A 57671-nucleotide genomic window follows, 5' to 3' on the forward strand; every position below is an offset into this window, starting at 1 on the left:
GGACGCTTTACTCTTCGGCCTATCCTTCCCACTTAATCATTGTCGTAGCTGCGACCAAATCCCAGCTACAGCGTCCAGAACAGCACGGCAAGTATCTGCGGCGACATTATTCGCAAGAACATGGCCAGCGGATAAACCGTCGCATAAGACAGTGCTGCCGCACCGCTGGTTGGGTGTAAGCCGTTGGCAAATGCCAGCGCCGGAGGATCAGTCATTGAACCGGCTAACATGCCACACAGTGTCAGGTAGTTCATCTTAGCCAGCATGCGCGCCAGAATCCCCACTGTCAGCAACGGAATACCGGTAATCATCGCGCCATAACCAATCCACGCCAGCCCATCACCATTAACCAACGTATTGATAAAATCACCACCGGACTTCAGCCCGACCACTGATAAGAACAATACAATCCCCAACTCACGCAAGGCCAGGTTAGCGCTCGGCGGCATAAACCAATATAGCTTCCCGATACTACCGATGCGGCCAAGGATCAGCGCCACCACCAGCGGGCCACCCGCTAGCCCTAAACGTAACGCTGCTGGGAATCCCGGAATAAACACCGGAATAGATCCCAACAAAACGCCCAGCCCCACGCCGATAAATACCGGTAACATCTGCACTTGTTGCAATTTCTGCTGCGCGTTACCCACCACGGCGGACACAGCTTCGATAGCCTCTGGGCGGCCGACCAGATTAAGGATGTCACCAAATTGCAGGCTGGCGCTATTACTGGCGACCAGCTCAATACCGGCCCGGTTAAGGCGGGTAATAGCCACGTCATACTTCTGTTTCAGATTCAGATCGCGGATTTTTTTACCCAATACCGCTTCGTTAGTCACCACAACCCGAGCGGTTTGCAACGCCGTACCCGCAGTGGAGAGCGTGACATCCACCTCTTCCCCCACCACCAGCCGTACTTTCTCTAACGCTTCGCGCTGCCCGACCAAATGCAGATAATCGCCCAATTCAATCACCGTGGCAGGCAACGGGACCATCAGCAAATCACCCCGTTTCAACCGGGAACAGACCACATCATCGCTGTTTAGCAGCGGCACATCCTGTACTGATAAACCATTCAGATTGGGGTTACGTACCGCAACATTCATAGTTTGCAGTAACTCACGGTTCTGCCCATGGCTACTGTCAAAATCTTTAGCTTCGCGATCAACATTAATTTTAAAGAATAAACGAATCAGCCACATCACCAACAAAATGCCACAAATACCAAATGGATATGCCATGGCATAACCCATCCCCATTTGGCTGACTAATTGCGGTGGAGAACCTAAATCAGTGAGAATTTGCTGTGCGGCCCCAAGGGCAGGAGTGTTGGTCACCGCCCCCGAAAACACACCTAAAATGATCGGCAGTGGCACAGCGAACAACTTATGGATAATCGCCGTCACCAGCCCGCCGACAAGCACCATCAGAATGGCAAAGCAGTTAAGCCGCAGCCCCGATACCCGCAGTGAAGAGAAGAACCCCGGCCCGACTTGAATACCGATAGTATAAACAAACAGGATCAGACCAAATTCCTGAATGAAATGCAGCATATCTCCGTTCAGAATAACGTCGTAAGTTTGGGCAAAATGGCCAACAATAATCCCGCCAAATAACACCCCGCCAATACCTAACCCCACACCATAAATCTTCCAATTACCGATCCATAACCCCAATACGGCGACCAGCGCCAACATACTGACGGTAAGGGCGATAGCACTCATAAATCACTTCCTTGCCTAAGTTTAAAAATGGGTCGGCCACATCACATGAAGGGTTACGAAAATCATATCTGGCCTTAAATTCTTACAATTAGTAGGGATTCTGTCAGAAGAGGAGACGGTTAAATGTGGGATGTACCACAAAATGCACCGGAGAGCGGGGAATCTCTCCGGTGAAAAAACAAACATAAAAAAGCTTAACGCTAAAAAGACAAAACAAATGGAGAGGGTATTCGTTACCAGCACCTCAGGCAGAGGTACCGGTCATCATAATTACTGCTGTTCAGAAACTACGCTATTCTCTAAAACCTGCTGCTCCGCAGGTGCGGCACTGCCGATAGTAATACGCTGAGGTTGCAGCGCTTCCGGCACTTGACGCAGCAGATCAATATGCAGCAAGCCATTTTCAAACTGAGCATTATCCACATTCAGATGCTCAGCCAAAGTAAAGGTCAGTGAGAACTCTTTACGCACCAACCCTTGATGCAGGTATTCAACCTGTTTTTCAGCCGGCGCTGTCTTACCGCGAACGGTCAAGCGTGGGCCTTCTACTTCAATATCCAGTTCGCTCTGTTTAAAACCGGCCAATGCCAGTGAGATGCGATAGTGGTTATCGTCAGTTTTCTCAATGTTATATGGTGGGAACCCTTGGGGGTCCTGACTACCTTGCATTGAGCTGGCCAGTTTATCAAAACCAATCCACTGACGAAGTAAAGGTGACAAATCATAATTACGCATAAATATAACTCCTTCTAAGAAGCGAGATAATAGAAAGCCAGTCAGTCCCCGATTACGGCAGACTTGGCTCAGTTATTAATAATGTGACTTGATCACATTATTGAAAAAACTATTTATTAAACCGATTATTTAATTTCAATACGCCGTGGTTTCATGCTTTCAGGTACCAACCGTTCAAGATCGATATACAGCAAGCCATTCACTAAGTTGGCACCTTTAATTTTGATATGCTCAGCCAACTGGAATTTACGCTCAAAGTTACGTTCGGCGATACCTTGATATAAATAAGTCCGTTGTGCAGGCTCACCCGCCCGAGAACCACGAATAATCAACAGGTTATCCTGTGTAACAATCTCCAGTTCCTGTTCTGCGAAACCCGCCACCGCGATCGCAATGCGGTAGTTGTTTTCGTCAACCAACTCGACGTTATACGGAGGATAACCGCCATTACTTTGATTTTGACCGGATTCTAATAGATTGAACAACCGGTCGAAACCGATAGCTGAACGATACAATGGAGCAAGCTCGGAATTACGCATACAAACTGCCTCCTAAATAAATTAGCAAGGGTGTTATCACCATTTTAATTAAGCCTTCCACTATGGACAGACTAATGGTCTGAATACCCTGTCGGCGTATTCTCTCTGACCTGTTAATAAGATGGTATCGGTCTTTTTCTTTTCAAGAGCAAAAATAAAAAAATTTTCGATAAAAATTTCATTAGGATGATTATTGGTGAGAATGTTCGATGAATTGACAGTAATCACTTACACTTAAGTAAAGTCAGCTCACAAGATTGAATCTTTGGCCATAGGAAGTGTCTGTAAGCAGGTGTAACAATCATGTCAAAACCTGACACTGATAACGTGTTAATCAGTGTAATGTGCTGAACAATATAAAGTCGCCCGGTATAATGAGAGCTGAATACAACGATGAAAAATACAGTTATCCCTTTTGTTACCGGCTGTTCGCTGCTTTTATCCAGCGGATGTTCCAGTATCATGACGCACACCAGCAGCAGTCAGGGTTATTACTCCGGTACCGAAGCTAATGTAGCGATGCTGAAAGATGACAATACTGGTTGGGCGCTGCGCCCTTTGTTGGCGGTGGATCTGCCCTTCTCCGCAGTGATGGATACCCTACTCCTGCCTTACGATTATCTGCGTTCAGACAGTGAAGATAAAATAGCCAACTCGCCGCGTGAACGCATCCGCCAGTCAGAGGCTCAAAATCAGTCAATAGCCCATTCGGCTGACACTCCAGCGCCATAATCTAGCCCACATTGACGGTAAATATTTGCGCCCATCCGTCTATTTCCCGCATAAAGGCAACTTTATGGCCGTCTGGTGAAAATACCACTGCGTCGGCCAAGGGTGCTACGGCACTACGTGCCGTCAGCCGCCGGAGTTTGCCGCTCGAACTATCACACCACATCACACTATTATCACAAACAAACGCCAGGCTATGGCCCTGCGGGTGCCAGCTAAATGCGGATTGAACCCCCCACAGGCTGGACGTCAGTTGTTGTGGTTCGCCACCATTAGGGGAAACCAGCCACAACTGCACAATGCCGTTATCATCTTTCATCAGACAGGCAATAGCACTGCCATCGGGTGAGGCCCGCAGCCAATGGCGTGGAATAGTAGCCAGTCCGGGGAAACGTCGATCCATGGTATGGGTTATCCGCCGCTGACTGACACCTACAGGTGGTGCTGGCAATGTCGTTTGTGTCCCCTCTAGCGGCGCATCTCCAGCGCGGGCATAATCCCGGTCATGCTCAGGCAAATCGGCAATAAAAATCTCCGGGATTTTTTCGCCCTGCGCCGAAAGGGTGTCGCCAATAAATGCCAATGCCCAACGCTGGCGGGAGCCGTCCGCTTTCAGATAACCCTGTGAGCCAATCCAACCTTCTTCATAAGCGCGGTTTATTTGGTCACTGCCCGCCGGTGGCGTCGGTGTGGTGTGGCTGATCAATACGCAAAAGTGACTGCCATCGTATTCGCGAGGGTGCTGTTTGGGTGGATTTACGCCATGCAGGGGTAGCGCAATGCCGACATTGCGACAATCCAGCGCGGGGTTTAATTCATGCAACACATGGTCGTTATAGGTAAAACTGAGGCGGCTACCGTCAGGGCTGAAAACATGAACATGGCTGCCACCGCGCAATGCGCCGGGAGTATAAGGTAGGCTGATATCCATGGCATCCAGTGTGACCGCCAGCTCCCTGTCAGGCTCAGACACAATCACGCCACGCCGGTGATGAAAATCATAAAGCCAGTGACTATCGGGATGTTCTGGCCCGTGAATAAACACATAACGCGCAGGCATATCGGGGCTAACCGTCACCACCCCGACATGCGCACCATGCTGAGCGCGATAAATAACCTCAATATCCCGAGTGACACAATTCACCCGTTCAATCGTTAAGCCGCTAAAAGTACTGCCATTGGGCCGCACATCATAGACCAGCCACTGGCTATCCGGAGTCCAGACATTGATATTGGTGAGTTGATGACCTCTGGGATCAAAGGTGAGTTGCTGTTCCTGATCGCGCATACTAACTCCGGTAGCGATTTGACTAACAGTATGGACAGAATTATATCAGCGCCGAATGTTTTGCATGTCACCATCAGACTCAGGGCTTACCCTACCCGTTTCACATATTCGACGAGGAAGATATACAAAACTGCCAAACAGCTCCGTCCTGATGGTAACAAACAAGCTTAAATTAACTAATTCAGATTTCATGCAGAAATGGCAACTGCGGATAGCATGACCTCAGCTTAATATGTTATAGATACTACATCCTGTACTCATTGGCTGTAACTTACTAATTAGTCTTAAAAGACTCACTAAGGGGCATAGTTGTGTCTGCTTTCCATAACTGGTTATCTGAAAAATCATCTGGTGATTGGTACGTCTACATTAAGCGGCTTTCCGGTAATGATACGGGGGCAACAGGCGGACATCAGGCTGGGGTCTATATCCCGACTGAAGTGATTGAGAAACAGTTCTCCCCTATTCTCCGAACTGATGTGAGAAATCCTGACATTCTTTTGCCTGCCAGAATAAGTTCTCATGGAAATCTTGAGAGTGTAGTCCGGGCTATTTATTACAATAATCGTCATTTTGATGGTACACGTAATGAAAAGCGTATTACTCGTTGGGGTAAAGGTAGTCCGCTGTTAAATAAAGAAAATACCGGCGCACTAACTGTTTTCGCTTTCCATAGTCAGCCCGATAGCATCTGTGATTTTATTGATGTATGGCTATGCAATTCTCTGGTAGAGGAAGAATTGCTGGAATCGATGACAGGTGAGATCATTCCTGGCATCTCTATTTCAGGCCCATCTAATCAGGTTCTTGGCGGTTTTGCTGTAACAAACGATGGTTGGAAGTCTGGCAATTACCCTATTCCAGAAGAATGGTCTGTTTCATTTCCATCGGGTGTTGAGATTATTAGTTATCTTCCTAAAGTATTCCAGTTTAAAAGCCAGACTCCTGATGAACTATTGCTCGAAAAACGTGATGCAGAATATTCTCTATTTCGTCGCATAGAAGAATTACATGTTTTGGATCGGGTGAAGGCGGGGTTTTCGTCAGTAGATGATTTTATAAACTTAGCTAATTCAGTAAGTAATCGGCGTAAATCACGAGCAGGAAGATCTCTGGAATTACATCTGGAACATACGTTTGTCGAAAATAATCTTACTGATTTTGCTACTCAGTGTGTTACTGAAGGCAATAAAAAACCTGACTTTTTATTTCCCTCTCCTGAAGCTTATAATGATGCGCAATATCCTTCAGATAAATTGAGAATGCTTGCAGTAAAAACCACCTGTAAAGATCGTTGGCGCCAGGCTCTGAATGAAGCTAACCGGATTGACAAAATTCATCTTTTTACTCTTCAGGAGGGGGTATCTGTTAATCAGTTCCAGGAAATGAAAGATGCTGGCGTTCAATTAGTGGTTCCTAAGCCTCTTCACAAAAAATATCCGGAATCTATTCGTGATGAGTTAATTTCTCTTGATGATTTCATTCAAGAAATCAAGAAAATATATAATAATTAATTAAATAATATGGCCGAATTTGTGTTTTTTAGAACCTGAATTCGGTCAGCTAAATATCATTTGGCTAATTCCTTGGGTATCAATTTTAGCATTTACTTCACTGCTACAAATCCACTCTTCTACTCTCGTTGAAATATCGTTATCTGTTAGTTTATACTTACCCCGTAATGCACATTCCCAGACGACTAAAACTTTCCAGCCATCGGCTGAGAGACGTTTTATAACGTCATTATCTCTTTTTACATTACCTTGTATTTTTTGAAGCCAAAAGTCAGTGCGTGTAGCTGGAGTCTTAAATAAATGGCAGTTATGTTTATGCCAAAAACAACCATGGACAAAGATTATCGCCCGATAATCATCGATAACAAAATCGGGCTTACCTGGAAGTTCACTGATCTGAACTTTGTAAGAAAGCCCTAACAGGTCAAGTATTTTGGCTAATTTAACCTCTATGGCCGTGTCTTTTGTTCGGATAGCTCTCATGTTTTTACTGCGAGTTTCCGAAGAATGAACATCAGCCATAATGATTAAACTGCCTTATCTTTTCGTACTTTTACTGCTTCTGCTATAAATGGCGCGAGTAACTGAGCGACGGCTGCAAAAACAGGAACGACTACGGAGTTACCAAATTGCCGGTAAGCTTGTGTATCCGATACAGGAATACGGAACGATTCCTTACCCGGAGTTTCAAACCCCATCAGGCGAGCACACTCTTTTGGAGTAAGTCGACGAGGGCGATTTTCCTGATTATTTTTATCATCGAAATCCGTTTCTCCTAAAGCTTTATCCCAACCACGGTCAATTAAAATCTCAGAGCCATCTTTGTGATAACGGGCTGATAATGTTCTGGCCACGCTCTCACTGTTTGTTGGGTCAACTAATCCAAAGCCAAAGCCGTTACCTTTTGCCTGATGCTTTTTAGCGTAATTATATAAATATTTCCACAAGTGTGGAGTCAGTATGTATTTATCATCAACCACAGGTTCAAGTAATTCGCCAAATGTCAGACGTTTTTCAGGGAAATACTTATGGATATCTTTTAATGTAAAGCCTTTATCGATATTAAGGTCTTTACGAAAACCAACTAAAACAATCCTTTCTCTATGTTGGGGCAGGAAACTCTTTCCATCTACAATTTTAGGATCTTGTGATCCGACTGCATTTGCATCAGCGATGGAATAACCTAGTTCATCAAGCGTATTCATAATAACGCGAAAGGTTTTGCCTTTATCGTGGCTTTTTAGATTCTTAACATTTTCAAGCAAGAAAATAGCCGGTTTCTTTGAGGCAATAATTCGGGCGACATCAAAAAATAATGTCCCTTGGGCTTCACACTCAAAACCATGAGCGCGACCTAAAGAATTTTTCTTTGAAACTCCCGCTAATGAAAATGGCTGGCAAGGAAAACCAGCAAGCAAAACATCATGATCAGGAATCTGCTTGTCTATATTCTTATAAGCTTCTTCATCTGATATTTCCGTATTTTCACTTAATGTGATTTCACGTATATCTGAGTTAAATTGGTGCTGTGTTGGGTCGCAATACCAATTAGCTTTATATGTGCGTACTGCATAAGGGTTCCATTCGCTGGTAAAAACACATTGCCCACCAATAGCCTCAAAACCTTTTCGAATGCCACCAATGCCCGCAAAGAGATCGATAAAACGAAATTGATAATTAGGGTGGTTTTTCGGCGGAGAAGGCAACATTTGCTGTAGCATGTTAATTTCGGCCTCAGTTAGAGGCTTCTGTATGGATTTCCCGTTATACCAGCGATTAAGGGCTTCACGAGTCCATTCACATTTACTGACTTTTCTCAGAACTTCAGCAACAGCTTTTTGATCGTAGATTTCCAGAACACGTCGAACAAGCTCTTTATCTTGTTGTAATCGTTGATTTTCTTTATTTTTTGCTTGTTCAGCAATCTGATTTGCGATTAAATTCAACTCTTCCATCTTAGGATTCCTCACTCTGGGAATTTTCAATGTAAGAGTATCACTCATTTTACCCAGAAGAAAGGATGGCTGTATAAAAAAACAGTATTTATACTATGAATATATCTTACTAACTCCTCCCAAAAAGCTATCATTTTAGAATTAAAAGTCTACTCTAGACTTTTAATTCTAACTAAAAGTCCCCCATGCTTAGCCGATACCAGCCCATTGCCGATGCGATAGCCACGCTTTTTTCTCCTCATGCGGAAGTCGCCATCCACGACTTAGCCAGCCAGACACTGGTTTACATCGCTAATAACTATTCACAGCGGGAATTAGGGGAAAACGCCAATCTCAGTGATCTGCAATTCGATCAGCACTCACAGGTGATCGGCCCGTACCAGAAGCGTAACTGGGATGGCCGCCAACTACGCTCTATCAGTAGCGTACTGCGGGATGACGGCGGGCAACCTATCGGGTTGCTGTGTATAAATCTGGATATTACGGTTTTTGAAAGCGCCAAGGCGGCGCTGGATATGTTTCTGTCAGGTCAGCAATTACAACCACAGCCTGATGTGCTGTTTCAAGATGATTGGCAGGAACGCATTAATACCTATATCCATCACTGGTTGCAACAGCAGCAACTAACGCTGACAAGTCTAAACAATGTCAGTCGCCGAATACTCATTGAGGCACTTTATCAGCAGGGGGCATTTAACGGTAAGAATGCGGCTGGCTATGTCGCAAAAATCCTTAGCATTGGCCGAGCCACCGTCTACAACCATCTGAAAAATATAAAAACCCGCTAAAAAATTTTAAGGAACCAATATGAATACATTATTTGATGCTATCGAAGAAGCCCACCGGGTATTACGGCCGCAAGTGAGAGTAACACCGCTGGGATATAGCCCGTTGCTGTCCCAACATAGCGGCTGCGAAATCTATCTCAAATGTGAGCATCTGCAACACACCGGTTCTTTTAAATTTCGCGGAGCCAGTAACAAGTTGCGTTTATTAACTGATGATCAGCGCCAGCAGGGGGTTATCACGGCCTCCACCGGTAACCACGGGCAGGCGATGGCACTGGCCGGGAAGCTGGCTGGGGTAACATCCACTATTTATGCACCGAAACAGGCGGCAGCTATCAAGCTGGAATCTATTCGTGCGCTGGGCGGCCATATTGAACTGGTCGCGGGTGATGCTCTAAATGCCGAACTGGCTGCCGGGATCGCCGCGCAACAGCAGGGGAAAGTCTATGTTTCCCCTTATAACGACCGACAGGTTATTGCCGGGCAAGGTACCTGTGGTATGGAGATAATGGAACAACAACCAGACCTCGATGCGGTGTTTGTCGCCGTTGGCGGCGGTGGCCTGATTTCAGGTATTGCGACGGTATTGAAGAAATTATCCAATAAAACACAGGTTATTGGTTGTTGGCCAGCCAATGCCACCAGTATGTATACCTGCCTGCAAAACGGACAAATCCAGGAAGTGGCAGAACAGGAAACGCTGTCTGACGGCACCGCCGGCGGTGTAGAGCCAGGAGCGATAACCTTCGCCCTTTGCCAGCAGTTAATCGATCACAAAGTGCTGGTGAGCGAGCAGGAAATCAAAGATGCCATGCGACTGATTGCGCGTACTGACCGCTGGATGATAGAAGGCGCTGCCGGTGTAGCACTCGCGGCCGCACTGAAACTGGCACCGCTTTGGCAAGGCAAGAAAGTCGCGGTGGTATTGTGCGGGAAGAATATTGTGCGGGAAAAATATCTGGGAGCCGTCAGCGAATGATCATTCTGAATAAACAGCAAATTCTCGATAAGTTCGATGCTGATACCATCACATTATTGCTCAAAGAGGGCTTTATTGCCTTTAGTCAGCAACAGGTACAAATGCCGCCGGTACAACACTTGCTGTTTGAGCAAGCCAATGGCGATTGCTGTATTAAAAGTGGTTATTTGCAGGGTGACAGCCAATTCGTCGTGAAGGTTTCGGGAGGGTTTTATGATAATCCAGCCCAAGGATTAGCCAGCAATCAAGGGCTGATGATGGCGTTTTCTGCCCAAACCGGCGAGCCGCAAGCCCTATTACTGGATGAGGGCTGGTTGACCGCACTGCGCACAGCATTAGCCGGGCGAATTGCTGCCGAACTATGCGCACCAAAACATATCAGTGCTATGGGTATCATCGGTACCGGCATGCAGGCGCGATTGCATCTGATATATCTAAAAAGTGTGATTTCATGCCGCCAGTTATGGGTTTGGGGTCGCAGCGAAACAGCATTGGAAGAATATCGCCAATATGCTGAGGATGAAGGTTTTGAGGTTAATACCACGCAAAATGCCACAGAGTTAGCCCGCCACTGCCAGTTAATTGTCACCACCACCCCGAGCAGAGAGCCTATTTTGCACGCAGCGGATATTCAACCGGGCACTCATATTACGGCAGTCGGTGCTGATGGCGCGGGTAAACATGAGCTATCCCCCGAATTAGTCACTAAAGCTGATAAAATCCTGGTGGATTCATGGGCGCAATGTACTGAATTTGGTGAGATTTCGCAGGCATCTCAGCAAGGGTTATTAGCGGCTCACACCTTAACGGAAATGGGTTCAGTTTTAGCGCAAGGTATCTCTTTTAGAGATAATGATCAACAAATTACCCTGGCAGATTTAACCGGGTTGGGGATTCAGGATGTACAGATCGTAAAAGGTATCCTGGCATAATCATATAATCATTATTATTGTACCTGGAGCTTCACTGATCTTCTGAGTTGGTTAAACGGTTATCAAAAACGCTATGGATTTATTTATATTGATCGTGATGAACAAAATTAAAAATCACTGACGCGTCATAAGAAGAAAAGTTTTTATTGCTATAAAGATGTTATTGCTCAAAACCTTAACTCGTTAAATCATTTAATCGCTGCTTCTCAGAACATTATTATTTTAGAGAATAATTATGAAAAAAAATATTACGGGTGTGCGTTGCTGGAATGTCAACCAGTATGCTCGTTAAAAGAATGCCAGATCATGCCATATAAATTGGTTTAGAAGTTGATATTGAAGCACTATCAATTTCAGATGCTAAAGATAAAGTTGATAGTATTGATATCGTTATGCTCGGGCCACAGGTACGTTATCAGAAGGCAGAGGTTGAAGATGTTGTTAATGGCAGAATTCCTGTCTTAGTTATCGATATGAAAGACTATGGTTCAATGAATGGTAAAGCTGTATTAGAAACAGCATTGGCTGCCATTCAGTAATCAATGGATTAAAAAATATATTAAATAACGGGTGAATTTGGCTATATGTTCAGTTCACAGCCTGAAAGAGAAACATTCATAGATGAACTGAATGCTCAGCTTAATTGGTTTGATATCAAAGATACCGTTATTGATATCACCACCCACAAGAATAGCTCAGGATTATTAGGCGCAGTGTATCATTTTAATCAAACTCACCAAGCCACATAATATTTATTAACACTAAAAACCAGGGGAGCTTATCTATTGCCGAACGTGATCATGGCAAATACCGTAGTTTATAGTCAAGACCATAATTTATATCACTACAATACCTTGTCAGGCACTGATTTCCACAGTATTCGCGCAGTCGTACGTCCTATATTTGGAGCGAATATAATCAGACCGGTGTTGAATTAGCTTATTTTTAGCAAGTCAATAAAGCACAAAATAACAGCCATCATGAATCAGGTTATAAGGTAACGCTGTTCCATACCTTTAAAGTAGGCACCAGCTTGCTGAAATCCTGCCCAGAAATGCGTTTCTACAGCACTTACTTAAAAGTGCTGGATAACGAAATTGAAAAATACCCATTAACTGTATTCGAACACCTAACAAAGGTGCCCATATTGGGGGTGCTCTGACGGGTGACAAGCTTGGTAAGCGAGGAATGTACCGAGTGGTTCGTAACGGCAGAAGCTGTCGGAACGACCATCAGTGCAGCCGCCCCCCGCCCACATCCCGGCTAGAAAATAATTGCAGCGATAGAGAAAATCAAAACACATATTTTTCAATTGCTTGCGCTACACCATCTTCACTATTGGTGCCGGTAATATACTGTGCGATCTCTTTCAGCTCGGGGATCGCATTTCCCATCGCAACACCCACGCCCGCGTAATTAACCATCGCAATATCATTACCCTGATCACCCAGAGCCATCACATTTCCCTGCGCAATACCTAAATGATCAGCCAGCATTTTTACACCCGTTCCCTTATCGACCCGTTTACTCAAGATCTCCAGATAAAACGGCGCACTCTTCATAATAGTGAAACGCTCAAAGGCTTCAGCCGGCATCATTGCCAATGCGTGATCCAGCTTTTCAGGTTCGTCAATCATCATCACTTTCGGGAAACGTAATGTTGAGTCCATTTCTTCTACCGCTCGGTATTTCAATGGAATACCGGTTGTTGACACTTCATGCAGGGTATATTTGCTGATGTCTTTATTGGCGGTATATAAGGTATCAAAATCAAAAGCCTGGAAACTGACCCCCATTTCACGCGCCAAAGCTTCAAAATAGAGATAATCCTCAAAACTGAGGGTTTCCTGCAAAATACACTCGCCCGTGGCCGCTTTTTGTACTAACGCACCATTATTACTGATGCAATAATCGCCGCTGTTTTCCATATTCAACTCACGTAAATAACGTTGGATCCCGATGTAGGGCCGCCCCGTGGCTAATACCACACAGACACCTTTGGCTCTGGCAGCATCAATGGCCTGCTTTACCCGTGGAGTGATTTCATGCTGCGGGTTCAACAAGGTACCGTCCATATCAATAGCGATCAGTTCAATAGCCATAAGGCCCTCACATTTATTTAGCCAATGCCTCATGCTAACTCGATTCAGCGCTCAAATGCTAGTGAGTCTTATCTGGATAAAAATCCTGACCAGAGCTGTAATCAGGCAAAAAAAAAGTCCAGAAGCCGTTTCCCGCCCTGGACTTTTCTATCTGATCAATACGTTATCTGACCATTAGATATCGATATTAGCTGCGCGCAGCGCATTCTCTTCGATAAAGGCACGACGAGGTTCAACCGCATCACCCATCAGGGTGGTGAACAGTTGATCAGCAGCAACGGCATCTTTCACCATAACACGCAGCATACGACGGCTGGCTGGGTCCATAGTGGTTTCCCATAGCTGCTCTGGGTTCATTTCACCCAAACCTTTATAGCGCTGGATAGCCAAACCACGACGAGACTCTTTGACCAACCAGTCCAGTGCATCTTCAAAGCTGGAAACCGGCACACGACGCTCACCACGTTCAACAAAAGCGTCCTCTTCGATTAAACCACGCAGCTTATCACCCAACAGACAGATTTTGCGATATTCACCACCGTGGATGAAATCAAAGTCCAGCTCATAATCAGTATCGACCCCATGGGTACGAATACGTAATATTGGCTCGAAAAGTTGACGCTCACGGTTCTCACGCACCACTGAACTGTAGCTGCTGCCATGCTGTTCTTTCTCGTTCAGCAACACTACCAGCGAATCAATCCACTGCGTCACTACCTCTTTATCGCTCAAATTTTCTTCTTGCAGAGTTGGCTGATAAATCAGGTTATTCAGTAAAGCACGCGGATAGCGGCGTTCCATGCGGGCAATGGTTTTCTGAACGCTGTAGTGCTCAGCAACCAATTTTTCAAGCTGCTCACCCGTCAGTGGTGGGGCCTCAGCATTGATATGTAATGCTGCGCCATCCAGTGCCAGCGTCATCTGGAACTGTTCCATCGCATCATCATCTTTGATGTATTGCTCTTGCTTGCCTTTCTTCACTTTATACAGTGGCGGCTGAGCGATAAACACATGACCACGCTCAATAATTTCCGGCATCTGACGGTAGAAGAAGGTCAACAACAACGTACGGATGTGCGAACCATCTACGTCGGCATCGGTCATGATAATGATATTGTGATAACGTAATTTGTCCGGGTTATATTCATCCCGGCCAATACCACAACCCAGCGCGGTAATCAGTGTTGCCACTTCCTGTGAAGAGAGCATTTTGTCAAAGCGGGCTTTCTCGACGTTAAGGATTTTACCTTTCAGCGGCAAAATGGCCTGATTTTTACGGTTACGGCCCTGTTTCGCTGAGCCGCCCGCGGAGTCCCCTTCCACTAAGTAGAGTTCGGACAACGCAGGGTCACGTTCCTGGCAGTCAGCCAGTTTGCCTGGCAAACCAGCCAAGTCCAACGCGCCTTTACGACGGGTCATTTCACGCGCTTTACGTGCTGCTTCACGCGCACGAGCGGCATCAATTATCTTGCCAACCACGATTTTGGCGTCGGTTGGGTTTTCCAGCAAATACTCAACCAGCTTCTCGTTCATTAGTGTTTCGACCGCCGTTTTCACCTCAGAGGAAACCAGTTTATCTTTGGTCTGTGAGGAGAATTTAGGATCTGGCACTTTCACAGAAACCACAGCAATCAAGCCTTCACGAGCATCATCACCGGTGGCGCTGATTTTCGCTTTTTTGCTGTAGCCTTCTTTATCCATATAGCTGTTCAGGGTACGGGTCATCGCCGTCCGGAAACCGACTAAATGGGTACCACCATCACGCTGTGGAATGTTGTTGGTGAAGCAGTAAATATTTTCCTGGAAACCATCGTTCCACTGTAATGCCACTTCCACACCGATATCGTCTTTCATGGTGGAGAAATAGAACACTTTCGGGTGGATCGGGTTTTTATTTTTGCTCAGGTACTCAACAAACGCCCTAATACCGCCTTCATAATGGAAGTGGTCTTCTCTATCGTTACGTTTGTCTTTCAGTTTGATCGAAACACCAGAGTTCAGGAACGACAGCTCACGCAGACGTTTAGCCAGAATTTCATACTGAAATTCGGTGTTATTGGTGAAGGTCTGGAAACTCGGCCAGAAACGCACAGTAGTCCCGGTCTGATCGGTTTCACCCACCACTTTCAGTGGTGCCTGCGGCACACCCATCTTGTAAGTCTGTTCGTGAACTTTACCTTCACGGCGAATCATCAGTTCCAGTTTTTCAGACAAGGCGTTAACAACTGACACACCCACGCCATGCAAACCGCCGGAAACTTTGTAAGAGTTATCGTCAAATTTACCGCCAGCATGCAGTACGGTCATGATGACCTCTGCTGCTGATACCCCTTCCTCTTCGTGCAGACCGGTTGGGATACCACGACCGTCATCTTGTACGGAAACGGAGTTATCCGAATGGATGGTGACTATAATCTCTTTACAGTGGCCAGCGAGGGCTTCGTCGATAGCGTTGTCCACAACCTCGAATACCATGTGGTGCAGACCGGTACCGTCATCAGTATCACCGATATACATGCCCGGACGCTTACGAACCGCATCCAGCCCTTTTAATACCTTGATACTTGAGGAGTCATAAGTATTCGACATCAACGTTTCTCGCTCATTTTTAATCCTGTGGTTGAACCGCTATTTTGCCATGTTCCACGCGGAACATCTTGCCCTTTTCACCTACCATGTCGGCCACTTGCTCAGCACTCACTGCGCTGACAAAAACCTGTGCCTGGGTAGCTTTCAAACGCTCGGCCAATAATCGACGACGGCCGGTGTCTAGTTCGGAAGCAAAATCGTCAAGCAGATACAGGCAACGCCGCCCGCTCTGTCGGGTAAGAAACTCACCCTGCGCTAACCGCAGTGCACACATCAGCAACTTCAACTGACCACGCGATAGCAAATCTTCTACCGGCGTACCCTCGGCCCGAATGCGAAAATCCGCTTTATGTGGCCCAACGGCGGTATAGGTTAGCGCTCTGTCACGCTCAAACTGGCGTTCCAGCAACTCACCATAGTCACTCTCTTTATCCCAGCCACGCTGGAAAGAGAAACTCAGGGCGAACTCTGGCAGGAACAGCGCACAGGTGGCCGAAATATCTGCCGCAATAGCGTCACTGTATGCCGCCCGCCATTCGCTAATACGCTCCGCCAGCGGGATGATTTCTTGATCCCAGGCCCGGATTTGCGCATAACGACTCACCTGACGCAGCGCGGCGTTGCGCTGCTTAAGTAACCTCTTCAGATTGCTCCAGGCGGTAAAAAAACCAGGTTCATTATGGAAGCAACCCCAGTCTACAAAAGCGCGCCGGAATTTTGGCCCGCCATTCAATAAGGTAAAGCCTTCGGGGGTAATCAGTTGCATTGGCAACATTTGTGCCAACTCAGCCACTTTGTGGCCGTCCGTACCATCGATACGTACCTTGCTATCACCCTGACGGCTTTTGCTCAAGCCAACTGATGATTCACGTTCATTAACAGCAACCCGGCCATGCAGTATAAATTCAGCACATTCATGACGGATCACCCGGCCAGCCTGCAAACTCCGAAAAGCCCGACCATGACCAAGGGTATAAATTGCCTCCAACACACTGGTTTTGCCACTGCCGTTGGGGCCAACTAAAAAATTAAAACCCGACGCCAGCGCCAAGTCTGCCGATTCAATATTACGAAAATCTTTAATTAACAACCGTGTCAGAGCCATGCTGCAAATGTCTTCATTATCGAACATCAAACCATCAGGGGCGTTATCGGCGCAGACCATTTGCGTGCGGCCAGCGCACAGTACCCGGAGCGTACACTTGGCTTTATAAAACCGAGTACGTGAGGAGTACGAGCACTGCCCAAGCGAAAAGGGGCAAGTAAGATAGCCCGATAAATATTACAAACGCATTGGCATGACAACGTAGGCCGCGGCCTGGCTGGCACCATCTTCAATCTGCACGCTGGAAACTGAATCGGTCAGTAGCAAACGCACATCTTCACACTTCAGTGCATTAAGCACATCAAGTACATAGCTGACGTTGAAGCCAATTTCCATTTCCGTCCCATCGTAGCTGACGTCAAGGATCTCTTCTGCTTCTTCCTGTTCAGGGTTGTTCGCGGTGATTTTTAGTTGATTTTGGCTGACATAGAGCCGAACACCACGAAACTTCTCGTTAGACAAAATCGCGGCCCGGGCAAAGGCCTGTTTCAGCAAGTCACAACTTGCTTCCAGCGTTTTATCCGGATTTTTCGGCAATACACGACGATAATCAGGGAAACGCCCATCAACCAGCTTGGAGGTGAAAATAAAATCACCGACATGTGCGCGGATATTGTTACTGCCAATTTGCAGGCGCAGTGGTGTATCACCACCATCCAGTAACCTAACCAGTTCCATCACACCTTTACGCGGCACGATCACCGAATGTGAAGGTAACACCTGACCAATTGGCATTGAACATACCGCCAGGCGGTGGCCGTCAGTTGCGACGGTACGCAGTTCTTCACCTTCGGTTTCAAACAGCATACCGTTCAAGTAATAGCGCACATCCTGATGGGCCATCGAGAACTGAGTGGACTCAATCAGACGCTTCAAGGTTGCCTGCGGTAAAGTGAATTCAACTTCACTCTGCCAATCATCCAGATTAGGGAAGTCGACCGCCGGCAATGTGGAGAGTGAGAAGCGACTACGGCCAGAACGCACCAGTAGGCGATCACCATCCAATACGACGCTAATTTCAGCACCTTCCGGCAAACCCCGCCAGATATCAAAAAACTTCCGTGCGGGCACTGTCGTTGCACCCGGTTCATGAGACTGAGACAGCGTGACACACGCCACCATCTCCATTTCCAGATCGGTACCGGTCAGCCGCAAAGAGCCTTCCGTGACTTGCAGCAACAAGTTACCCAAGATTGGCAACGTAGGACGTCCACCCAGCGGGCTACTGACCTGTTGCAGCGGTTTTAGCAGATGCTCACGTTCAATGATAAATTTCATAGCGCTAGGAGGATAATGTTCTGATTAAGTTAGAGAAATCTTCTTTGATGTCGTGACTTTCTTCACGCAATTGCTCAATTTTGCGGCAAGCATGCAACACCGTAGTATGGTCGCGACCACCAAACGCATCGCCGATTTCAGGCAGGCTGTGGTTGGTTAACTCTTTTGCCAGCGCCATCGCCATTTGACGTGGGCGGGCCACCGAACGGGAACGCCGTTTGGAAAGCAGGTCAGCGACCTTAATTTTATAATATTCTGCAACCGTCTTCTGAATATTATCGATAGTAACCAGCTTTTCCTGCAATGCCAGTAAGTCACGCAAAGCTTCACGAACAAAATCAATGGTGATTGCCCGGCCAGTAAAATTGGCATTAGCGATCACACGATTCAATGCCCCTTCTAGCTCACGCACGTTGGAACGCAGACGCTTGGCAATAAAAAACGCGACCTCACCCGGCAAGCGAATATTATTTTCATCCGCCTTTTTCATCAGGATCGCGACACGGGTTTCCAGTTCCGGCGGCTCAATCGCCACCGTCAGGCCCCAGCCAAAACGCGATTTTAAACGATCTTCTACCCCATTGATCTCTTTTGGATAGCGATCTGAGGTCAGAATGATCTGCTGATTGCCTTCCAACAAGGCATTAAAGGTGTGGAAAAACTCTTCCTGGGAACGCTCTTTATTGGCAAAAAACTGGATATCATCGATCAATAAAGCATCAACCGAACGATAATAGCGTTTAAACTCTTCTATCGCATTGTTCTGCAAGGCTTTCACCATATCTTGCACAAAACGCTCGGAATGCATGTAAACCACTTTAGCATTAGCTTTACGGGCGATAATGCCATTTCCTACAGCATGTAGCAGGTGAGTTTTACCCAAACCTGTGCCGCCATAGAGGAATAACGGGTTATACGCACCACCCGGATTATCAGCAACCTGGCGCGCAGCAGCGCGAGCCAGTTGGTTGGACTTACCTTCAACAAAGTTATCAAATGTGTGCTTCGGGTTCACATTCGAACGGTAAGAATGTTCAGGCTGAGCGGGCGAACTGTCCCAACTTGGGCGCACGGGTGCGCTGCGGGTGACCGGAGCAACAGGCGCGCTAACGTTGGCTGTAACTGGATGACTGTGTGCTCTTACTGCCGGTTTACTCCCTACTTCAAAACGCAGTAAAGGAACTTCAGCACCACAAAAGTCATTGAGTAAGCCATTGATGTTGTTTAAGTACTTATCACGGACCCAGTCCAGTACAAAACGATTAGGTGCGTAAAGCGCCAGAGTATTGTCACTCAGTTCCGCCTGTAGGGGGCGTATCCACATACTAAATTCTGTGGCAGGTAACTCATCCTGCAATCGGGCAAGACACTGCTGCCAAAGCGAAAGTGACACGGCGGACTCCACTCGAACAAGATCAATAAAAGAAAGAAATCAGGATTTTTGCAACTCATCGTTTTTGACACACGCCAGTTTGGCCTGTAGCAAGCCAAGGTGACATGCGAACCGTTTTTCGGTTGTTTTACGACTAACATCCCCCAAGATCCCGGAGTAGTGATCCCAGAGTAGTGGATGTGATCGGAATGGCGGATCATAGCGCAAAAGGAGCAATAGATCCTCCCCTTCCTCACAGATTAGATCCTTTTTATCCACAGGCCATTACTTCTGTCGGCAGTGTAACCCAGTGCACCACTTTTCGTGTCCCTCATCGTCAACGATCACGAAACATTTCAGAATATACTCGTATTAGCCCCTTGTTCTGGCGACTGATCCCATTAATCCACCAAGGATCATGCGGCGATCCTTGCGCTTTATCCGGGAGTCCGTATAATCCTCAGCCCTACGTGTGATGACTGTTTTCTTGATGGCTTTGACCAAAAAGAAACCAGCGGTGAACACGGACAGGCTCTTGGTAAACTCCCGATACAGAAAACTTCTGCGCGGGCGTGCGCAATGTCAATTGACTCAGGACTGTACAATTATTACAATCCCGCTTCTTTATATGTTGCGATTGAGGCGTCGGTATCTTCACTCCGAGCAGCCAAACGCGTTTACTGAATCAGTAATTATTTTAAGTTTAGGTAGAAATCGCTATGAAACGCACTTTCCAACCGTCCGTATTGAAGCGCAACCGTAGCCACGGTTTCCGTGCTCGTATGGCCACCAAAAATGGTCGTCTAGTTCTGGCTCGCCGTCGTGCGAAAAGCCGTACTCGTCTGACTGTTTCTAAGTAATAAAAGCTAACCATCTCAGTGGTTAAGCTAGCATTTCCTAGGGAGTTACGTTTGTTAACTCCCAGTCATTTCACTTTCGTCTTCCAGCAGCCACTACGGGCTGGCACGCCGCAAATCACTATTCTCGGCCGCCTGAACGAGCTGGGGCATCCCCGCATCGGTCTCACCATCGCCAAAAAACATGTCAAACGTGCTCATGAACGCAATCGGATAAAGCGCCTAACCCGCGAAAGCTTCCGTTTACATCAGCACACGTTACCGTCTATGGATTTTGTCGTTTTGGTGAAAAAGGGTGTGGCTGACCTCGATAACCGTGCGTTGACAGAAGCTTTGGAAAAATTATGGCGTCGCCACTGTCGCCAGGCTCCCGCATCCTGATCGGGCTAATCAGGGGCTATCAGCTTGTGATTAGTCCGCTGCTGGGGCCGCGTTGTCGTTTCCATCCGACGTGTTCTCATTACGGAATTGAGGCATTGCGCAGGTTTGGTATGATAAAAGGCAGTTGGTTAACACTGAAACGCGTATTAAAATGCCACCCCTTGAACCCAGGTGGCGATGATCCCGTGCCGCCGAAACCCGACGATAACAGAGAACACTAACGATGGATTCGCAACGCAATCTTCTACTCATCGCTCTGCTGTTCGTGTCTTTCATGATCTGGCAAGCCTGGCAAGTGGACAACAGTCCACAACCAGCCGCTCAGACCACGCAACAGACTGCGAATACTGCTACCGGTGATAAAGCAAGCCAGGCTGTGCCCGGCAGTGGTCAAGGTCAACTGATTACTGTAAAAACTGATGTGCTGTCTCTGACCATTAATACCCGTGGCGGTGACATCGAGCAGGCTAACCTGCTGGCTTACCCGGATGCTCTGGGTTCAGATAAAACTTTCGAATTACTGGAAACCACACCCGCTTTCGTTTATCAGGCACAAAGTGGCCTGACAGGCAAAAACGGCCCGGATAATCCAGCTAACGGTGAGCGCCCGCTGTTTGAAGCGCCTCAAACCAACTTTGTCTTAGCTGACGGTCAGGATGAGCTACGCATTCCATTGACCTTCACTGGCAAAGACGGCTCCGTTTTCACCAAGACTTTTGTGCTGAAACGTAATGATTACGCCATTGGTGTGGATTATCACGTTAAAAACGCCTCGGCAGCCCCGTTGGAACTGACGCTGTTTGGCCAATTAAAGCAAAGCATTAACTTACCTAAACACCGTGATACCGGCAGCAATAACTTTGCGCTGCACACTTATCGTGGTGCGGCTTACTCTTCTGATGACACTAAATATAAAAAATATAGCTTTAGTGATATTGAAGATAAAAGTCTGGACATCACCACCAAAGGTGGCTGGGTAGCAATGTTGCAGCAGTATTTTGCCACAGCGTGGATCCCGGCGGCGAACGAAACCAACACCTTCTACTCTGCTGATTTGGGTAACGGGCTGGCTGCTATCGGTTTCAAAAGCGCACCTGTTGTTATTCAACCGGGTGAGCAGAAACAACTGAGTGCAACCTTATGGGTTGGCCCGGAAATTCAGGACAAAATGGCAGCCATTGCGCCACATCTGGACCTGACGGTTGATTATGGTTGGTTATGGTTTATTTCTCAGCCACTGTTCAAACTGCTGAAATTCATTCACAGCTTTGTCGGTAACTGGGGCTTCTCCATCATTGTTATTACCTTTATCGTGCGCGGTATCATGTACCCGCTGACTAAAGCGCAATACACCTCGATGGCGAAAATGCGTTTGCTACAGCCTAAACTGGCTGCCATGCGTGAGCGTATCGGCGACGATAAGCAGCGTATGAGTCAGGAAATGATGGCGCTGTACAAAGCTGAGAAGGTTAACCCACTGGGTGGCTGCTTACCGCTGGTTATTCAGATGCCTATCTTCCTGGCGTTATACTATATGTTGATGAGTTCCGTTGAGTTGCGCCATGCGCCATTCATTCTGTGGATCCACGACCTGTCAGCACAAGACCCGTACTACATTCTGCCAATTCTGATGGGTATCACCATGTACTTCATTCAGAAGATGTCACCGACTACCGTGACTGACCCGATGCAGCAGAAGATAATGACCTTCATGCCGGTTATCTTCACTGTATTCTTCCTGTGGTTCCCTGCGGGTCTGGTACTGTACTATATCGTCAGTAACCTGGTGACCATCCTGCAACAGCAGTTGATTTATCGTGGTCTGGAAAAACGTGGCTTACACAGCCGCGATAAGAAAAAACAGTCTTAATAGAATAGAGACCCAAAGTAGTTGGAGTGACAGCCAAATAGCCTCGCAGAGGCGAAGCCCAGCAATGGGCCGAGTAGAAAGAGCAGCTAACAACGCTGTCACTTCAAATACAAAGGGTATGAGGCGGTCATAGCTATATGACCGCCTTATTCTTTTTAAAGAGAGAAATAACCATGAACACCACTGATACTATCGTGGCACAAGCAACGCCCCCAGGCCGTGGCGGTGTTGGTATTTTGCGTGTTTCAGGTCGTGCTGCCACCGCGGTCGCACAGGCGGTTCTCGGTAAATTACCCAAGCCTCGTTATGCCGATTATCTGCCGTTTAAAGATACAGATGGCAGTACCTTGGACCAAGGTATCGCACTCTACTTCCCTGGCCCGAACTCCTTTACAGGTGAGGACGTGCTGGAATTGCAAGGTCATGGTGGCCCTGTGATACTGGATTTGCTGTTAAAACGCATTCTGACCCTACCAGGGCTGCGCATTGCCCGTCCGGGTGAATTTTCTGAGCGGGCGTTCCTGAACGATAAACTGGATTTAGCCCAAGCAGAAGCCATTGCCGACCTGATTGACGCCAGTTCAGAGCAAGCCGCACGTTCGGCAGTAAACTCATTGCAGGGTGCATTTTCAGTACGGATCCATCAATTGGTGGAAGCACTTACTCACTTGCGAATCTACGTCGAGGCTGCGATAGACTTTCCGGATGAGGAAATTGACTTCCTTTCTGATGGCAAAATTGAAGGCCAACTGAACGGGGTGATGGCAGATCTGGAGCAGGTGCGCACCGAGGCCCGCCAAGGCAGCTTGTTACGCGAAGGAATGAAAGTGGTGATTGCTGGCCGCCCGAACGCCGGAAAATCAAGTTTACTCAATGCGTTAGCAGGCCGTGAAGCGGCGATTGTGACCGATATCGCCGGTACAACCCGTGATGTATTGCGGGAACATATTCATATCGATGGAATGCCACTGCATATCATCGATACTGCTGGTTTACGTGAAGCCAGTGACGAAGTTGAGCGCATTGGTATCGAACGGGCGTGGAATGAGATAGAACAGGCCGACCGAGTGCTGTTTATGGTTGATGGCACCACCACCGACGCGACCGAGCCAGCCGCTATCTGGCCAGAATTTATGGCGCGTTTGCCGTCGACACTGCCGATCACCGTGGTGCGCAATAAAGCCGATATTACCGGTGAAACCTTGGGTCTAACCGAAGTGAATGGTCACTCACTTATTCGTTTATCAGCACGTACTGGTGACGGCATTGACCTACTGCGTAACCATCTAAAACAAAGTATGGGCTTTACCAGCAACACCGAAGGTGGCTTCCTGGCACGCCGCCGTCACTTACAAGCGCTGGAAACTGCCGCACAGCACCTGGTGCAAGGTCATGAACAGTTAGTAAGCGCTTACGCTGGTGAGCTACTGGCGGAAGAACTGCGTTTAGCACAACAGTCATTGAGTGAAATTACCGGTGAATTTAGCTCAGATGACTTACTGGGGCGAATTTTCTCCAGTTTTTGTATCGGAAAATGAGTGTGATGCTATAGAGCTGGAGCAGATTATCGCTAATTTTGATAATCTAGCTCTATGAGTCCGAACGGTTAGAGTCTGAATCAACGGTAGCTCGAGCACTTAACTTTATTCATAAACTGAGGTATCCATGATTATAAAACCACGTGTACGCGGCTTTATCTGTGTGACTGCACATCCGGCGGGCTGTGAAGCCAACGTCAAAAAACAAATCGATTATGTCACAGCAGAAGGCCCAATCGCTAACGGCCCAAAACGAGTATTAGTGATTGGCGCGTCAACTGGATACGGGCTGGCAGCTCGCATCACAGCAGCATTTGGTTGTGGTGCCGATACGCTGGGTGTGTTTTTTGAGCGCCCAGGTGAAGAAGGTAAACCCGGTACCTCCGGTTGGTACAACAGTGCCGCGTTCCATAAATTCGCTGAGCAAAAAGGCGTGTATGCGAAGAGCATCAATGGCGATGCTTTCTCCGATAAGATTAAGCAACTGACCATTGAAGCTATCAAACAAGACTTAGGTCAGGTTGATCAAGTTATCTACAGCCTGGCTTCACCGCGTCGTACTCATCCAAAAACCGGTGAAGTGTTTAACTCCACACTGAAACCAATCGGTCATGAGGTTACCGTCCGTAGCCTTGATACCGACAAGGAAGTAATCAAAGAAATCGTGCTGCAACCGGCGACGCAAACCGAGATCGACAACACGGTGGCGGTGATGGGAGGTGAAGACTGGCAGATGTGGATTGATGCACTGCTGGAAGCGGGTGTGCTGGCTGACGGTGCGCAAACCACCGCCTTTACCTATCTGGGCGAGAAAATCACTCATGATATCTATTGGAATGGTTCCATTGGCGCGGCCAAAAAGGATCTGGACCAAAAAGTTCTGACTATCCGCAATAGCTTATCTGCCCACGGCGGCGGCGATGCCCGTGTTTCGGTATTGAAAGCCGTTGTCACTCAGGCAAGCTCTGCTATTCCAATGATGCCACTGTATTTATCACTGTTATTCAAAGTGATGAAAGAAAAAGGCACTCATGAGGGTTGTATCGAGCAAGTTTATGCACTGTATAAAGATAGTCTGTGTGGCAGCGCGCCACATATGGACCAAGAAGGCCGCCTGCGTGCTGACTACAAAGAACTGGATCCTGAAATTCAAAACCACGTACAGCAATTGTGGGATCAAGTCACCAACGACAATATTGACCAACTGACTGATTTTATCGGTTATAAGACCGAGTTCTTAAATCTGTTTGGTTTCGCCATCGACGGTGTGGACTACGACGCTGACGTTAACCCTGATGTGAAAATCCCTAATCTGATTCAGGGCTAAACTCAGGTTTATATTTGTAGAGCCTGCTGCGCGGCTACCGTGCAGCAGGTTGATAATTCACTCATCATGTCTCTCTCGTTATACTCCCCTGATATACCCACATTCTTATCCTATATATCTATAGTGGATAAGCTAAGGCTATTTTATTCGTTTACGGATAACACCATAGCCTGCAACCTGATAAATAAAACTGCCTTTAGAAATTTTATTTATATTTATTTACAGGGAAATTATGATGAGAATACGTTCACTGGCGATAGCATTATTTAGTTTGATTATTTTAACCTCACTGAATGCTCATAGTGATGAGAAGAAAGTGATTAAACTAGGGTTTAACCCCGGTCCGTATAAGGAACAATTTGAAAAGGGTGTGGCACCGTATCTGATAAAGAAAGGTTACCGTATTGAATATAAAGACTTCAATGATGGGATCCAGGTAAACAATGCTGTCAGCACCGGTGAAATTGATGGCAATATTATGCAGCACCCTGTTTATCTGCAAGCAATAAATGACCGATTACGCATTGAAAATACAGGTATTATTCAGGTCCCAACCCCACCGATGGGGCTTTATTCTGATAAACATCAAAAAGAAGATAAGCCCAAAGCAGGTGCTTTGATTTCAGTGCCCAACCAGCCCTCAAATGAATACCGCGCAGCACTCTTGCTGCAATCTATTGGCTGGATAAAATTGCAGGAAAAAATTGACCCCGCAACCTTCTCACAAAAAGATATTGCAGAAAATCCTTATCATTTGGTCATCAAAGAGATGGATAATGCGCAGCAAGTCAGAGCCTTACCCGATGTAGACTTCGGTGCTATCCAGGGTAACTTTGCCGTATCCAATGGCATAAAACTCACCTCAGCCCTGCAACTTGAAAAGCCCACCACACAGTTCGTTAATGTGGTAACCGTTGCCGGTAAAAATAAAGACGCTGAGTTTGCCAAGGATATTATTGCAGGATATCACTCACCTGAATTCAAAAAATACATTCTGGAAAACGATAAGTACACGGGTTATATGCTGCCTGATTATCTGAAATAATGGAATAACCTGATGATTGAGCTTAAGCATATTTCTAAAGACTTTGAGCGTAAAGGTATCAAACTACAGGCCCTTAATGATGTTAGTTTAACCGTCGAAGATGGCGATATATTTGGCATTATCGGTTATAGCGGCGCAGGGAAAAGCACCTTATTACGGATGGTAAATTCGCTGGAAAGCCCGACGTCAGGCAATGTGATTATCGATGGTAAGAATCTGCATGATTTTAGCCATGATCAGCTCCGATTGTTGAAAAAAAATATCGGCATGATATTCCAGAACTTCAATTTACTGGAATCAAAGACTGTTTTTAAAAATGTCGCTATGCCGCTTATTTTATTAGGAAAAAATAAAAAATTCATACAGGAAAGGGTGGCTGAACTATTGAATTTTGTTGGGCTGGGGGATAAGAGCCACAGCTTCCCTAATGAGTTATCGGGTGGTCAGAAGCAACGAGTCGGTATTGCACGCGCTCTGGCAACCAATCCATCCATTCTGTTATGTGATGAGGCAACGTCATCACTGGATCCGCAAACCACTGCCCAAATTTTGCTATTACTGAAGAAAATTAATCAGCAATACAACATTACGATCTTGCTGATTACCCATGAAATGTCTGTTATTCAAAAAATCTGTAATAAAGTGGCTGTAATGGAAAACGGCCAAATTATTGAACAGGGTACGGTATTAAGCGTTTTTGGTCACCCCACCCATCCCACCTCGATTAATTTCGTCCGTACCGTGATAAAAGACAGTTTACCCGACAGTGTGAAAAAACTGTTGGATAACAGCCATACGGGTCGCCAATTCCGCTTAGCATTTATGGGGGCTATCGCCACACAACCGGTAATCAATCAGCTAATCAGACGATATGATATTGGCGTCAATATTCTGTTCGCCAACATGTCAGAGATACAGGACACCACGCTCGGCCATATGGTGCTGTTATTAACCGGCGAGAACCACATCATTGATAGCGCTGTGGCTTATCTGGCAGGAACCGGAATTGATATACAGGAAATAAATTGATGATCGAAACCGCAATTACATTGGACCAATTTGTCCAGGCACTGCACGACACACTGGTTATGGTCAGTATTTCATTGGTGATCGGTTCTCTTATTGGCATTCCTTTGGGGATTTTACTGGTAGTGACCCGGCCGGGTGGGTTAATTAACAACCGTGTTTTTTATAATATCCTCAATCCAGTGATCAATATTATCCGATCGCTGCCGTTTATTATTTTGATGGTGGCGATTATTCCGCTTACCCGGCTGATTGTGAATACCACCATCGGAACACCAGGGGCGATTGTGCCATTGATTATTTTTATCGCTCCTTATATTGCCCGGTTGGTAGAGAACTCATTACTGGATGTTAACCCCGGTATTCTGGAAGCGGCAAAATCGATGGGCGCGACCCCATTGCAAGCGATTTGGTATTTTTTACTTCCCGAAGCACTGTCGTCATTAATATTGGCGCTAACCACCGCCACCATTGGTCTGATTGGCGCCACCGCCATGGCGGGTACGGTAGGAGGGGGCGGGATTGGTGATTTAGCCATTACCTATGGTTATCAGCGCTTTGATACTTTTGTCACTGTCACTACCGCGATTGTATTGATTATCACCGTACAACTAATCCAATCGCTGGGTAATTTATTTGCCAGTAAGATCCGCAGATAATTATTGTTTTATCGCGCAAGTTTGGCCTACTCTGGTGAAGATATACCCAATAGAGTTCAAGATGCAGGGAAGCCCTGCAACGAGAAATATGGCGGGTATACAGCATCATTTATTCATTGAGCGGGAGTATGTCATGTCACAGCAAGCCCTTAAAATTGTTACTCTGTTAGGCAGTCTGCGTAGCGGTTCATACAATGCCATGGTGGCTCGTGCGCTGCCGAAATTAGCACCCGCAGGTGTCACCATTGAAGCACTGCCTTCTATTGGTGATATTCCGCTTTATGATGCTGACGTACAGCAGGAAGATGGCTTCCCGACCACGGTTCAGGCCATTGCGGATCAGATTCGCCAGGCTGATGGCGTCATTATCGTGACACCGGAATATAACTATTCGGTACCCGGTGGGTTAAAGAATGCGATTGACTGGTTATCCCGTTTGCCTAACCAACCGCTAGCGAATAAACCGGTGGCAATTCAAACCAGCTCAATGGGGCCGATCGGTGGGGCACGCTGCCAATATCATCTGCGCCAGATTTTGGTCTTCCTTGAAGCAATGGTGATGAATAAGCCTGAGTTTATGGGAGGGGTTATCCAAAGCAAAGTGGATGAACAAGCCAAGAAACTGATTGATAAAGGAACGCTGGATTTCCTCACCGGTCAGCTTTCAGCCTTTGCTACCTATATTGATCGTGTCCGCGTGAAATAAGCCATTATTGAAACCCCCTCATCGGCTAATACCCATTGGGGGTTTCCTCGGTCAACCCACACATGCTATCAATAGCCACCTTCTCTTTTGCGGATACTGCTGACCAATGGCCGTTAAAATCACTGTCTGGCTTATCCTGACCCTGATATCCACTGTGGGGCTGGGTTGGTACGGGCTGAATACACAACAAGCCGAGCGTGAAGCTGATTTTCGCATTACCCATCGCGAGTTGAGTCAACAACTGGCCCAACAGCAGGCTATTATGTTTCTGGCTCTGGAACCTGGCCAACTGACACAATTACAGCGCCATTTCCCCCAGTTGGTGGCAATAAACCCAATACCGGTAGACAGATCAACAGCGGGCCAACTAACCCTGCAAATTCAGGGGGGAGATTACCGCTTATCTAACTCATACAGCGGCAGCAGTTTGCAGATTAACGGCCAACAATTGTTACAAGTAGTAGGCTTACCTCCCAGTTTTGACAGCATAGTATTGCGCCATCAGCAGCATCAACTCGCTGTTTTGGGCCATTCAGCCCCCGAAAGTTTCTGGCAGTGGCAAAAACCGTTGGGTGAAGGGGCGCAGTCTTTTACCTTAATCGGTCATGCAACCCCGGTTTGGCGTGATTTACCGTGGTTAACCGCGCTACTTTTTTCACTGATAATCGCCGCCACTTTGTATGGCTGGCACCGCTGGCAGCAATTGGCGCAAGACCGTTTACATGCTGAACAACGCGCTAAATTTGCAGATCAAGCCAGGCTCAATGCTATGGGTGAGATTGCCACCGGTATTGCCCATGAGTTGAACCAACCCCTTACCGCCACACTGACTTATAACCAGACCGCCCTGCGGTTATTACCGATGCAGCACGAAAAAGTCGCCCCGTTGCTGGTGGCCTCTGTAGAGCAAATCAAACGGATTGCTGCTTTGCTGGAACGCCTAAGAACGTTACTCAGCCGTGGGCAGATAAACTTACAACCGGTTAGCGTGGCAGACCTCTGGAATCGGGTTAACGTGCTGTTAAATCAAGAAATAATGGCCAGTAATGTCACTATCCGCAGCGACATTCCCGCAGATTTACCCCCACTTCAGAGTGACCCATTATGGCTGGAGCAGGTTTTTCATAATTTGCTCAGTAATGCTATTCACGCTATACAACAGACCCCAACACCGATGATCATCTTCACGGTTAGCCAACAACCGAAACTATGGGTTATCCAGATTGAAGACAACGGGCCAGGACTCAGTAATCAGCAGTTAGATAACCTGTTTACCCCCTTTTATACCACCCGTGAGAGTGGCTTAGGATTGGGACTAACGCTGTGCGAAACATTGGTACAACGAATGGGTGGTGACATAAAAGCGGGAAACAGTGAATATGGTGGCGCTTGCTTTACCCTAACTTTTCCCCTGATTGCCGAGAGTGCATATGATAAAACACATTTATCTGATTGATGACGATGACGGCGTGCGTGCCGCGCTGGCAGCATTACTCGCCACCATGGGTTGGGAAGTAAAAACCTTCAGTAACGGTCAGTTGTTCCTCGATACACTGGCAGTCACTCAGCCAAGTTGTGTACTGCTGGATATCAGAATGCCAGGTAAAAGTGGAATAGCGGTATTAGAGGCTATTCAATATCGTGATAGCACTCTACCGGTCATCATAATGACCGGACACGGTAATATTGAATTGTGCCGTCGGGCCTTTAAAGGCGGCGCACTGGAATTTTTGACCAAACCAATTGATGCCGATGTGCTGATCGAAACCGTCAGCATGGCGTTAGAGCAGCATGAACAGGCGCTGGCGGCCAATCAGCAGCAAGCAGGCTATCAACAGTTACTCAGCCAACTGTCTGCCCGCGAACGCGAGGTTGCCGCCCTGATCATCCGTGGGGAAACCAGCAAACAAATTGCTCATATTTTGTCGATTTCGCCACGAACCGTAGAGGCCCACCGCGCGAATATCTTCACCAAGCTGGAGGTCAACTCGCTGGCATCACTTATCCATAGCTACTCATTTATAATTACACGTCATTTACCTTCCCAATAATCTACCCAAAGTCATTGGCATTGCAGCCAGGCAGCCAACGCACATGCAGCTTGAAGTATGATGAGTATAGGTAGAACTACGGAGCAAAACGGGTAGTTAGCCGACTATTTTTTCACCACTTATCGCCGTAGCATAGCGGTACTGTGATGAAATCACTTCGCTAACAATAAGGATTTTATATGATCAAGCCTATTGCCCTGACCTCCGCCTTATTCATCGGCCTGATAACTCAAGCCTCTGCTGCGGGTCTAAACACTGAACGCAATATCTCCCAAGCACTGGCCACCGATTTGGCAAGCCGCACCCTCGCCATTTGTCAGGCTGATGGCTATAACGTCGCCGTCACTGTGGTAGACCGCGCAGGTATCATCAAAACTGTGCTGCGCGCTGATAATGCCGGGCCACATACCGTAAAAGCCAGTGAGCAAAAAGCCTTTACTGCTCTGTCGACCAAAACCCCGAGCGGGCAAGTGATGGAAAACAGCCAAAAGACGCCAGCGGCAAATAACCTGAAAGATATTCCCGGCTTCTTGCTGTTAGGTGGCGGAGTGCCAGTGAAAGCAGGAGATGAAGTGGTGGGTGCGGTAGGGGTTGCCGGTGCGCCAGGAGGCCATTTGGATGTACAGTGTGCCACCCAGGCATTAGAGCAAATTAAAGCTCAATTAAAATAAGATGATAAAAACAACGCCCCAACCCTCAGTGTCTAAATCGGGGGCGTTTTCAAGATCAATTACCAATCATTCGCTATCAGTGATCAACAAACGCAATTTTCAGCATAAACAACAGCGCCACCACCACCACACATGGGCTGATTTCACGCCAGCGACCGGTACCCAACTTCATCAGACAATAAGAGATAAAGCCCAGCGCGATCCCTTCAGTGATAGAGAAGCTGAACGGCATCATCACTGCGGTAACAAACGCGGGAACCGCTTCAGTCAGATCATCCCATTTCACTCGCGACAAGCTGGATGTCATCAGTACGCCAACATAAATCAACGCACCCGCAGCAGCATAAGCAGGCACCATACCGGCCAGCGGCGAAATAAACATCACCAGCAAAAAGAGGATCCCGACAACCACTGCGGTTAAACCGGTCCGGCCACCCACAGCAACCCCAGAAGAGCTTTCAATATAGGCCGTCACTGACGAGGTACCGATTAAAGCACCGGCAACAGAACTGATGCTGTCCACGTACAGCGCTTGTTTCATGCGCGGGAACTTGCCTTTATTATCGGTTAAACCGGCTTTATCCGTCACACCAATCAATGTGCCAGATGAATCGAACAAGTTAACCAGCATAAAGGAGAAAATAACCCCCGCCATACCAATATTCAGCGCACCGGCTATATCAACCTGCCCGACCACAGATGTCACACTTGGCGGCATAGAGAAAATACCAGAGTAATGCACATCACCCAGCGCCCAGCCGATGAGGGTCGTCACGACAATCGACACCAGCACCGCAGCATGGATATTCCGTGATGCCAAAACCGCAATGATAAAGAAGCCCAGCGCCCCCAGCAGCACACTGTGAGAGGTCAAATTACCGACTGCCACCAAGGTATCTGGATTTGCTACCACAATACCGGCATTTTTCAGCCCCATCATGGCGATAAACAGACCAATACCGCTGGTGATCCCCACCCGCAGACTCAGCGGAATGTTCGCTATCATCCAATAACGGATACGGAAAATAGTCAGTAGAAGGAAACCGATTGCGCCCCAGAAAATAGCCCCCATGCCCACTTGCCATGAGATACCCATCGCGCCAACCACCACAAAAGCGAAGAAAGCGTTAAGCCCCATCGCCGGTGCCAGTGCTACCGGTAAGTTAGCCAATAACCCCATAAAAATGCTGCCAAAAGCGGCGATCAGGCAGGTTGTGACGAATACCGCCTGCACATCCATACCCGCAACCCCTAAAATCTGCGGGTTAACGAATACGATATAGACCATAGTCAAAAAGGTGGTGATACCGGCAATCAGCTCAGTACGGGCGGTTGTACCATGCTGTTTCAGTTTAAATACACGTTCGAGCAGCCCCTGCTCAGTATCAAGGTTTGGTTTACTCATTCGAAGAGTTCCACAAAAGGGAGTGATAGTCGGGGAGTATCCTATAACAAAAAACACGAGGTTAGAGCGAGATCACACTATTTTTGACTATTTTTTATCTACCGAGTTGCGCAACAGATGGCTTGATGTTAACCACCACCAATATAACCCATTGAAATTTATTAAATTAATATAAATTTAATTGATAGCAGGGTAATTATATATCGCATTCTCGGGCAGGATGGTTAAAGTGGGATAAAGAGGGTTGGTATGATTAAAGGGAGAAATAAGTGAGTAACATTGAATGCGTCATGTTCGATTGCGACGGTACCTTAGTGGACAGTGAAGTCTTGTGTTGTCAGGCATATGTCGTAATGTTTGCCCATTATGATATTCACCTGTCGCTGGAAGAGGTGATTAAACGCTTTAAGGGCGTAAAACTCAATGAGATTGTCGCACTGGTGAGCCAGGAAAATGGCCTGGACCAACCAATAGAAACGCTGGAGAAACTCTATCGCGATGAAGTTGCTCGCTTGTTTGATACTCAGTTGCAGCCTATCGCTGGGGCAAAGACCCTACTAGAGCAAATCACCCTGCCGGTTTGCGTGGTATCCAATGGGCCGGTCAGTAAAATGCAGCACTCCCTTGGCCTGACTGGATTACTGCCTTTCTTTGATAACCGGCTGTACAGCGGCTACGACATTCAACGCTGGAAACCAGATCCAGCGTTGATTTATCATGCAGCCAGAGAGATGAAGGTCGCCGCTGAGCACTGTATTTTGGTGGAAGACTCTGCCGCGGGTACTCACGCCGGGATTGCCGCGGGTATACCGGTATTTTACTACTGCGCCGATCCACACAACCAGCCGATACACCATCCGCTGGTTACCCTATTTGATGATATGCAGCAATTGCCTGATCTATGGCACGCAAGAGGCTGGCATATCACCGGCCATTAACTGACTGACAATGCGGGTCTATTTCGCCACCAGCGCCATGAACGTTTAATGGCGCTTTGCTTCTTAATCGCATGTTGCGGGCTGAAGCGGCGGTTAAGGCCATTCGCCAGCAGATCCAATGACAGACATAAAACAAAGTAGACCAACGCGACAAACAGGAACACTTCCATCGGGTACACCATGCTGCGATTATTGACCTGAGTCGCCAGAAACGTCAGTTCATTCACTCCGACGATATAAGCCAGTGACGTATCCTTAATCAATGAAATCCATTGATTAATAAATGACGGCACCATGATGCGCAATGCTTGCGGTAATACCACAAACCATAATACCTGCCAGCGATTAAAACCTAACGACAACCCTGCCTGCCACTGCCCGGCACCGATAGCTACAATCCCTGCTTTTACCGCGTGAGCCAGATATGCGGCAGCAATTAGCGCCAGCGCGCATACTACCGTGGTGATTTCGGGTATATCCACACCAAATACAATTGGCAGTAGGAAATAGGTCCAGAAAATCAGCATAATCACCGGAATAGCACGGAAAAACCCCAAAAAAGCGGCTAATATACCTGCCCAGACACCACGAGACATGGCCAGCAATACGCCCAAAATGATGCCTAAAATAGCAGAAGCAACTCCGGCGATAATGCTGATCAACAAGGTTAATGCCGCGCCGCCCAACGGACCATCCGGGAAAGTGCCCCACAGGAGATAAGTCCAGTTATCGGCAATTATGGTAAAATCCATCTCAATGCCCCTTGACCGCGGTTCGTTGTTGACGCCACATGCCCCAGGCTTCAATCAACGCGATAATGGCGATATACAATACCGTTGCCACACCGAATGCCTGAAATGTCCTTAACGTCTCGGTTTCAACTTGACGGGAAGCATAAGAAAGTTCAGCGACTCCAATCGCCATCGCTAATGACGAATTTTTAATAATATTCATATATTGGCCAAGTAACGGCGGCATAGCGATTTTCAACGCCTGCGGTAATATCACATGGCGCATGGATTGCCAGCCAGTTAGCCCCAGAGCATGAGCGGCATATTTTTGCCCCTTCGCTACCCCACTGATCCCTGCACGTAACTCTTCAGCAATAAATGCGGTGGAATAGAGAGTCAACCCGATAAAACCGGCTAAAAATTCAAAAGAAGGCCAGCTCAGCGTTAGCCCGAAAGCGGTTAGTTCATGGGGAGTATTGAGCCAAGGGATCCAAGATGCAGGTAGGAATTGGCTGGCGGCAAAATACCAAAAGAACAGTTGGATCAGCAGCGGCGTATTACGAAATAGCGTGCTGTAACCCACAGCAGACCATTGCAAGGCTTTAAGTTCGCTATCTCTGGCTGCGGCTAGCAAAAAACCTAAGAGCGTGGAGGCCACTACTGTACAGGCGGAAATCCACAGCGTAAGCAGAAAACCGCTCCACAGCCAGCCAAGGTATTGCGGGGCCAGCAGCCAATCAGTGAGATGATGTAGATTCATAGGATTTTAGGCCTATATCCGTCTGATATCCGAATAGCACGGGTATTTACATACACAATAAAATCCATCTTATTTTTACGACAGCGCTATAGCCAAAACCCTTAACGTTGCAGGTAGGGTATGCAGCTAACCCCCTGCAACTTCAAGGACGAAGGATATATTAGGCTTTAGGCTGTTGATCCAGGGGCGCAAATTTAAACTCACCGCGCGGCTGGGATGCATTGGTTTCCGGCCCGAACCAACGGTCATAAATTTCCACCGCCTGGCCGTCTTTTTCCAGTTTAACCAGTGTTTCGTTAACACTCGCCGTTAAACGATCTTCACCTTTAGGAATACCCACGCCCTGATATTCTTTGGTAATACTGAAAGGCGATATCTCAAAGTCAGCTTTTTGTGCCGCTGGCAGATTACCCAGCAGACCAACAAGTTTTGCATCATCCTGAGTGATAGCTTGAACATTACCATTACGCAGAGCAGTGAATGCCAACGGGGTATCATCGTAAGAAATTACTTTCGCAGTGGGATAATGCTCACGCAGGGTAATTTCCTGAACCGTCCCTTTATCGGCACCAATTCGTAATTTACGGATATCTTCAGGTGTTTTTAACACACCTTTATGAGCAATAAATTTCTGACCGGTGGCGAAATACGGCAAACTGAAGTTCACTTCTTTCGCGCGCTCATCAGTAATAGTGAAGTTGGCGGCAATCAAATCCACTTTTTTGGACGTCAGCAACGGAATGCGGTTAGCTGGATTGGTTGCGCGCAATTCCACTTTCACCCCTAAGTCCTTAGCGATAGCATTTGCGATATCCACATCATATCCCACCAGTTTTTTAGTCTGTGGGTCGATATAACCAAACGGCGGGTTACTATCAAAAACAGCAATTCGCACCACGCCAGCTTGCTTGATATCGTCCAGTTTATCTGCATGAGCCGCGCCAGAAAGCGTAGCCAGGCCAGCTAATAGCGTTAATGCGATTGCGCTTTTTTTAGTGGAAAGAGATTGCTTCATGGAAAGCTCCTAAGGTAATTGAAATCTTGTGATGTTCATAAGCTATCAATTTGCCGTTAGGTCAGGAAATAATATAAAACGATATCTTTATAACCAATTAATCTCAGTGAATGAATCTCATTATATTGATAAAAAATCATGGGTTACTGGTAGATTTATTCGTAGATGTTTCATCAATTACCTGAATACTTTCTTGCCTCGCAACCACCACTGGCTTTATTTTGCTCTTGTTCTGGCTAGAGGACTCTTCTGTAATCTCTGATTGACCAATAAAGATACCCCCTTTCTTGATTGAGAAATTACTGCCTTTTACGATGCCATTTAAACGGCCATTTTCCAGAATTTCCAGATGTTCAGAAACACAAACCCCCTCCACCCGCCCATCAACGGTAATATGCGGAGCGGTTAAGTTCCCTTCAATCTGGCCGCTGCGCATCAACCTTATGGTGCCCTCATTAACCGTAATATCGCCAATCACGACACCGTAAACTTGAATATCGCCATCGAGATTAACATCACCTTTTAATTGCGTTCCTGCGGCAATAACAGTATTGATTTTAGTGGTATCCGGTGCCATATCAGGTAAAGCTGAATTGACTTTTTTAGCGAAATCAATCACTGATGACACCTCGCTATTAGTGTTATTTTTCTTTTTAAACATAATTTTTACCAAAATAAACATTAGGAATAAGGTAGGAGCAAGTAGTAGGTAAAAAAATAAGTTGTAAACGATATAACTGACTAAACATGCAATCCACAGCAGCCAAAAGAGGCTAAGCGTGATATTTTTGTGCATATACAGACTCATGTTCACTTATCCCGCCCCCGCGTAAAATATATAAAAATAATTATGTTAAGCTGAAAAATTACATACTCCCGAAAAAAAATGATATGGGAAACAGACCTTCCACCAAAAGGAAAATACATTTCCTATCAATAATTAAATCATCAGGAAAATATAAAAACAGAGAAACAAACTTCCATTTAATTATGTCAATCAATTAGGGTTTAGAATATAAACAAACATGAAACAATGTAGAGTTAATTTATATTGTTCAAAGAAAGGAAGGTAAAAACGGGTGGAGTCAAAGACAAAAACCGATCCCCAACCCACCTAATTCGCCAGGATGATTGGGGATATTGTTATTTTTCAGTCTTACTGGAAAGTAGTTTCTCTAAGTCATCCCCACCAAGGTGGCGGAAGTCCTGCCCTTTGACGAAGTAGAAAATAAATTCACAAATATTCTGGCAGCGGTCACCAATACGTTCAATGGAGCGGGCGCAAAACAGCGCTGTCAGTACACTAGGGATGGTGCGCGGATCTTCCATCATATAAGTCATCAATTGGCGCACGATGCCTTCATATTCCTGATCGACCTTTTTGTCTTCACGATAGATACGAATAGCTTCATCCAAATCCATGCGAGCAAAGGCGTCCAGCACATCATGCAGCATTTGCACCGTATGTCGGCCCAAAGACTCCAGACTAACCAGCAAAGGCTGGTGCTGATGAGAGAACTTTTCCAATGCCGTACGGCAAATTTTATCCGCGACGTCACCAATACGTTCCAGCTCAGAAATAGTCTTGATAATGGCCATCACCAAACGCAAATCACTGGCGGTTGGCTGACGTTTGGCAATGATGCGCACGCAGGCTTCATCAATGGCCACTTCCATCATATTGACCTTTCTATCGCCCGCAATGACCTGCTTCGCCAGTTCACCGTCCTGATTATGCATTGCGGTGATCGCATCAGATAATTGTTGTTCCACCAGCCCACCCATAGTTAAAACTTGGGTGCGGATATGCTCAAGTTCTGCATTGAACTGGCCAGAAATATGTTTATTTAGATTCAAGTTATCCATAATACTTCCCGTACATGTAAATAGGCAAAATTACTATATACCCTAAATAATTCGAGTTGCAGGAAGGCGGCAATTGAGCGAATCCCCAGTCACTTACTTAAGTAAGTGACTGGGGTGAACGAAAGCAGCCAACGCACATGCAGCTTGAAGTATGACGGGGATAGGCCCCTCAGCCATAGCGACCGGTGATATAATCTTCCGTCTGTTTTTGCTGCGGCGCAGTAAACAGGGTATCCGTATCACTGAATTCAATTAGTTCGCCCAGATACATAAATGCCGTGTGATCTGAGCAGCGGGCGGCCTGCTGCATGTTATGCGTCACAATCACCACCGTATAATCAGACTTCAATTCGCTAATCAGTTCTTCAATACGGCCAGTGGAGATGGGGTCAAGCGCCGAACAAGGCTCATCCAACAGCAATACATCCGGACGAATGGCAATACCACGGGCAATACACAGACGCTGCTGCTGCCCGCCTGATAAGCTATAACCACTCTGGTGTAGCTTGTCTTTGGTTTCATTCCACAATGCCGCTTTGGTCAGCGCCCATTGCACCCGCTCATCCATATCGGTACGAGACAGGCTTTCAAACAACTTCACACCAAAAGCAATGTTATCGTAAATAGACATCGGGAACGGGGTTGGCTTTTGGAAAACCATACCCACTTTAGCCCGCAATAAGGCAATGTCTTGTTTATCGGTCAGGATATTCTGGCCATCCAGTAAGATGTCGCCTTCAGCACGCTGATCCGGATACAACTGATACATTTTATTGAATGTACGCAGCAGAGTAGATTTACCACAGCCTGATGGGCCGATAAATGCTGTGACCTGATTCTTGGCAATATCCAGCGAAATATTCTTCAGCGCATGGAATTTGCCGTAGTAGAAGTTCAGATCGCGAACCTGAATTTTGCTGTTGTTGATGTCAGTAGCCATACTCATCAAGACTTCTCTCTTTTAGCCAATGCCGCCGTAGCCGCATTTTGAAATTTATTGGCGAATCGGTTTTTTCTTAGCTCATCACTATTGTTGCGCGCTAATTAATACTTTTTCTTCGCGAAAATAACCCGAGCCAGAATATTCAATAACAGAACGCACAGGGTAATCAACAGCACCCCAGCCCAAGCCAACTGCTGCCATTCGGCAAACGGACTCATGGCAAACTTAAATATGGTGACCGGCAAGTTAGCAATAGGCCGACTCAGGTCGGTACTCCAGAACTGGTTGGAGAGCGAGGTAAACAACAGTGGTGCTGTTTCACCGGCAATACGCGCCACTGCCAGCAAAATACCGGTCAAAATACCCGAGATAGACGCTTTCAGCGTAATGGCTGATATCATGCGCCACTTTGGCGTTCCCAATGCATAAGCCGCTTCGCGCAAGCTATCCGGTACCAGCTTCAGCATGTTTTCAGTGGTGCGGATAACAATAGGCACTTGTAATAGCGCCAGCGCAATCACCCCAGCCCAGCCAGAGAAGTGCTCCATCCGCGTCACCACGATGGTGTAAACAAACAAGCCGACAACGATAGATGGTGCCGATAACAAAATGTCATTAATAAAGCGGGTGATTTCCGCCAACCAAGATTTACGGCCATATTCCGCCAGATAAATCCCCGCCATGATACCCAGTGGCGTACCGATAACGGTTGCCCACAGAATCAACAAACCACTGCCCGCAATGGCATTTGCCAAGCCCCCTCCTGCGGTATTAGGGGGCGGGGTCATCTCGGTAAACAGCGCCAGAGACATCCCGTCAATACCCTTGGTGATAGTAGAGAATAAAATCCACACCAGCCAGAACAAGCCGAATGCCATGGTTGCCATTGAAAGTATCAAGGCAATTCGGTTCTTTTGACGACGCCATGCCTGCTTTTTACGGCGGGATTCCATCAGCGTCGCATCACTTTGCATATTCATGGTCGCCATGTTAGCGCCCCTCTTTCTTAGCCAGACGCAAAACCATTAACTTAGATATTGCCAACACGATAAAGGTGATAACGAACAAGATTAACCCCAACTCCATCAATGCAGCGGTATGTAAACCGGATTCAGCTTCGGCAAACTCATTTGCCAATGCAGAGGTGATACTGTTCCCCGGCATAAACAGCGAGAAGCTGTCGAGTTGGTAGGTGTTACCGATAATGAAGGTCACCGCCATGGTTTCACCCAAAGCGCGACCCAACCCCAGCATCACACCACCGATAACCCCATTTTTGGTGTAAGGCAGCACAATACGCCAAATAACTTCCCAGGTAGTGCAGCCGATACCATAAGCTGACTCTTTCATCATCACTGGCGTTTGTTCAAATACATCCCGCATTACCGCGGCAATATAAGGAATAATCATGATTGCCAGAATGACACCGGCCGCCAGAATACCAATACCGAATGCCGGGCCGGAGAATAGCGTTCCCACAATAGGAATGCCGGACATCACGTTGCCAACCGGCTCTTGAAAATAACGGGCAAACAGCGGGGCGAAGACAAACAAACCCCACATACCGTAAACAATGCTCGGGATAGCGGCTAATAACTCAATCGCCACACCCAACGGGCGTTTTAACCAGTTAGGTGCCAGCTCCGTCAGAAACAGGGCAATACCAAAACTGACCGGGACCGCAATGAGCAGGGCAATAACAGAGGTGACAATGGTGCCGTAAATCGGTACCAATGCGCCGAATTGCTCAGCCGGAGGATCCCATTCTTTAGTCCACAGGAAAGCAAAACCAAACTTTTCGATACTGGGCCAGGAAGCAACAATCAATGAAATAATAATGCCGCCCAGCAGAAATAGCGTAATCAGCGCAGCCAGTTTAACCAGCGCACTGAAAATGATGTCACCGTATTGACTCGGTGCTTTGGTAGTCGGCTTATTCGCAGCCATAGACTCTCTTCTCATCCTACCCCTAATATTTCAAGCTGCAGGGGTGTTGGCTGCTTTCGCTCACCCCAGTCACTTACTTAAGTAAGCTCCTGGGGATCCTCTCAATTACCGCCTACCTGCAACTCGAATTATTTAGGGTATATATTGTGAATCAATATTTTATAAATCACTTGTTGCCAGTAAATCAGAAGATTGGCTTACCGTTACTGTCTTTTACATTGGTTTTCCAAGCCGCACGAACCTGTTCAACCACTTCTTTTGGTAATGTGGCGTAATCCAGTGCATTGGCTTGTTCAGTACCGTTTTTGTATGCCCAATCAAAGAACTTCAGGACTTCGGTGCCGTTAGCCGCATTTTTCTGCTCTTTGTGCACCAAGATGAAGGTTGTTGAGGTAATTGGCCAGACATCATCACCTTTTTGATTGGTTAAATCTTGCGCAAACGTTTTGCTCCAGTCTACACCTTTTGCCGCAGCGCTAAAGCTTTGCTCTGTTGGACTGACTGGTTTGCCATCGGCTGAAATCAGCTTGGTATAAGCCAGGTTATTCTGTTTAGCATAAGCGTATTCCACATAACCAATAGCGCCAGGCAAACGCTGGACGAATGCAGCAATACCGTCGTTACCTTTACCGCCCAAACCGGTTGGCCAATTAACCGTAGAACCCGCACCCACTTTTTCTTTCCATTGTGTATTCACTTTAGCCAGATAACTGGTGAATACAAATGAGGTGCCTGAACCGTCAGCGCGGCGCACTACAGCAATATTTTGATCTGGCAATTTAACGCCCGGATTCAACTTAACAATCGCCGGATCATTCCACTTCTTCACATTGCCCAGATAAATATCACCCAGTACTTTACCGTCTAACGTCAGTTCACCGGATTTAATGCCTGGGATATTCACCGCTAACACCACACCGCCAATTACTGTCGGGAATTGGAATAAACCCTCAGTGGCCAGTTTTTCGTCGGTTAATGGCGCATCAGAGGCACCGAAATCAACCGTGTTAGCAATGATTTGTTTCACGCCACCGGAAGAACCGATCCCCTGATAGTTAACTTTGTTACCTGTTTCTTTCTGATAAGAATCTGCCCACTTGGCATACACCGGCGCGGGGAATGTCGCACCTGCACCTGTCAGGCTTGCAGCAGCGAACGCGGACACAGTGGTCATAGATAAAGTCGCTGCCACAATGCTGGCTACGGTGGTACGCATCAGTTTCATAATCCCTCCTAATGGGATATTAGAATTAACTCTATACCGAAGAACTTGGAGTAGCAGGTAGGCAGCAAGCGAACGAATCCCGATGAGCTTACGCGTGTAAGTGATTCGGGTGAGCGAACGTAGCTAACAACCCTGCTGCTTTAAGTACAAAGTGTATAAATTGTTTTCATCAGATTAAGTATGGTGCAGGAGGGAAAATAGGACACTTTAATGACATAAAAATGTACGAAATATTACAGTTATATGACAGATATTTAAGGTTAAGATAAATTACTTATTTATCATGATCTTGATTCTATTTCTAAGCGGCTATTTTATCTTTTCATTCGCAAAAAGTTTAGTTTATCGTTTCAATAAACGCCAAAAATACGTTTGTTTTTTAGTCGAAAATGACAATCTTTTACTCAACGACCAAACAAAAAAGCCGGCATATACCGGCTTAGATTGATGCGAGTTCTATTACGATTTATTCAACCGTTACCGATTTTGCCAAGTTACGTGGCTGATCCACATCAGTGCCTTTAATCAAGGCAACGTGATAAGACAATAGCTGTAGCGGTACGGTGTAGAAGATAGGCGCAATAATCTCTTCCACGTGCGGCAACTGAATAATTTTCATGCCTTCGCTATCAGTGAACCCTGCATCTTGATCGGCAAACACATACAGCAAGCCGCCACGCGCGCGCACTTCCTCAATGTTGGATTTCAGTTTTTCCAACAATTCATTGTTTGGTGCGACCACGATGACCGGCATATCAGCATCAATCAATGCCAACGGGCCGTGCTTCAACTCACCCGCGGCATAAGCCTCTGCATGAATATAAGAGATCTCTTTCAGTTTCAGCGCACCTTCCATCGCAATCGGATATTGATCACCACGGCCAAGGAACAATGCATTATGTTTATCAGAGAAACCTTCAGCCAGCGCTTCAATGGTTTTATCCAGAGACAGCATCTGTTCAATACGGGCAGGCAAAGCCTGTAATGCATGAACAATGTTCTGTTCCAGGCTGGCATCAGCACCTTTCAGCTTACCAATACGCCCCACCAGCATCAGTAAAACCGTTAACTGAGTGGTAAAGGCTTTTGTTGAGGCCACACCAATCTCGGTACCGGCTTTAGTCATCAACGCTAAATCTGATTCACGCACCAGTGAAGAACCGGCTACGTTACAAATGGCCAGTGAACCTAAATACCCTAACTCTTTGGATAAGCGCAGGGCTGCCAATGTATCGGCGGTTTCACCGGATTGTGACAAGGTAATCAACAGGCTATTAGGGCGCACAGCGGATTTGCGGTAACGGAACTCAGACGCAATTTCCACATCACAAGGCACGCCCGCTAATGACTCAAACCAATAACGAGCAACCATCCCTGAGTTATAAGAAGTGCCGCAGGCAATGATTTGAATATGTTGAACATCTGCTAGCAAGGCATCTGCTTGCGGGCCCAGTTCTGACAAATCAATCGTGCCATGATTTAAACGGCCTTCCAGCGTATTTTTAATCGCCATTGGCTGTTCATAAATTTCTTTTTGCATGTAATGGCGGTAAATACCTTTATCGCCAGCATCATATTGCACCTGAGATTCAATTTCAGGGCGCTCAATAGCGTTACCCTGCTTATCAAAAATATCGATGCTACGACGAGTGACTTCAACCACATCACCTTCTTCCAGGAAGATAAAGCGACGGGTTACCGGCAGCAAAGCCAGTTGGTCAGAAGCGATAAAATTTTCACCCACGCCACAACCAATCACCAGCGGGCTACCTGAACGAGCAGCCACCAAACGACTTGGATCACGGCTATCCATCACGACGGTGCCATAAGCGCCGCGTAATTGTGGGATCACACGCTTAACCACTTCCAGCAAAGAACCCCCTTGCTGTTGCTCCCAGTGCACCAAGTGAGCAATAACTTCGGTATCGGTTTGAGAACTGAAACTATAACCACGGCCAATCAATAACTCACGTAAAGGTTCATAGTTTTCGATAATACCGTTGTGAACCACTGAGATATAGTCAGAAACATGAGGGTGCGCATTGGCCTCTGATGGCTCACCATGGGTAGCCCAACGGGTATGTGCAATCCCGGTACCACCATGTAAATCCTGCTTTTCAGCAGCATCAGACAATGCCTGAACTTTACCTACACGACGTAAACGGGTCAGATTACTGTCAGCATCAACCACCGCCAAACCCGCAGAGTCATAGCCACGGTATTCAAGACGACGCAAACCTTCGATCAGAATCTCAGCAATATCACGTTGCGCTACTGCGCCAACAATTCCACACATCTGTTTTATTCCTATGTAAGGTTCTTTTAGAACCTTGTCGATGCCAGTGACCTGATTGATCCGGATTTTCCGGGTTCCCCGAGCCTGTAGAGTTGGGGATTATTATGTTTTGATCTGTATTCTCAGAATAAATAGATAAACCAAAAATACAGTGCAAAACATTCATTCAAAAAAACAGCCCTTCAAAGAATAAATGATATTGAAGGGACTGTTATATACCCTAAATAATTCGAGTTGCAGGAAGGCGGCAATTGAGCAAATCCCCAGGAGCTTACTTATTTTAAGGTCAACGACCAATAAGTGACTGGGTGTTTGAGCGCAGCCAACGCACATACAGTTTGAAGTATGACGGATATAGATTATTTTTTCTTAACCGGACGCTGCCAACCCTGCACATGGACCTGTTTAACTCGGCTGAGTACTAACTCATTTTCAGCAATATCACCCGTGACCGTGGTACCGGCAGCAATCGTCGCACCCTTTGCTACCGTTACGGGTGCGATAAGCTGAGTATCGGACCCAACAAAGACATCATCGCCAATAATAGTTTTAAATTTATTAGCTCCATCATAGTTACAAGTTATGGTTCCTGCGCCAATATTTACGCCAGAGCCAATGTCAGCATCGCCTAAATAGGAGAGGTGTCCGGCTTTAGAGCCTTTACCTAAGCGGGATTTCTTAATTTCAACAAAGTTACCGACATGTGCGCCTTCAGCTAACTCAGCTCCTGGGCGCAGGCGGGCAAATGGCCCGACAGTACAACCGGTATCCAGACGTGAATCTTCCAGCACGCTGTACGGGCTGATTTCGCAATCATCACCAATCACACAGTTTTTCAACACGCAGCCGGTACCTATTTTCACCCGATCGCCTAGCGTGACATGACCTTCAATGATGACATTGGTATCAATAGTAATATCGCGGCCATGTGTTAACTCTCCGCGCAAATCAAAACGCGCAGGATCCAGCAACATCACACCGGCTAACAAGAGCTTTTCAGCCTGTTCGGCCTGAAATACACGTTCAAGAGCCGCCAGTTGCACACGATTATTCACCCCTTCAACTTCGCTAAGGCGGGAGGGATGCACTGCGGTAATTTTCTTACCATCGGCATGAGCTAACGCGATAATGTCGGTGATATAAAACTCACCCTGAGCATTATTGTTATCCAACAGAGATAACCAGCGTTTTAAATCACGCCCGTTAGCCACCAGTATTCCGGTGTTGATTTCATTAATCTCGCGCTGTGCATCGTTGGCATCTTTATGCTCAACAATTCCGACCACATTACCATTTTCACGCACGATACGGCCATAACCGCTTGGGTTATCCAGTTTCACCGTCAACAAGCCAATACCACCTTGTGGCTTGGCTGCCAACAGCCGCTGTAAAGTATCAACTGAGATCAACGGCACATCGCCGTACAGCATCAGGACATCTTCATCATCAGCAAAATGCGGTGCAGCTTGTTGCATCGCGTGCCCGGTACCTAGCTGTTCTGCCTGCAATACCCAATTCAAGGACGGATCAGCCAGCGTCTTTTTCAGTAGCTCACCACCGTGCCCATAAACGAGATGGATATTTTGTGCACCCAACTTCATAGCAACATCAATCACATGCTGGACCATTGGCTTACCTGCCAATGGGTGTAACACCTTAGGAAGGTCGGAATACATACGAGTCCCCTTACCTGCGGCAAGGATGACTACACTCATTGAGCTGTTAGACATAAGCAACCTGATAACTCCAATTTAATAGACGGAAGTAAACCTGTTTAGCGAAATAATTACTACATATTTCTCAGCGAAAAACGTACTCAACCCGCGTGGCTCAAGGGTTGTGGCTAGCGGCCGTGTAACGAAAAAATGTAGCAAAAAGTGTCTGCGATCAGCGACGTTTTCTGATCTGTTTTCATTAAAATACACTCACTCATTCAGGTTATTAACTACTTATTTTACGACAAGAAACAAGAGTTTTCAGAAAGAAACGCTTTGAGTTTAGCTGAGGCTTAATGAAATACAGGAGAGGTGGGTTAAATGACAGCACCCAAGGGTGGAGAGGACAGAAAGTCAGTTTTATTGAGCGTAAAAGTAAAAAAAATGCCAATCAGTTTTACTGACTGGCATTCTATTGTTCTTCATATCCACCGTGTTTGAAGTTGTAGGAGGTTAGCGACCTACGCTTACTATCGACAACCCCAATCACTTTGAATATATAATAACCTTACATATCAATGGATTACTAAAAATCCACTCCTGTAAAATTACATCGCCTTCCTGGTGAGTTCGATTACGCGTAGTTTCGCAATCGCCTTCGCCAATTCAGCGGATGCCTGGGCATAGTCGACATCACCGTGGGAGTTATTGATATGGTCTTCAGCTTTACGCTTAGATTCCAGCGCCTTAGCTTCGTCCAGATCAGTTCCGCGAATAGCAGTGTCAGCCAATACGATCACAACGCTCGGTTGCACCTCAAGGATGCCGCCAGAAAGATAAATAAACTCTTCCTCACCGAACTGCTTAACGATACGTATCATGCCAGGCTTAATGGCAGTGAGCAGTGGGGCGTGTCCAGGGAAAATCCCCAGTTCGCCTTCACTGCCCGTCACCTGAATTTTTTGTACCACACCAGAGAACATCTTCTTCTCTGCGCTCACAACATCCAGATGGTAAGTCATTGCAGCCATGTCACCCTCCAGTCAACAGCGTTACAGTTTCTTGGCTTTTTCCACTGCTTCTTCAATGGTGCCAACCATGTAGAACGCCTGCTCCGGCAAGTGGTCATAGTCGCCGTCCATGATGCCTTTGAAACCACGAATGGTATCTTTCAGCGACACGAACTTGCCCGGTGAACCGGTAAAGACTTCTGCCACGAAGAACGGTTGAGACAGGAAGCGCTGAATTTTACGCGCACGGGATACAACCAGTTTGTCATCTTCTGACAACTCGTCCATACCCAGAATCGCGATAATGTCTTTCAGCTCTTGGTAACGTTGCAGAATAGACTGCACGCCACGCGCTACATCGTAGTGCTCCTGACCAACAACCAGCGGATCGAGCTGACGGCTGGTGGAGTCAAGTGGGTCAACCGCCGGGTAAATACCCAGAGAGGCGATTTGACGACTCAAAACGACGGTTGCATCCAAGTGAGCAAAGGTGGTTGCTGGTGATGGGTCAGTCAAGTCATCCGCTGGCACGTAAACGGCCTGAACAGAGGTGATTGAACCCGTCTTGGTGGATGTAATACGTTCCTGCAACACACCCATCTCTTCTGCCAGCGTTGGCTGGTAGCCTACCGCTGATGGCATACGACCCAGCAGTGCGGATACTTCCGTACCCGCCAAGGTATAGCGATAAATGTTATCGATGAACAACAGTACGTCACGACCTTCATCACGGAATTTCTCCGCCATGGTCAGGCCGGTCAGTGCAACGCGCAGACGGTTACCTGGTGGCTCATTCATCTGGCCATAAACCAAGGATACTTTGTCCAGAACGTTGGAGTCAGTCATTTCGTGGTAGAAGTCGTTACCCTCACGAGTACGTTCACCCACACCGGCAAATACAGAATAACCTGAGTGCTCGATCGCAATGTTACGAATAAGCTCCATCATGTTTACTGTTTTACCTACACCCGCACCACCGAACAGGCCCACTTTACCGCCCTTAGCGAACGGACAAATCAGATCCATTACCTTGATACCGGTTTCTAACAGATCTTGCGAGCTGGCAAGCTCTTCGTAAGAAGGCGCTTCACGGTGGATTGCCCAACGTTCTTCTTCACCGATAGGGCCTTTCATGTCGATTGGATCACCCAATACGTTCATGATACGGCCCAGAGTTGATTTACCAACTGGCACTTCAATCGGGTGCTCCAGGTTGATTACTTTCAACCCGCGGCTCAGACCATCGGAGGAGCCCATTGCGATACAACGAACAACACCACCGCCTAGCTGTTGCTGAACTTCTAGCACCAACTTCTGAGCTGCGCCTTCAACCTCAAGGGCGTTGTACACTTTTGGTACAGCGTCTTGGGGGAATTCGACGTCCACTACGGCGCCGATTACCTGGATAATCTTTCCAGTAGCCATCTTGAATCCTCTACGTAATACGTTTACCCGTTATATTTCAAATTGCTGGGGCGTTGGCTGCTTTCTCTCACCCCAGTTGCTTACGTCAGTAAGCGCCAGGGGATTTGCTCAGTTGCCGCCTTTCCGCAATCTGAACTATTTAGGGTAATAACCTGTTTAAACCGCGGAGGCTCCCCCGACGATCTCGGTGAGTTCCTGAGTGATGCTGGCCTGACGAGCCTTGTTGTAAACCAACTGCAGCTCTTTGATCAGGCTGCCGCCGTTATCGGTGGCGGCTTTCATCGCTACCATTCGCGCGGCCTGTTCGCTGGCCAGGTTTTCAACGACGCCCTGATAAACCTGCGATTCCACATAGCGGCGCAGGAGAGTATCCAGCAGTGCTTTTGGATCGGGTTCATACAAGTAATCCCAGGATTTCTTCTTCAGCTCACCGCCTTCCGCAGGCGGAAGGGGTAACAGCTGCATGATCCGTGGTTCCTGAGACATCGTATTGATAAACTTGTTATTAACGATATACAGTTTATCCAGACGACCTTCATCATAGGCTTGCAGCATGACTTTCACTGGCCCGATAAGTTCTGCCAGAGAAGGGTTATCCCCCATACCAGTAACTTGAGCAACAATCTTGCCGCCCACGGAACCAAAGAAAGAAGCTGCTTTTGATCCGATTAGCGCTAAATCGCATTCAACGCCTTTTTCAGACCAACCTTTCATCTCAGCCAACAGTCTTTTGAACAGGTTAATGTTCAAACCACCGCACAAGCCACGGTCTGTAGAAACCACCAGATACCCAACGCGCTTAACGTCGCGCTCTTCCAGGTACGGATGTTTATATTCCAGATTACCTAACGCGAGGTGACCAATCACACTACGCATTGTTTCTGCATAAGGACGGCTGGCCGCCATGCGTTCTTGCGATTTACGCATTTTGGAGGCGGCGACCATCTCCATGGCTTTGGTGATCTTTTGCGTGTTTTGCACGCTAGCGATCTTGGAACGTATCTCTTTTGCGCCGGCCATTTCTGCTTCTCCTCATTGCCAGACGGCCTGCTTTCCTAATGAAAAGCAGGGCCGCATAGCGTTACCAGGACTGGGTTGCCTTAAATGTATCAAGGATGCCTTTCAGCTTGGCCTCGATTTCATCGTTATACGCGCCAGTTTGGTTGATTTGTTGCAGAAGCTCGGCGTGCTCGCGGTCAGCAAACGCCAACAGCGCAGCTTCAAAGCTACCTACCTTCGCCAACTCGACATCACCCAGATAACCACGTTCAGCTGCGAACAGAACCAGAGACTGCTGCGCTACGGACATTGGCGCATACTGTTTCTGTTTCAGAAGCTCAGTCACTTTCTGACCATGGCTCAGCTGTTTACGTGTTGCATCATCCAAATCGGATGCGAACTGGGAGAACGCAGCAAGTTCACGATACTGTGCCAGAGCGGTACGAATACCCCCGGACAGTTTTTTCATGATCTTGGTCTGCGCTGCACCACCCACACGGGATACGGAGATACCTGGGTTAACCGCAGGACGAATACCGGCGTTAAACAGGCTGGATTCCAGGAAGATCTGACCATCAGTAATCGAAATTACGTTGGTCGGAACGAACGCGGAAACGTCCCCTGCCTGGGTTTCAATGATTGGTAGAGCGGTCAAAGAACCGGTTTTACCTTTCACTTCGCCCTTGGTGAATGCTTCAACGTAATCGGCGTTAACACGCGCAGCACGCTCCAGCAAACGGGAGTGGAGGTAGAATACGTCGCCAGGATATGCTTCACGGCCTGGTGGACGACGGAGCAGCAAGGAGATTTGACGATATGCAACAGCCTGTTTAGACAGGTCATCATAAATAATCAGCGCATCTTCACCACGGTCGCGGAAATATTCACCCATGGCACAACCGGAGTAAGGTGCCAGGTATTGCAATGCTGCAGATTCTGAAGCAGTAGCAACAACCACAATGGTGTTAACCAACGCACCATGCTCTTCCAGTTTACGCACTACGTTAGCAACAGTAGAGGCTTTCTGGCCGATAGCAACATACACACACTTAATGCCGGAATCGCGCTGGTTGATGATCGCATCAATCGCCAGAGCAGTTTTACCTGTCTGACGGTCACCGATGATCAATTCACGCTGACCACGACCAATTGGGATCATGGCATCCACTGACTTATAGCCAGTTTGAACAGGTTCATCAACGGATTGACGTTCGATAACGCCAGGTGCGATAGCTTCAACGGCTGAGAAGCCATCGTTTTCTACCGGACCTTTACCATCAATAGGTTCACCCAGAGTATTGACGACGCGACCCAACAGGCCACGACCGACGGGAACTTCCAGGATACGGCCAGTACATTTAACCTTCATGCCTTCGGCAAGATCGGCGTACGGACCCATAACTACAGCACCTACGGAGTCGCGCTCCAGGTTCAGTGCGATTGCATAACGGTTGCCTGGCAGTGCGATCATCTCGCCCTGCATAACATCGGCCAGACCGTGTACGCGAATGATCCCGTCACTAACGGAAACAATAGTACCTTCATTGTGAGCTTCGCTCACTACATTGAACTGAGCAATGCGCTGCTTGATCAGTTCGCTGATTTCGGTGGAATTCAGTTGCATATGCTCCAGTCCCCTTAAGACTGCAAGACGTCCGCTAGGCGTTCTAGACGACCGCGAACGCTGCCATCTATCACCATATCGCCTGCACGTATTACTACGCCGGCCATTACGGACTTATCGATTTTGCAATTCAGCTTAACTTTGCGTGACAGACGTTTTTCCATCGCAGCGGCAATTTTAGCCAGCTGTTCGTCGTTTAGTGGACTCACCGAGCTCACTTCAACGTCGACGGTCGACTCCAGTGAGGCACGCAGTTGAATAAACTGCTGTAGCACCTCAGGAAGAACCAATAAACGGCCATTTTCCGCCATAACTCGAATGAAGTTCTGTGCGGGTTCATCGAGTTGATCACCACAGACTGCAATAAACGTCTTAGACATTGTTTCTGGTGCAACAGCACCCGAAAGCAATTCAGCGATTTGTTCATTGCGCGTCACTTGGGCAGTAAACGTCAGCATATCCTGCCAGCGATCAACCGCCTGGTGCTCAACAGCAAAGTCAAAAGCTGCTTTGGCGTAGGGGCGAGCTACAGTTACAAATTCAGACATCAGCCCCTCCCTCCTTACAGTTCAGCGACCAGTTTATCAACGATGTCGCTGTTAGCAGCTTCATCCACGGAACGTTCGATGATCTTCTCGGCGCCAGCTATAGCCAACATCGCGACTTGCTTACGCAACTCTTCACGAGCACGCTTACGTTCGGCGTCGATCTCTGCCTGCGCTTGCGCCACGATTTTGTTACGTTCCTGTTCAGCTTCTGCTTTCGCTTCATCAAGGATCTGAGCTTTGCGTTTACTTGCCTGCTCAATGATCACCTGTGCTTCTGCTTTCGCTTTCTTCAGTTGGTCGGTCGCATTGGCTTGCGCTAAGTCCAAATCTTTTTTGGCACGTTCTGCAGAAGAGAGACCGTCAGCAATTTCTTTTTGACGCTTCTCGATGGCAGCCATAATCGGCGGCCATATATACTTCATACAAAACAGGACAAACAGGACAAACGCGATGGCCTGGCCGAGGATTGTTGCGTTAAGATTCACAGCACAATGCCTCTTTAAAAGTTAATAGTTTGGTGTAGTTCACAGTAGAGAAAACTCTACTTACGCGACAGCAAACATCACGTACAGACCCAGACCAACGGCGATCATAGGGATGGCGTCAACCAGACCCATGACGATAAAGAACTGTGTACGCAGCAGAGGAATCAGGTCAGGCTGACGTGCAGCGCCTTCCAAAAATTTACCACCCAGGATGCCGATACCGATCGCAGCACCGATTGCCGCTAAACCCATCATTATAGCGGCAGCCATGTACAGCAGATCCATATTCAGGTTTTCCATGACAGTCTCCAATTATTTCAGTTAAAACGCAGTAGTGTTATAAGAAAATCAGTGCTCTTCGGACGCCATCGACAGATAGACAATCGTCAGAACCATGAAGATAAAGGCTTGTAACGTAATAATCAGTATGTGGAAGATAGCCCAAGGTAAACTGAGCATCCACTGTGACCACCACGGCAACAGGCCAGCAATCAGGATGAAGATCAACTCACCCGCATACATGTTGCCGAACAGTCGCAGACCGAGTGAAACCGGTTTGGACAGCAGGCTGACACCTTCCAGAATTAAGTTAACTGGAATGAATATCGGGTGATTGAACGGCTGCATGGTTAATTCTTTTACAAAGCCGCCTACACCTTTCATTTTGATGCTATAGAACAGAATCAGGACGAAAACACCCAATGCCATGGACAAGGTAATACTCACGTCAGCGGTAGGTACCACGCGCAATGCAGGTAACCCAAAGACGTGTTCACCGATGTAAGGCAGTAAATCGATTGGCAGCAAGTCCATCATATTCATCAATAAAACCCAAACAAACACGGTCAGGGCTAATGGTGCGATGACTTTACTTTTGCCGTGGTACATATCCCGTACGCTGTTATCGACAAAACCGATAATTAACTCAACAGCCGTCTGCAATTTGCCAGGCACGCCACTGGTAGCACCTGCCGCAACTTTGCGGAACACAAACAGAAAAGCTAACCCCAGCACGACAGAGAAGAACAAAGAGTCAATGTTCAACGTCCAGAACGTTGCAGGGCCAGGTGAGTGGGGATTGACCAACTCAAAGGTACGCAGGTCCAACTGAAGGTTATTCAGATGGTGACCTATGTAGTCCCTTGGAGTAGAGATTTCTCCTGATGCAGACATGATGCCTCTTACCCTCTTTGTAGTTAAATACGGTAACCGTTAAATACGATAACTGTTAAGTACGGTAACCGCTCATCACGGCCGGTGCCAATATCTGCACAATCAGCACCGCTAAATAGGTTAAGCCGAGTGGGATAAACGCTGCTTTAAACAGCCCCAACGCCACAATCAGCAAAATTATCGTCACGATAACTTTTAACCCTTCGCCAATAGCAAACGACCAAGCAACACGACCTGGTGCAGCTGTTTTTGCCTGATGGCGGCAAGCAAACAACATAAACATGGCACTGGGCAACCAAGCTGCCAGCCCTCCTGCCAGAGCAGAAGCACTCCATTCCAAGCTTTTAAAGCCAAAAGCAACACTGAGAACAACAAAAGTCATTAACTGCAAAAACAGCAACTTTCGTGCAATTTTCCCACTGTAAAGGGATACAGGCATGACGTTTGTTCTCTCCGAACCACACTAAGGGCATGTTGAGTGAGGTATAAAACTGCCTTTTGCCTCATTGAGTCAAGCAGCAAAAAACGAGCAAATTATACGGGCCACTCAAACGAATTCAATCGATAAGTAGCGAAAAGGTGAACAATTATTTAAATTTTCTACTTTCAGGCTATTTTCACAAGAAAAGCCTCGGAATAAAGCTTCTTTTAATTGTCTGATGATTCCAGCCATTATCAATAAAGTATGAAATTGATCACATAACTAAAAACAAACTACTTTATATCCCATAAACCTTTGTTTTGTCTTTAACGAAAAGAGCCCTTGAAACTTTTTACAAATCATAATGTTAAAATAAAATCATTATTAAACAATTTATCTACTTAGTAAAAACTTACCGTTGACATTTCAAATAATGACTTGGCAACAGTTTGGTCACATAAAAAATGTGGGATCCCAGATAAAGTCATGACTAAAGTGACTATTTGGCCGCTTTCAATATAGTTATGTCACCTGTTACCGCTGTTTTTGTAAACAATACGTGAAATATAATTTATTCGCACGATAGTAAGCGAATAAATACTCAGCAATATTAAGAACCATAAATCAGATAATTTGATCGCCATCCGCTAAGAATTTATTACATTTTTTTGATAAATAGCAAAGTTAGTTTGACTTAAGAATAACCAGATGGCGCTCGCCTGCTAATTCTGGCACCTGTAATCGCACAACTGACTCCAGGACAATACCCTCAGGTAGCGCAGCTAACTCATCATCGGGTCTTACCCCTTTAAGTGCATAAAAACGCCCTTCAGGCTTGGCTGGCAAATGGTGACACCAAGACAGCATATCTTGTAAGGATGCAAATGCACGGCTTATTACACCATCAAATGGCGGTTTTGCGGCAAAGTCCTCAACTCGACTTTGTACCGGCTCGATATTGTTTAAGCCTAATTCATGCTGTACCTGACGTAGGAAGCGAACACGTTTACCCAAGCTATCTAGCAACGTGAAGTGTGCATCAGGGCGCACAATAGCAAGTGGAACGCCAGGAAGCCCTGGCCCAGTACCCACATCGATAAACCGGTTACCTTGTAAGTGTGGATTAACCACAATACTGTCCAGAATATGTCGTATCAACATTTGTTGTGGATCACGAACAGAAGTCAGATTGTAAGCTTTATTCCACTTATGCAGCAGTTCAACATAGCCTATCAACTGGTGTTTTTGCTGATCGGGTAACACAATACCTGCCGTGTTCAGCAGGGAATCTAATTTTTTTAACACAACAATATCCTCTGACCAAAAAGTGTTCAGTCAGCACGTAAAAGGTCAATCTGAGAAATGATAATCTAGCTTAACCGTGGTTTGAATCGTTAGTTTTGGTCTGAGAATTCCCTGGAATTTGCCTGGCTGCTTATTTCGTTGCAGCACAGGCAAACGGCAATGGTTATGCACTACGGCGTAACAGCCCCTGTTTTTTCAGCCAAACCAACAAAATAGAGATTGCTGCAGGTGTGATACCTGAAATGCGCGAGGCCTGTCCGATCGAGTTAGGTTTGTGATCATTCAGTTTAGCGATCACTTCATTCGACAATCCAGACACTTGGCTGTAATCAAGATCAACGGGCAGTAAGGTGTTCTCATTGCGTAGTTGTTTTTCAATTTCTTCCTGCTGACGGGCTATATACCCTTCATATTTAACCTGAATCTCAACCTGACCCGCAGCCTGTGGATCGGTTAATGCCGGGCCAAAAGAGGGCAGTGCTGTCAGCAAGCGGTAATCTATTTCTGGGCGACGCAGTAATTCCTCACCATTAGCTTCTTTTGACAAGGGTGCTTTCAGTAATGCATTGATCTCAGAAACATTATCGGAGTGAGGGTGTACCCAGATATCACGCAGGCGTTGGCGTTCTTTTTCAATTTGCTCAACTTTTTGGCTGTAATGTGCCCAGCGAGCATCATTGACCAAGCCTAATTTGCGGCCCATCTCAGTCAAGCGAAGATCAGCGTTATCTTCACGTAGCATCAAGCGATATTCCGCTCGCGAAGTAAACATGCGATACGGTTCTTTGGTGCCCAAGGTGCTTAAATCGTCCACCAGCACGCCAAGGTAAGCTTCATCACGGCGAGGTGACCATCCGTCTTCATCATTCGCGAAACGGCCCGCATTAAGCCCTGCAAGCAGCCCTTGAGCAGCTGCCTCTTCATAGCCGGTGGTGCCATTGATTTGCCCGGCAAAGAATAAACCGTGGATATATTTGCTTTCCAGCGTAGGTTTTAAATCACGCGGATCGAAGAAATCATATTCGATGGCATAACCAGGGCGAATGATACGTGCGTTTTCCAGCCCTTTCATTGAGCGTACGATTTGCATTTGAACATCGAAAGGTAGACTGGTGGAAATCCCGTTTGGATAGATCTCGTTACTGGTCAACCCTTCTGGTTCAAGGAAGATTTGATGTGAATTACGATCAGCAAAGCGCATGACTTTGTCTTCGATCGATGGGCAATAGCGTGGCCCGATCCCTTCAATGATCCCCGTATACATCGGGCTACGATCAAGGTTATTGCGGATGACATCATGCGTTTTTTCATTGGTATAAGTAATATGGCACGCCATCTGCTCAGGGTGCTGAGCGGCATTACCGAGGAAGGAGAATACCGGAATGGGTGTATCACCTAACTGGGGAGCTAATTGGCTAAAATCGATTGTTCGCGCATCAATACGTGGTGGGGTACCGGTTTTAAGGCGATTAACCCGTAGTGGCAGTTCACGCAGACGTTGTGAGAGTGAGATCGACGGTGGATCACCTGCACGACCACCACTGTAATTTTCCAGCCCGATATGAATCTTGCCATCGAGGAAAGTACCAACGGTCAATACCACGGCTTTAGCGCGGAATTTCAGACCCATTTGAGTGACGGCACCCACCACACGATCGTTTTCGACAATGAGATCTTCAACTGGCTGTTGGAACAGCGTTAGGTTGGGCTGATTTTCCAATGCCGTACGTACCGCAAGGCGATACAAGACACGGTCTGCTTGAGCACGAGTCGCTCTTACCGCTGGCCCTTTACTGGCGTTTAGTATCCTAAACTGAATACCGGCCTGGTCAGTCGCCATTGCCATCAGGCCGCCCAGAGCATCGATCTCTTTTACCAAATGCCCCTTACCGATACCGCCAATCGCTGGGTTGCAAGACATTTGCCCCAGTGTATCGATATTGTGCGTCAGCAATAAGGTCTGACGTCCCATGCGTGCCGCTGCCATTGCAGCTTCCGTGCCGGCATGGCCACCACCAATGATGATGACGTCAAATTGATCTGGATAAAACATGGTACTGCACCTCGCCGTTATGCGAATTTCTGTGTTTGCCCTGGGTGGGAGATTCTACTCAAGTTTAGACGATCGACCAAGCAGCTT

General features: G+C 47.0%; 55 protein-coding genes and 1 pseudogene. 22 read left to right on the plus strand and 34 right to left on the minus strand.

Annotation, left to right across the window (positions count from 1 at the left end):
* Positions 1-65: 65 nt before the first annotated feature.
* The 3 genes from AEP37_RS07980 to ibpA form a co-directional block, all read right to left on the minus strand.
* Positions 66-1724, minus strand: a complete 1659-nt coding sequence (locus tag AEP37_RS07980) for a putative transporter (RefSeq protein WP_049612192.1) — start codon at positions 1722-1724, stop codon at positions 66-68.
* 270 nt (positions 1725-1994) lie between these two features.
* Positions 1995-2459 (minus strand): small heat shock chaperone IbpB, encoded by a 465-nt coding sequence (gene ibpB / locus AEP37_RS07985; protein WP_049612194.1) that lies wholly within the window; start codon positions 2457-2459, stop codon positions 1995-1997.
* Positions 2460-2584: 125 nt separating this feature from the next.
* Positions 2585-2998 (minus strand): small heat shock chaperone IbpA, encoded by a 414-nt coding sequence (ibpA, locus tag AEP37_RS07990; RefSeq protein ID WP_049612196.1) that lies wholly within the window; start codon positions 2996-2998, stop codon positions 2585-2587.
* A gap of 393 nt (positions 2999-3391) precedes the next feature.
* On the opposite strand from ibpA, the gene AEP37_RS07995 reads away from it, so the two are divergent.
* Positions 3392-3730 carry a YceK/YidQ family lipoprotein gene (locus AEP37_RS07995; RefSeq protein ID WP_049612198.1) on the plus strand — a complete coding sequence of 113 codons (339 nt, stop codon included), beginning with the start codon at positions 3392-3394 and terminating at the stop codon, positions 3728-3730.
* Between the two features lies 1 nt (position 3731).
* On the opposite strand, the gene AEP37_RS08000 is transcribed toward AEP37_RS07995, so the two are convergent.
* Entirely contained in the window at positions 3732-5015 is a 1284-nt protein-coding gene (locus AEP37_RS08000; RefSeq protein ID WP_049612201.1) for a DUF3748 domain-containing protein, read from the minus strand.
* Between the two features lie 311 nt (positions 5016-5326).
* On the opposite strand from AEP37_RS08000, the gene AEP37_RS08005 reads away from it, so the two are divergent.
* Positions 5327-6529, plus strand: a complete 1203-nt coding sequence (locus tag AEP37_RS08005; RefSeq protein WP_049612203.1) for a type II restriction endonuclease — start codon at positions 5327-5329, stop codon at positions 6527-6529.
* A gap of 45 nt (positions 6530-6574) precedes the next feature.
* Here AEP37_RS08005 and AEP37_RS08010 read toward each other — a convergent pair whose 3' ends face one another.
* Positions 6575-7051, minus strand: coding sequence for a very short patch repair endonuclease (locus AEP37_RS08010; RefSeq protein WP_049612205.1), 477 nt, complete (start codon positions 7049-7051; stop codon positions 6575-6577).
* Positions 7052-7056: 5 nt separating this feature from the next.
* On the minus strand, positions 7057-8484 hold the full coding sequence (locus tag AEP37_RS08015; RefSeq protein ID WP_049612207.1) for a DNA cytosine methyltransferase: 1428 nt from the start codon (positions 8482-8484) through the stop codon (positions 7057-7059).
* A gap of 185 nt (positions 8485-8669) precedes the next feature.
* Between AEP37_RS08015 and AEP37_RS08020 the strand changes: the two genes are divergently transcribed.
* The 6 genes and pseudogenes from AEP37_RS08020 (at position 8670) to AEP37_RS27200 (ending at position 12345) form a co-directional block, all read left to right on the plus strand.
* Complete coding sequence (locus AEP37_RS08020; protein ID WP_049612209.1) at positions 8670-9272, plus strand: helix-turn-helix transcriptional regulator; 603 nt, start codon at positions 8670-8672, stop codon at positions 9270-9272.
* A 19-nt stretch (positions 9273-9291) separates the two neighbouring features.
* Positions 9292-10251: a threonine/serine dehydratase gene (locus AEP37_RS08025; protein WP_049612210.1), complete on the plus strand. Its 960-nt coding sequence runs from the start codon at positions 9292-9294 to the stop codon at positions 10249-10251.
* Entirely contained in the window at positions 10248-11183 is a 936-nt protein-coding gene (locus AEP37_RS08030) for an ornithine cyclodeaminase family protein (RefSeq protein ID WP_049612212.1), read from the plus strand. The genes AEP37_RS08025 and AEP37_RS08030 overlap by 4 nt, the downstream gene beginning before the upstream one ends.
* Before the next feature lie 15 nt (positions 11184-11198).
* A pseudogene (locus AEP37_RS27700) lies at positions 11199-11357 on the plus strand (family 1 glycosylhydrolase); the annotation flags it as partial.
* Between the two features lie 143 nt (positions 11358-11500).
* Positions 11501-11722: a PTS sugar transporter subunit IIB gene (locus AEP37_RS08035; protein ID WP_235801362.1), complete on the plus strand. Its 222-nt coding sequence runs from the start codon at positions 11501-11503 to the stop codon at positions 11720-11722.
* A gap of 464 nt (positions 11723-12186) precedes the next feature.
* Positions 12187-12345, plus strand: coding sequence for a hypothetical protein (locus AEP37_RS27200; protein WP_235801363.1), 159 nt, complete (start codon positions 12187-12189; stop codon positions 12343-12345).
* A gap of 130 nt (positions 12346-12475) precedes the next feature.
* On the opposite strand, the gene yidA is transcribed toward AEP37_RS27200, so the two are convergent.
* The 5 genes from yidA to dnaA all read right to left on the minus strand — a co-directional run bounded on the left by yidA (position 12476) and on the right by dnaA (position 19650).
* On the minus strand, positions 12476-13285 hold the full coding sequence (yidA, locus tag AEP37_RS08040; RefSeq protein ID WP_049612214.1) for a sugar-phosphatase: 810 nt from the start codon (positions 13283-13285) through the stop codon (positions 12476-12478).
* Between the two features lie 174 nt (positions 13286-13459).
* Entirely contained in the window at positions 13460-15874 is a 2415-nt protein-coding gene (gene gyrB, locus AEP37_RS08045; RefSeq protein WP_049612216.1) for a DNA topoisomerase (ATP-hydrolyzing) subunit B, read from the minus strand.
* A 19-nt stretch (positions 15875-15893) separates the two neighbouring features.
* Positions 15894-16979, minus strand: a complete 1086-nt coding sequence (gene recF, locus AEP37_RS08050) for a DNA replication/repair protein RecF (RefSeq protein WP_049612297.1) — start codon at positions 16977-16979, stop codon at positions 15894-15896.
* 177 nt (positions 16980-17156) lie between these two features.
* Complete coding sequence (gene dnaN / locus AEP37_RS08055; protein WP_049612218.1) at positions 17157-18257, minus strand: DNA polymerase III subunit beta; 1101 nt, start codon at positions 18255-18257, stop codon at positions 17157-17159.
* A gap of 4 nt (positions 18258-18261) precedes the next feature.
* Positions 18262-19650 (minus strand): chromosomal replication initiator protein DnaA, encoded by a 1389-nt coding sequence (gene dnaA / locus AEP37_RS08060; protein WP_049612220.1) that lies wholly within the window; start codon positions 19648-19650, stop codon positions 18262-18264.
* Between the two features lie 698 nt (positions 19651-20348).
* Between dnaA and rpmH the strand changes: the two genes are divergently transcribed.
* The 13 genes from rpmH (at position 20349) to AEP37_RS08115 (ending at position 31760) form a co-directional block, all read left to right on the plus strand.
* On the plus strand, positions 20349-20489 hold the full coding sequence (gene rpmH, locus AEP37_RS24225) for a 50S ribosomal protein L34 (protein WP_004718242.1): 141 nt from the start codon (positions 20349-20351) through the stop codon (positions 20487-20489).
* An 18-nt stretch (positions 20490-20507) separates the two neighbouring features.
* A complete protein-coding gene (rnpA, locus tag AEP37_RS08065; RefSeq protein WP_053101949.1) occupies positions 20508-20867 on the plus strand; it encodes a ribonuclease P protein component in 360 nt (119 codons plus the stop codon).
* Entirely contained in the window at positions 20831-21088 is a 258-nt protein-coding gene (gene yidD, locus AEP37_RS24740; RefSeq protein WP_032906726.1) for a membrane protein insertion efficiency factor YidD, read from the plus strand. Before rnpA ends, yidD begins: the two co-directional genes overlap by 37 nt.
* Before the next feature lie 2 nt (positions 21089-21090).
* The gene (gene yidC, locus AEP37_RS08070) at positions 21091-22737 is read left to right on the plus strand and encodes a membrane protein insertase YidC (RefSeq protein ID WP_049612223.1); all 1647 of its coding nucleotides are present in this window, start codon (positions 21091-21093) and stop codon (positions 22735-22737) included.
* A 173-nt stretch (positions 22738-22910) separates the two neighbouring features.
* On the plus strand, positions 22911-24275 hold the full coding sequence (gene mnmE, locus AEP37_RS08075; protein ID WP_049612224.1) for a tRNA uridine-5-carboxymethylaminomethyl(34) synthesis GTPase MnmE: 1365 nt from the start codon (positions 22911-22913) through the stop codon (positions 24273-24275).
* 127 nt (positions 24276-24402) lie between these two features.
* Complete coding sequence (gene fabV, locus AEP37_RS08080) at positions 24403-25602, plus strand: enoyl-ACP reductase FabV (protein ID WP_049612226.1); 1200 nt, start codon at positions 24403-24405, stop codon at positions 25600-25602.
* Between the two features lie 235 nt (positions 25603-25837).
* Positions 25838-26647, plus strand: a complete 810-nt coding sequence (locus tag AEP37_RS08085; RefSeq protein WP_049612229.1) for a MetQ/NlpA family ABC transporter substrate-binding protein — start codon at positions 25838-25840, stop codon at positions 26645-26647.
* Between the two features lie 12 nt (positions 26648-26659).
* Positions 26660-27676 carry a methionine ABC transporter ATP-binding protein gene (locus tag AEP37_RS08090; protein WP_049612230.1) on the plus strand — a complete coding sequence of 339 codons (1017 nt, stop codon included), beginning with the start codon at positions 26660-26662 and terminating at the stop codon, positions 27674-27676.
* Positions 27676-28332 (plus strand): methionine ABC transporter permease, encoded by a 657-nt coding sequence (locus AEP37_RS08095; RefSeq protein ID WP_049612232.1) that lies wholly within the window; start codon positions 27676-27678, stop codon positions 28330-28332. The genes AEP37_RS08090 and AEP37_RS08095 overlap by 1 nt, the downstream gene beginning before the upstream one ends.
* A gap of 133 nt (positions 28333-28465) precedes the next feature.
* Entirely contained in the window at positions 28466-29038 is a 573-nt protein-coding gene (locus tag AEP37_RS08100) for an NADPH-dependent FMN reductase (protein ID WP_049612298.1), read from the plus strand.
* A 106-nt stretch (positions 29039-29144) separates the two neighbouring features.
* Positions 29145-30494, plus strand: coding sequence for a sensor histidine kinase (locus tag AEP37_RS08105; protein WP_049612234.1), 1350 nt, complete (start codon positions 29145-29147; stop codon positions 30492-30494).
* The gene (locus AEP37_RS08110; RefSeq protein ID WP_049612236.1) at positions 30469-31089 is read left to right on the plus strand and encodes a response regulator transcription factor; all 621 of its coding nucleotides are present in this window, start codon (positions 30469-30471) and stop codon (positions 31087-31089) included. The genes AEP37_RS08105 and AEP37_RS08110 overlap by 26 nt, the downstream gene beginning before the upstream one ends.
* Positions 31090-31268: 179 nt before the next feature.
* The gene (locus AEP37_RS08115) at positions 31269-31760 is read left to right on the plus strand and encodes a GlcG/HbpS family heme-binding protein (protein ID WP_049612237.1); all 492 of its coding nucleotides are present in this window, start codon (positions 31269-31271) and stop codon (positions 31758-31760) included.
* A gap of 76 nt (positions 31761-31836) precedes the next feature.
* On the opposite strand, the gene AEP37_RS08120 is transcribed toward AEP37_RS08115, so the two are convergent.
* Entirely contained in the window at positions 31837-33165 is a 1329-nt protein-coding gene (locus tag AEP37_RS08120) for an NCS2 family permease (RefSeq protein WP_049612239.1), read from the minus strand.
* 269 nt (positions 33166-33434) lie between these two features.
* On the opposite strand from AEP37_RS08120, the gene yieH reads away from it, so the two are divergent.
* Positions 33435-34103 (plus strand): 6-phosphogluconate phosphatase, encoded by a 669-nt coding sequence (gene yieH, locus AEP37_RS08125; protein ID WP_049612242.1) that lies wholly within the window; start codon positions 33435-33437, stop codon positions 34101-34103.
* Here the strand turns inward: yieH and AEP37_RS08130 are convergent.
* The 22 genes from AEP37_RS08130 to mnmG form a co-directional block, all read right to left on the minus strand.
* Positions 34100-34855, minus strand: coding sequence for an amino acid ABC transporter permease (locus tag AEP37_RS08130; RefSeq protein ID WP_049612244.1), 756 nt, complete (start codon positions 34853-34855; stop codon positions 34100-34102). The genes yieH and AEP37_RS08130 overlap by 4 nt on opposite strands.
* A gap of 1 nt (position 34856) precedes the next feature.
* Positions 34857-35594 carry an amino acid ABC transporter permease gene (locus AEP37_RS08135; protein WP_049612246.1) on the minus strand — a complete coding sequence of 246 codons (738 nt, stop codon included), beginning with the start codon at positions 35592-35594 and terminating at the stop codon, positions 34857-34859.
* A 160-nt stretch (positions 35595-35754) separates the two neighbouring features.
* Positions 35755-36609: an ABC transporter substrate-binding protein gene (locus tag AEP37_RS08140; RefSeq protein ID WP_049612248.1), complete on the minus strand. Its 855-nt coding sequence runs from the start codon at positions 36607-36609 to the stop codon at positions 35755-35757.
* A gap of 136 nt (positions 36610-36745) precedes the next feature.
* Positions 36746-37417 (minus strand): bactofilin family protein, encoded by a 672-nt coding sequence (locus AEP37_RS08145; protein WP_049612250.1) that lies wholly within the window; start codon positions 37415-37417, stop codon positions 36746-36748.
* 335 nt (positions 37418-37752) lie between these two features.
* Positions 37753-38475: a phosphate signaling complex protein PhoU gene (gene phoU / locus AEP37_RS08150; protein ID WP_049612252.1), complete on the minus strand. Its 723-nt coding sequence runs from the start codon at positions 38473-38475 to the stop codon at positions 37753-37755.
* Between the two features lie 169 nt (positions 38476-38644).
* Positions 38645-39421, minus strand: coding sequence for a phosphate ABC transporter ATP-binding protein PstB (gene pstB / locus AEP37_RS08155; protein WP_049612253.1), 777 nt, complete (start codon positions 39419-39421; stop codon positions 38645-38647).
* 98 nt (positions 39422-39519) lie between these two features.
* Positions 39520-40407, minus strand: a complete 888-nt coding sequence (gene pstA, locus AEP37_RS08160) for a phosphate ABC transporter permease PstA (RefSeq protein ID WP_049612255.1) — start codon at positions 40405-40407, stop codon at positions 39520-39522.
* A 1-nt stretch (position 40408) separates the two neighbouring features.
* On the minus strand, positions 40409-41365 hold the full coding sequence (pstC, locus tag AEP37_RS08165; protein ID WP_049612256.1) for a phosphate ABC transporter permease PstC: 957 nt from the start codon (positions 41363-41365) through the stop codon (positions 40409-40411).
* Between the two features lie 184 nt (positions 41366-41549).
* A complete protein-coding gene (gene pstS, locus AEP37_RS08170; RefSeq protein WP_049612258.1) occupies positions 41550-42590 on the minus strand; it encodes a phosphate ABC transporter substrate-binding protein PstS in 1041 nt (346 codons plus the stop codon).
* A gap of 466 nt (positions 42591-43056) precedes the next feature.
* On the minus strand, positions 43057-44886 hold the full coding sequence (gene glmS / locus AEP37_RS08175; protein WP_049612260.1) for a glutamine--fructose-6-phosphate transaminase (isomerizing): 1830 nt from the start codon (positions 44884-44886) through the stop codon (positions 43057-43059).
* Positions 44887-45245: 359 nt separating this feature from the next.
* Positions 45246-46616 carry a bifunctional UDP-N-acetylglucosamine diphosphorylase/glucosamine-1-phosphate N-acetyltransferase GlmU gene (gene glmU, locus AEP37_RS08180; protein ID WP_049612261.1) on the minus strand — a complete coding sequence of 457 codons (1371 nt, stop codon included), beginning with the start codon at positions 46614-46616 and terminating at the stop codon, positions 45246-45248.
* Between the two features lie 533 nt (positions 46617-47149).
* Entirely contained in the window at positions 47150-47572 is a 423-nt protein-coding gene (locus AEP37_RS08185) for a F0F1 ATP synthase subunit epsilon (protein ID WP_004393020.1), read from the minus strand.
* Positions 47573-47593: 21 nt separating this feature from the next.
* Positions 47594-48976, minus strand: a complete 1383-nt coding sequence (atpD, locus tag AEP37_RS08190; protein WP_049612263.1) for a F0F1 ATP synthase subunit beta — start codon at positions 48974-48976, stop codon at positions 47594-47596.
* A gap of 156 nt (positions 48977-49132) precedes the next feature.
* On the minus strand, positions 49133-49996 hold the full coding sequence (atpG, locus tag AEP37_RS08195) for a F0F1 ATP synthase subunit gamma (protein WP_049612265.1): 864 nt from the start codon (positions 49994-49996) through the stop codon (positions 49133-49135).
* A 61-nt stretch (positions 49997-50057) separates the two neighbouring features.
* Positions 50058-51599, minus strand: a complete 1542-nt coding sequence (gene atpA, locus AEP37_RS08200) for a F0F1 ATP synthase subunit alpha (protein WP_049612266.1) — start codon at positions 51597-51599, stop codon at positions 50058-50060.
* Between the two features lie 14 nt (positions 51600-51613).
* A complete protein-coding gene (gene atpH / locus AEP37_RS08205; RefSeq protein ID WP_049612268.1) occupies positions 51614-52147 on the minus strand; it encodes a F0F1 ATP synthase subunit delta in 534 nt (177 codons plus the stop codon).
* A 14-nt stretch (positions 52148-52161) separates the two neighbouring features.
* The gene (gene atpF / locus AEP37_RS08210) at positions 52162-52632 is read right to left on the minus strand and encodes a F0F1 ATP synthase subunit B (protein WP_004393038.1); all 471 of its coding nucleotides are present in this window, start codon (positions 52630-52632) and stop codon (positions 52162-52164) included.
* Between the two features lie 60 nt (positions 52633-52692).
* The gene (gene atpE, locus AEP37_RS08215) at positions 52693-52932 is read right to left on the minus strand and encodes a F0F1 ATP synthase subunit C (RefSeq protein WP_004393045.1); all 240 of its coding nucleotides are present in this window, start codon (positions 52930-52932) and stop codon (positions 52693-52695) included.
* Positions 52933-52980: 48 nt separating this feature from the next.
* On the minus strand, positions 52981-53805 hold the full coding sequence (gene atpB, locus AEP37_RS08220) for a F0F1 ATP synthase subunit A (RefSeq protein WP_049612270.1): 825 nt from the start codon (positions 53803-53805) through the stop codon (positions 52981-52983).
* Between the two features lie 55 nt (positions 53806-53860).
* The gene (gene atpI / locus AEP37_RS08225; protein ID WP_049612272.1) at positions 53861-54244 is read right to left on the minus strand and encodes a F0F1 ATP synthase subunit I; all 384 of its coding nucleotides are present in this window, start codon (positions 54242-54244) and stop codon (positions 53861-53863) included.
* A 666-nt stretch (positions 54245-54910) separates the two neighbouring features.
* Positions 54911-55531, minus strand: a complete 621-nt coding sequence (gene rsmG, locus AEP37_RS08230) for a 16S rRNA (guanine(527)-N(7))-methyltransferase RsmG (RefSeq protein ID WP_049612274.1) — start codon at positions 55529-55531, stop codon at positions 54911-54913.
* A gap of 163 nt (positions 55532-55694) precedes the next feature.
* Positions 55695-57584 (minus strand): tRNA uridine-5-carboxymethylaminomethyl(34) synthesis enzyme MnmG, encoded by a 1890-nt coding sequence (mnmG, locus tag AEP37_RS08235; RefSeq protein ID WP_049612275.1) that lies wholly within the window; start codon positions 57582-57584, stop codon positions 55695-55697.
* Positions 57585-57671: the final 87 nt, after the last annotated feature.

Source organism: Yersinia pekkanenii (assembly GCF_001152565.1).
GTDB lineage: Bacteria > Pseudomonadota > Gammaproteobacteria > Enterobacterales > Enterobacteriaceae > Yersinia > Yersinia pekkanenii.

What these genes read in the sequence shown, in the direction of transcription:
- pstA (WP_049612255.1), bottom strand. Translation starts at nt 40,407, where the DNA reads ATGGCGACCATGAATATGCAAAGTGATGCGACGCTGATGGAATCCCGC.
- AEP37_RS08025 (WP_049612210.1), top strand. Translation starts at nt 9,292, where the DNA reads ATGAATACATTATTTGATGCTATCGAAGAAGCCCACCGGGTATTACGG.
- AEP37_RS08115 (WP_049612237.1), top strand. Translation starts at nt 31,269, where the DNA reads ATGATCAAGCCTATTGCCCTGACCTCCGCCTTATTCATCGGCCTGATA.
- atpI (WP_049612272.1), bottom strand. Translation starts at nt 54,244, where the DNA reads ATGCCTGTATCCCTTTACAGTGGGAAAATTGCACGAAAGTTGCTGTTT.
- atpB (WP_049612270.1), bottom strand. Translation starts at nt 53,805, where the DNA reads ATGTCTGCATCAGGAGAAATCTCTACTCCAAGGGACTACATAGGTCAC.
- mnmG (WP_049612275.1), bottom strand. Translation starts at nt 57,584, where the DNA reads ATGTTTTATCCAGATCAATTTGACGTCATCATCATTGGTGGTGGCCAT.
- AEP37_RS08085 (WP_049612229.1), top strand. Translation starts at nt 25,838, where the DNA reads ATGAGAATACGTTCACTGGCGATAGCATTATTTAGTTTGATTATTTTA.
- AEP37_RS07995 (WP_049612198.1), top strand. Translation starts at nt 3,392, where the DNA reads ATGAAAAATACAGTTATCCCTTTTGTTACCGGCTGTTCGCTGCTTTTA.
- AEP37_RS08000 (WP_049612201.1), bottom strand. Translation starts at nt 5,015, where the DNA reads ATGCGCGATCAGGAACAGCAACTCACCTTTGATCCCAGAGGTCATCAA.
- yidA (WP_049612214.1), bottom strand. Translation starts at nt 13,285, where the DNA reads ATGGCTATTGAACTGATCGCTATTGATATGGACGGTACCTTGTTGAAC.
- AEP37_RS07980 (WP_049612192.1), bottom strand. Translation starts at nt 1,724, where the DNA reads ATGAGTGCTATCGCCCTTACCGTCAGTATGTTGGCGCTGGTCGCCGTA.
- AEP37_RS08120 (WP_049612239.1), bottom strand. Translation starts at nt 33,165, where the DNA reads ATGAGTAAACCAAACCTTGATACTGAGCAGGGGCTGCTCGAACGTGTA.
- recF (WP_049612297.1), bottom strand. Translation starts at nt 16,979, where the DNA reads ATGGCTCTGACACGGTTGTTAATTAAAGATTTTCGTAATATTGAATCG.
- rpmH (WP_004718242.1), top strand. Translation starts at nt 20,349, where the DNA reads ATGAAACGCACTTTCCAACCGTCCGTATTGAAGCGCAACCGTAGCCAC.
- atpG (WP_049612265.1), bottom strand. Translation starts at nt 49,996, where the DNA reads ATGGCCGGCGCAAAAGAGATACGTTCCAAGATCGCTAGCGTGCAAAAC.
- AEP37_RS08010 (WP_049612205.1), bottom strand. Translation starts at nt 7,051, where the DNA reads ATGGCTGATGTTCATTCTTCGGAAACTCGCAGTAAAAACATGAGAGCT.
- pstS (WP_049612258.1), bottom strand. Translation starts at nt 42,590, where the DNA reads ATGAAACTGATGCGTACCACCGTAGCCAGCATTGTGGCAGCGACTTTA.
- AEP37_RS08020 (WP_049612209.1), top strand. Translation starts at nt 8,670, where the DNA reads ATGCTTAGCCGATACCAGCCCATTGCCGATGCGATAGCCACGCTTTTT.
- atpD (WP_049612263.1), bottom strand. Translation starts at nt 48,976, where the DNA reads ATGGCTACTGGAAAGATTATCCAGGTAATCGGCGCCGTAGTGGACGTC.
- yidC (WP_049612223.1), top strand. Translation starts at nt 21,091, where the DNA reads ATGGATTCGCAACGCAATCTTCTACTCATCGCTCTGCTGTTCGTGTCT.
- AEP37_RS08105 (WP_049612234.1), top strand. Translation starts at nt 29,145, where the DNA reads ATGGCCGTTAAAATCACTGTCTGGCTTATCCTGACCCTGATATCCACT.
- mnmE (WP_049612224.1), top strand. Translation starts at nt 22,911, where the DNA reads ATGAACACCACTGATACTATCGTGGCACAAGCAACGCCCCCAGGCCGT.
- phoU (WP_049612252.1), bottom strand. Translation starts at nt 38,475, where the DNA reads ATGGATAACTTGAATCTAAATAAACATATTTCTGGCCAGTTCAATGCA.
- pstC (WP_049612256.1), bottom strand. Translation starts at nt 41,365, where the DNA reads ATGGCTGCGAATAAGCCGACTACCAAAGCACCGAGTCAATACGGTGAC.
- AEP37_RS08110 (WP_049612236.1), top strand. Translation starts at nt 30,469, where the DNA reads ATGATAAAACACATTTATCTGATTGATGACGATGACGGCGTGCGTGCC.
- dnaN (WP_049612218.1), bottom strand. Translation starts at nt 18,257, where the DNA reads ATGAAATTTATCATTGAACGTGAGCATCTGCTAAAACCGCTGCAACAG.
- AEP37_RS08015 (WP_049612207.1), bottom strand. Translation starts at nt 8,484, where the DNA reads ATGGAAGAGTTGAATTTAATCGCAAATCAGATTGCTGAACAAGCAAAA.
- atpE (WP_004393045.1), bottom strand. Translation starts at nt 52,932, where the DNA reads ATGGAAAACCTGAATATGGATCTGCTGTACATGGCTGCCGCTATAATG.
- ibpA (WP_049612196.1), bottom strand. Translation starts at nt 2,998, where the DNA reads ATGCGTAATTCCGAGCTTGCTCCATTGTATCGTTCAGCTATCGGTTTC.
- AEP37_RS08145 (WP_049612250.1), bottom strand. Translation starts at nt 37,417, where the DNA reads ATGAGTCTGTATATGCACAAAAATATCACGCTTAGCCTCTTTTGGCTG.
- gyrB (WP_049612216.1), bottom strand. Translation starts at nt 15,874, where the DNA reads ATGTCGAATACTTATGACTCCTCAAGTATCAAGGTATTAAAAGGGCTG.
- glmS (WP_049612260.1), bottom strand. Translation starts at nt 44,886, where the DNA reads ATGTGTGGAATTGTTGGCGCAGTAGCGCAACGTGATATTGCTGAGATT.
- AEP37_RS08130 (WP_049612244.1), bottom strand. Translation starts at nt 34,855, where the DNA reads ATGGATTTTACCATAATTGCCGATAACTGGACTTATCTCCTGTGGGGC.
- AEP37_RS08090 (WP_049612230.1), top strand. Translation starts at nt 26,660, where the DNA reads ATGATTGAGCTTAAGCATATTTCTAAAGACTTTGAGCGTAAAGGTATC.
- pstB (WP_049612253.1), bottom strand. Translation starts at nt 39,421, where the DNA reads ATGAGTATGGCTACTGACATCAACAACAGCAAAATTCAGGTTCGCGAT.
- AEP37_RS08135 (WP_049612246.1), bottom strand. Translation starts at nt 35,594, where the DNA reads ATGAATCTACATCATCTCACTGATTGGCTGCTGGCCCCGCAATACCTT.
- AEP37_RS08185 (WP_004393020.1), bottom strand. Translation starts at nt 47,572, where the DNA reads ATGGCTGCAATGACTTACCATCTGGATGTTGTGAGCGCAGAGAAGAAG.
- fabV (WP_049612226.1), top strand. Translation starts at nt 24,403, where the DNA reads ATGATTATAAAACCACGTGTACGCGGCTTTATCTGTGTGACTGCACAT.
- ibpB (WP_049612194.1), bottom strand. Translation starts at nt 2,459, where the DNA reads ATGCGTAATTATGATTTGTCACCTTTACTTCGTCAGTGGATTGGTTTT.
- atpH (WP_049612268.1), bottom strand. Translation starts at nt 52,147, where the DNA reads ATGTCTGAATTTGTAACTGTAGCTCGCCCCTACGCCAAAGCAGCTTTT.
- glmU (WP_049612261.1), bottom strand. Translation starts at nt 46,616, where the DNA reads ATGTCTAACAGCTCAATGAGTGTAGTCATCCTTGCCGCAGGTAAGGGG.
- AEP37_RS08140 (WP_049612248.1), bottom strand. Translation starts at nt 36,609, where the DNA reads ATGAAGCAATCTCTTTCCACTAAAAAAAGCGCAATCGCATTAACGCTA.
- yidD (WP_032906726.1), top strand. Translation starts at nt 20,831, where the DNA reads ATGGCGTCGCCACTGTCGCCAGGCTCCCGCATCCTGATCGGGCTAATC.
- AEP37_RS08030 (WP_049612212.1), top strand. Translation starts at nt 10,248, where the DNA reads ATGATCATTCTGAATAAACAGCAAATTCTCGATAAGTTCGATGCTGAT.
- atpA (WP_049612266.1), bottom strand. Translation starts at nt 51,599, where the DNA reads ATGCAACTGAATTCCACCGAAATCAGCGAACTGATCAAGCAGCGCATT.
- AEP37_RS08100 (WP_049612298.1), top strand. Translation starts at nt 28,466, where the DNA reads ATGTCACAGCAAGCCCTTAAAATTGTTACTCTGTTAGGCAGTCTGCGT.
- AEP37_RS08095 (WP_049612232.1), top strand. Translation starts at nt 27,676, where the DNA reads ATGATCGAAACCGCAATTACATTGGACCAATTTGTCCAGGCACTGCAC.